Below are 56,340 nucleotides of genomic sequence, written 5' to 3'. Positions count from 1 at the left end.
AAACATTTCACAAGCAAAACTTCCGCCAAAAGTCACAGGTCTTGAATGGGCTGGCTTCGATGGAATGGCGACGCTCGGTGGTCGTGATATCGACTTTTACGAGCAAAAGAACGTAGAAGAGAACTTCTGGTTCGGTACGGACTACCTCGGTCGTGATCTCTGGTCACGTATTTGGGAAGGGACACGTATTTCCCTCTTCATTGGTCTCGTTGCGGCCATCATCGATACAATTATCGGAGTGGCATATGGTGGGGTTTCCGCTTACTTTGGTGGGCGTACGGATAACATCATGCAACGTATTGTTGAGATTTTGACAGGTGTACCTAACTTGATCTTAATCATCTTGTTCATCTTGATCTTTGACCCTGGTGTATTCACCATCATCCTCGCCATGGCCATCACAGGTTGGATCGGGATGAGTCGACTCGTTCGTGGTCAGATTTTAAAACTTAAAAACCAAGAGTTTGTCTTGGCAGCTCGCACACTTGGTGCATCTAGTACGCGATTGATTTTCAAACACTTGATTCCAAACACATTGGGTGCGATTATCATCACGCTCATGTTCACGATTCCATCTGCCATCTTCTTCGAGGCATTCCTCAGCTTTATCGGGATCGGGCTTCAACCGCCACAGGCATCACTTGGTACGTTGATTAACGATGGATACAAAGAACTACGGACATTCCCGTTCCTTCTTATTATCCCGTCGGTCATCATCGTCTTGCTCATGGTCAGCTTCAACTTGCTTGCCGATGGCTTGCGTGATGCGTTCGACCCGAAAATGCGTAAATAAAAAAGAAAGAGGGGGACTCGTGCATGGAAACGATTTTATCAGTCCGAGACTTAGAGGTCTCGTTCCACACATATGCAGGAACGGTTCAAGCCGTTCGTGGCGTATCGTTTGATTTGAAAAAAGGCGAGACGCTCGCTATCGTAGGAGAATCGGGTTCAGGTAAATCCGTTACTTCGAAGGCAATCATGCGTCTCATTCCGAACCCTCCAGGTGAAATCACGAACGGAGAAATCATGTTCGAAGGGAAAGACTTGGCGAAACTTTCGGAAAAAGAAATGCTTAAAATTCGTGGTCGCGATATCGCAATGATTTTCCAAGACCCGATGACATCACTTAACCCGACAATGACGATTTACAAACAAATCGCAGAAGGGTTGAAACAACACCAAGGGTTAACAGGTGAGGATGCGAAAAAACGTACGCTCGAATTGTTGACACTTGTAGGAATTCCAAACCCAGAAGCGCGTTTGAAACAGTACCCACACCAACTCTCTGGTGGGATGCGTCAGCGTATCGTTATCGCGATCGCACTCGCATGTAACCCGAAAGTGTTGATTGCCGATGAACCGACAACAGCACTTGATGTTACGATTCAGGCGCAAATTCTTGAACTATTAAAAGACATTCAGCAAAAAACAGGTACAGCGATTATCTTCATCACGCACGACCTTGGCGTTGTTGCGAACATGGCTGACCGTGTCGCTGTTATGTATGCAGGTCGTCTTGTCGAAAAAGGAACGGTCGATGAAATCTTCTACGAGCCACGTCACCCATACACATGGGGACTTCTCGGATCGATGCCGCGTCCGACAGATGACCGTAACGAAGCGTTACCGGCAATCCCGGGTACGCCTCCAAACTTGCTCGATCCTCCAAAAGGGGATGCATTCGCACCGCGTAACCCATACGCAATGAAGATTGATTTTGAGAAAGAGCCACCGATGTTCCAGGTGAGTGATACACACTTTGCTTCTAGTTGGTTATTACACCCACAAGCACCAGCGGTTAGTCCGCCACGTGCGATTCGTGAACTCGCTCTCAAGTATCGTCCGGACAGTGCGTTCGCAAAATCGTTTACGAAAGGTGGTGCTGAATAATGGAACGCGAGAAATTACTCGAAGTAAAAAACCTGAAGCAGCACTTTAAAATTGGCCGTGGCCGCGTCGTCAAAGCGGTCGACGGAATCTCGTTTGATATTTTCAAAGGTGAAGTGCTCGGACTCGTAGGAGAGTCTGGTTGTGGGAAGTCTACGACAGGACGTACGATCATCGGTCTCTACGACGCGACTGACGGTGACGTTGTGTTCAAAGGCGAAAACGTCCACGGTAAAAAATCAAAAGCAGACAAGTTGAAATTCAACCGTGCTATGCAGATGATTTTCCAAGATCCATACGCATCGCTTAACCCGCGTATGACGGTCGCGGATATCATCGCAGAAGGTATTGATATTCACGGTCTTGCGAAGACGAAAGAAGATCGTATGAACCGCGTGTATGACCTTCTTGAGACTGTTGGTTTGACGAAAGAGCACGCGAGTCGTTACCCACACGAATTCTCAGGTGGACAACGTCAGCGTATCGGGATTGCCCGTGCCCTTGCGGTTGAACCAGACTTCATCATCGCCGATGAGCCGATTTCTGCACTTGACGTTTCGATTCAAGCGCAGGTCGTCAACTTGATGAAAGAATTGCAACGCGATCGCGATTTGACGTATTTGTTCATCGCCCACGACTTGTCGATGGTTAAATACATCTCTGACCGTATCGGTGTTATGTATCAAGGTCACCTCGTAGAGCTTGCGACAGCAGATCGCCTTTATGAGAACCCAATTCATGCGTACACGAAATCGCTTCTTTCAGCGATTCCGCTTCCGGACCCGGAGCATGAACGTACACGTAAACGGATCGTATACGAGTCAACTTCGAAAGGTCCAGTTGGACGTTCGGATGAAGATTCGAGTATTCCACCACTTCGCGAAGTCGAGCCAGGACACTATGTCTCGCTCACGGACGAAGAGTACGAAGCATACAAAGCACAACTCGTTTAATACGATGACCCTGACATCTAAATGAAGTCAGGGTTTTTTAGCGCAAAAAAAATAGTCACCTAATGAGCTAGGTGACAGATTATCCGTTTGAAATACGCGGCAAATTTGAGAGGCGTTCAACGATGGCATCGATTTGACGAACGCGAGCTAGTGCATCTTCAATCTCCATTGTCTCATAATGATGAAGACCGCCTGGCTGCTCTACGAACGTATCTGCGTCGTGAACGAGCTGTTGAAGCGGGGTCCGTTGAATTCGACTTGGTGGTAAATAGGAATCGGTATGCAAGAGGATCATGACAGAAATCTCTTTAGCACGGGCAGGGTCTTCCCCGAGACGAATGAGTAGCTTGTGCGCCCGCTCCGCACCTTTAATCGCATGAATATCGTTCTGACGATATAAGTCATAATTCCATTTGCCTTCTGTATACCATTCATAGTGACCGATATCATGAAGTAGCGCAGCTTTCGTCGCTAGATCTGTATCGAGACCACGTTTCGTTGCCATTTCGAGAGCGCGCTCACAAACGTCTACAGCATGTTTTAAGCCTGATCGAGTTAAATATTTCTGGGTAACCGGATGTCCCATAATCGTTTCTAATGTGATTCTCATCATCGCTCTCCTCCTTAAAAGAAAAAGGTTATTTCTATAAACTATACAGGTTTCTTGTATGTAATGCAAATGATATCCGTGTAAAGAAATGTTGAATTCATAAGAATGATTCACATTTCACAAACAAATGTGCTATAATTTACTTGTAGATTAGTGCAAGTTCAAGATTTTCAGAATCGGTAATGCTCGGTCGGTTGCTTACGCTGTATGGGGGTGAGAGGCCATGAAAGAACGTGACAAAGTTCTACGAGAGAAAAAACGACTTTTGAAAGAAGTGTTGAAGAAAAAATTGAAAGACTTGCAAGTCAAGCCAGGGAAAGAGACGGTGTCTCAACCAGTGTCTCGAATCCCGGCATCTTGAGATGGGTCATTCAAGGTCGCATTCAACGAATGCGCCCTCTTTTCATATCTGAATGATAAAGAATATCATTGAAGTTTTAATAATTAAGAATTATTATAATTAAGTGGATGCGAATTTGGGTATACAAATAGAGTCACTTAAAAAGATGGACGCATACTCGATCAGGGAGGAAGAAAAATGGTCACACTTTATACGTCTCCAAGCTGCACATCTTGCCGAAAGGCTCGAGCTTGGCTCGAAGAACATGATATCCCGTTTACAGAACGAAATATATTTTCAGAACCGCTCTCACTTAACGAGATTAAGCAAATCTTACGTATGACAGAAGATGGAACGGATGAGATTATTTCAACTCGTTCTAAAGTCTTTTCTAAAATCGATGTATCCGTTGATGCGTTATCGCTTCAACAATTGTATGATTTGATTCAAGAATATCCGGGCTTACTACGCCGTCCGATTTTGATTGATGAAAAACGACTACAGGTCGGATACAACGAAGATGAGATTCGCCGATTCTTGCCACGGAAGGTTCGAACGTTCCAATTGCAAGAAGCACAGCGACTTGTGAATGAATGAGAGCATACTGTCTAAGCAGTGTGCTTTTTATTATCGATTATTTCCTATAAAATAAAGTTATAACCCGTCATCTAGATTGAACGATGTCAAAAAGGGTACAAAGATAACAAGACAATTTCCCCTCTCCTCCTTATGTGAATTGGGAGCGAGGTGAGAAGGGAGTGGACAATCGTGAAAATTGAGCGCATCAATGACAATACCGTCAAATTTTTCATCACATATGTGGACATCGAAAAACGTGGCTTCGCACGTGATGAAATTTGGTACAACCGAGAACGTGGCGAGCAGCTGTTCTGGCAAATGATGGACGAGGCTCACGAACGTGAAGACATCTCGTTTGATGGTCCACTGTGGATTCAAGTCCAAGCTTTTGAAAAAGGTCTAGAAGTGACCGTGACAATTGCAAAAAATGTGATGGATACGGAAGACGATTCTGAACTCGGTTCGCTTCTTCGCTCGGCGATTGATGAAGCACGAGATCAACAGTCGGTACTCGATCAATTGAGTGAGTTGGATGAGCTCGAAGCGGAAGCAGATGCTTGGGCACCACTCGCAATGGAAACAGATGATTTTGAGGCGATCATTTCACTGAGTAAGCGTGCAGGTGACACGTTCAGTGATCTTGATTTGAAACTATATCATTATCAAGACCGTTACTATTTGTGGATTGATTTCCCGGATGAAATGGAACCTGAAGACGAAGAGAATGCACTCAGTCTTTTGGCAGAATATTTAACATTTAGTACACAGACGCAACCGATGCTTGAAGAGTATGGTAAACTCATTCTCGATGGCGATGTCTTTGCGAAAATGCGTCACTACTTCTAAATGATCAATCGCCTGTTCAGACGGACAGGCGATTTTTTCAAATCAATGGTAAAGAGGTGTTGGTATGGTGAGACGGATTCGACTACTACTCGATGATAGTGCATGGTTCGTTCCATTCCTATATGGGATGGGGGGCATCGTTTTAACAGCGTTAACACAACTGTTCGGTGAATTTTTCCGAGACTTACTACCGGACTTTATTTATTTGGATTTGGACTCGGCGGCGTCTGTACTGTCTTCGACGTTCACGAGTCTTATGACGATGATGACGTTTAGTTTTTCGACAATCCTTGTCGTGTTGACGACCTATTCTTCACAGTTTTCTCCACGGACGATCAATAATTTTTTGACGAACACGTCGGCTAAGCATACGCTTGGTCTCTTCATTATGACGACCGTGTACGGGATTTCGAATTTATTCCTCGTCCGAACGGCAGATGATGGTGTCGTATTATCTTCAGGGATCAGTGTGCTCTTAGTCATTGGTTCGATTTGGGCGTTCGTCAAATTCATTCAGACCATCAGTGTCTCGATTCAGGCGGAACGCTTGTTATCTGCGTTACATAAAGAAGCCCTATCGGTAATCAGTGAGCAAAAAGACGCCATCGAGTCAGATGACGTGAATCTGGTATTACCACGCTCTGTTCATTCGTTTGAGGGTCAAGCGGTACGGGCACCTCAGACGGGCTATATCCGATTATTTTTAAGAGAGAAGCAGGGAGATCATGAGACGGACTTTGAATCGGTCGTAGCCGTTGGTGAATTTGTCGCAAAAGGGGATTTACTCGGATTTTGGAAAGGTGAGGATGCCCCGGACATCGAGCTATTTGAGATCGGCGAAGTGCGGTCCTCGATGCAAGACCCTTCATTTGCGATTGAAAAGTTGAGTGAGATTGCGTTACGTGGAATCTCTCCAGGGATCAATGACCCGAATACGGCGATTCATGCGATTCATTACATCGGGGATATTTTACGGGAGCTTTGCGAACTGCCGGATGGAGATTTTCTATACTCGAACGGGAAATCCGATTGGCATGTGAAGCGAAAAACGCTTGAGACGATTCTTTTTGAATCGCTATCGCCGATGCAGACTTACGCGAGTAAAGACATCTTTGTGATGGGGTCCGTGTTCGAGGCGATTCGAATGTCGCGTCTCCAGGCGCATGAGACGCTGGATTCGACATTTGATGAGATGATTGATTATTTTGAAGATGTCATTGATTGGGAAAGTCTTCATTCGAAAGAACAGAACTATTTACGCAATAAAATAGGGCGAGCTAAAAAGATGACGACATGACAGGAGACCACCTTTTCAAAAGAAGAGGTGGTCTCTGTTCAAGAGAGCGTATATCCGCCATCGACCGTGATGGCTTGTCCATTTATATAGGTTGAGGCATCGGTTAATAAAAATTCGACGACCGGTGCCACTTCTTCCGGTAGGGCGGCATGTCCCCGGAAATGATGGGTCATTGCCTCTTTGAATTTTGCTTCTCCACCGTATAGTTTATGACTGAGCGGTGTATCGACCGGACCGAAACAGACGGCGTTGAATCGAACCTTTCCTTTCATCCGATGTGCGAACGTTTTCGTCAAGGCAACCACAGCGGCCTTCGAGGCGGCGTAATGAGCGAGCATAGGTGGGAATTTGACGTGTCCGACGATGGCGGCGTTGTTGACGACACTCGCTCCCTGAGCAAGCAAAGGGATGACGCGTTGTGTGACGGTGTTCAGTGCATAGAGGTTGATATCAAACACTTCGGTGTATGACTCTTGAGTCAAACGCTCCGGTGTACCGGGTCTACCAAACGTTGCGGCATTGTTGAAAAGACCATGTAACGTCACCCCTTGTTCCTTTAAGTGTCCAAAGAGATGATCAATGTCTTCGGCCGAATGGAGGTCACATTGGATGAATGTGGCCAATCCGTTCGAATCTGATTCGAGAGAAGCCCCCCGTGTCTCATCGCGACCGATTCCGATGACACGATGTCCATTCTCGGTTAACTGCAAGGCGACGGCGCGCCCAATCCCGCTTGTCGCACCTGTGATTAGAAAAGTCCCCATAATTCATTCGCTCCCCTCAAAAAATTGGCGTTACGATGTATAATTAATGATAATACATGACAGAAACGAGGTCAGGTTATAATATGTTGCGACGAATACAAGTACTCTTTTCCCTTATTTTGCTCGCAGGACTCATTGCGATATTATCGTATTACTGGAGCTCACAAGTGATCGGGCTCTTCTCGATTCTTGTCTTTTTGACAACGTTCAGTATTTTGCTTGTGATTTTGCTTGAAAATCGCAACCCGCAACGCACGTTGATCTGGGCGATTGTCATGATTGGCTTTCCTGTCATCGGGCTATTTGCGTACTTTGTGTTCGGTCAAAACTATCGTCGTAAGCGGATGTTCAAAGAAAAGGCGATGCTCGACGAAGAGACGTACTTGGCTTATCGGCAAAAAGCGATGACGCTCTCTCCGTCACTGATGTTTGCGCATGACGATTATGAGAAGTTGATGCATCTCACCTCTTCGTTGAATCAATTACCTGTCTCTTCGAATACGTACACGCAAGTCTTGACGAACGGTCGTGAAAAATTCTCGAAGTTACTGCCTGCTCTGAAAGGGGCGACACGGCACATCCATCTCGAGTATTACATTTTTCGGGAAGACCGTATTTCTCGGGAAATTCAGCGTATTTTAATCGAGAAGGCCAAAAAAGGGGTCGAAGTTCGATTCTTATATGATGCTGTCGGTTCCATCCATACGAGCAGTACGTTTTTCGATGAGATGAAGCAAGCCGGCGTTCAAGTACAGGCATTCTTTCCGGTCGTCCTTCCGCTCGTGTCGAGTAAGACGAACTATCGAAACCATCGGAAAATTGTCGTTATCGATGGGACAGAGGCGTTCACTGGAGGTTTGAACGTAGGGGATGAGTATTTAGGCGAACATTCAAAATTTGGTTTCTGGCGCGACACCCACCTGTATGTCAGAGGAGAAGGGGTGTCCGAGTTACAGTTAATCTTTTTACAAGACTGGTATTACATGACGGGGGAACGGCTGTTCACGCCATTCTATTTAGAACCGCTCGAAACGGTACGAAGCGCGAGTGGAGGCGTCCAAATCGTTGCCAGCGGACCCGATGAACCGTATGAGACGATGAAATCGATTTATTTCTCGTTGATCAATGCTGCGAAAAAGTCCGTCTATATTTCCTCCCCGTATCTGATTCCGGATGAGGACATTATGAGTGCTTTGAAGACAGCATCTCTATCGGGCATCGATGTTCGGATCGTCTTACCGAGCTATCCGGACCATAAAATCGTCTTTTATGCGAGTCGTTCCTATTATGAGGAGTTGCTGTTGGCCGGGGTAAAGATTTATTTGTACGAAGAAGGATTCATGCATTCAAAAGTCATCGTCGTCGATGACGGACTTGCCACGATTGGGACTGCGAACATGGATTTTCGTAGTTTCCATTTGAACTTCGAAGTGAATGCTCTCCTGTACAACACGAACTCGGTCCATCAGTTGAAACAAGACTTATATCATGATTTCGAAGGGTCTCACGAACTTGTATTAGAAGATTTTGCGAAGCGCTCATTTTTTGTAAAACTCGTAGAATCATTGGCCAGAATGTTTTCACCACTACTATAAGGGGGGAGCAAGATGCGGTTTGCGATCGGTCGAGAAGGGGGTATCGTTGATTCCTTTACTCTAAATCGAATGCAGGCGGAGCAGCTTGCTCCTTTTCGATGTCCGACGTGCCAGGAAATGTTGATTCTAAAGCAAGGAGCGAAACGTCGGCTACATTTCGCCCACATCCATACGTGCGGGAGAACGGAATCCGTTACGCACCATCAGGATAAATGGGCAGTGTGCCAATGGCTTCAAGAAAGAGGATACCCTGTCGACCAAGAAGTGACGATTAAGAATCGTCGGGCAGACATTCTTACAAATGTGGATGAGTTGCCAACCGTGTTTGAGATTCAGGCATCTCCATTGGTAGCGGAAGAGTATGTCGCACGAACGAATGATTATAAACGAGCAGGTTTGGATGTAATTTGGCTCGCGAGCGGTCTTGATTTAAAGATGAACCAATCGTTTCAACCGTGGATGCGCCTTGAACTGTTTCGGCGACACCGGTTGATGACAGTGAAAAATGGACAGTTGGTGCGTTTCAATGGGTTTCCCATTTCAATCAAGTATGGAATCGGGAATTGGGAAGTCTCGTCCTCAGTGACCACTTCCCCCTATGAAGCATATTATCGATTCAATGCATTGGAATGGACGGAGATGATTCGACGAAAGCGAATGTCACCCATCTATCCATCCCCAAAGAATCGACGTCTCATTTTAAATCGTCTGTACCCATTAGGGGTGATCCCCGCCTTGTTACCGACAGCCTGCTATCTTCCCCTCACGTCACTTTGGGGAATACACATTCATCCGATTGAGTTTCAAATCGTCCTCTATTTAAATCGCTATGAGTCACCGAATGATTCAGTGGAATGGAGCATTCAAAAGACGTGCCGCCAGTTCGGAGTGACACCGACAAGCGACTTTTCTCAGTCATTTCATGTACAATGGAAACAACTCTTGAATGCATGTCGTCTATCGTGTGATGTCACGACTTGGGTGCTTCCAATCACCTATGAAGATGCGAGACGTCACGATACACGATTGTTTCAAGGACTTCAGCGATTGATGTTACAATCGACGAACCAATCAGAAAAGGGAGTGAACGTATGTCAGAAGTATTGACACGACAACAAGTTCCAGTCGAAGAGACGTGGAACTTAGAGACGATCTACAGTAACGACCAAGCATGGGAAGCAGATTTTCAAGCATTGAAAGAGCAGGTACCGGCATTAATCGGATTTAAAGGAAAACTCGGTGAATCGGCAGAAACGTTATACGAAGCGTTACAACTCCGGGATGAGCTTTCTCGTAAGTTACATAAGCTGTATACGTACGCGCACATGCGTTATGACGAAGATACAGCGAACAGTCATTATCAGGCATTGAATGACCGTGCGGGCTCACTCGCCTCGCAAATTTCAGCCCAACTCGCATTCATGACGCCAGAGCTTCTTTCAATCGATGAAGCTCAAATTGAAGCCTTTATGGAACAACACGAGTCACTTCGCGTCTATCGTCATGCGTTCGATGAGTTGGCGCAAGAACGTCCACACGTACTGACGGAAGCGGAAGAGGCGATTCTTGCACAGGCAGGAGACGTGCTCGGACAATCGAGTTCGACGTTCGGTATGCTCAATAACGCGGATTTGAAATTCCCGAAAGTGAAGAACGAAAAAGGGGAAGAGGTCGAATTGACGCACGGACGTTACATCACGTTCCTCGAATCGAGTGACCGAAGTGTCCGTGAGAACGCCTTTAAAGCAATGTACGGAACGTACGGGCAGTATTTGAACACGTTTGCCTCGACGCTTTCAGGCAGTGTGAAAAAAGACAACTTCTATGCAAGTGTCCGTAAATTTGAGAGTGCGCGTCAGGCAGCCCTTCACCACAATGCGATTCCAGAGTCTGTGTATGACGGTCTAGTCGAAGCGGTCAACGAGCGTCTTGATTTACTACATCGATATGTCGCATTGCGGAAACGCGCGCTCGGATTGGATGAGTTGCACATGTATGATTTATATACACCACTCGTCAAAGATGTAGAGATGAAGGTATCGTACGAGGAAGCGAAACAGTTGATGGTTGATGGTTTGGCACCACTCGGAGAAGAGTACGTTCAAATCGTCAAAGACGGTCTCGATTCACGTTGGGTCGACGTACGAGAGACACGCGGTAAACGGAGCGGGGCATATTCATCAGGAGCATATGATACACAACCGTTCATCCTTATGAACTGGCAGGACAACGTCAACAACTTGTTCACGCTCGCGCATGAGTTCGGTCACTCGGTGCATAGCCATTACACGCGTACGTCACAGCCGTATCCGTATGGTGACTATTCAATCTTTGTAGCAGAAGTCGCGTCGACGACAAACGAAGCGTTATTGAACGACCATTTATTGAAAACGCGGACGGCAAAAGAAGAACGTCTCTACTTGTTGAACAATCAACTCGAAACATTCCGTGGGACGTTGTTCCGTCAAACGATGTTCGCTGAGTTTGAGCATATGATTCACAAGGCTGCCCAAGAAGGCGTATCGCTCACACCTGAATATTTGAATGAGACGTACTTAGAGTTGAACAAACGCTACTTCGGAGAAGAAATCGTCATCGATGAAGAGATTTCATATGAATGGGCTCGTATCCCGCACTTCTATTACAATTACTATGTCTATCAATATGCGACGGGTATCTCAGCATCGGCAGCGTTGTCGCAACAGATCATGGAAGAGGGAGAGCCGGCCGTACGTCGTTACATCGATAACTTCCTCAAAGCTGGGTCTAGCGACTATTCAATCGAGGTCTTGAAAGCGGCAGGTGTCGATATGACGACGAAAGAACCGGTACTCAAAGCGCTTGATCAGTTCGAAGCAGTGCTCGATGAAATGGAATCATTATTGTTCTCGTGAACAATATGTGACAATATGCACAAACCAGTTGTCAGATGAAGCGGGACTCGGTATATTATAAGTGTGAAATCAATCACAAACCCCTTTATTGACCGTAAACTTTCTCCCATCTTGTAGGCCTTCCCCGGGCCTCAAGGTACGACGGCTCTTGTCCCCGCTTGAGACGTCAAAAACCCCACGGCTCCCCGGCCGTGGGGTTCTTTTTTATTTCGTTTGCGCCCATGCTTCACCGCTACATCCCGGTACAGGACGGCAGCGTTGCTGCAAGGAGAGCTTCTTCAGTTCGCGTTCAATCACAGTTTTATCTAAGTCTAGAATATACGATAGTTCAGTAATCGTCGACGCGTCATAACGAGCCAACACTTTAGCTACATCCCAGTCGGTCGAACGGCTCGGAGCGTAACCGAGCAACTCGGTCATGACCGATTGATACACGTCGTACGGATAGACACCTTCAATCTTCAATGCTTCATCGCGCGTCACGAACGTAAGAGCGGGCAATGACTCAATCTCCCAATCTTTCAGCACTTGATGATCGACTGCTAAAGCATTCAAGAGCTGGTTCGATTGAAGATCGGCTTCAAGTTCATCCAAATCAAGACCGTACTCTTCGAAAGACCGTGCGATTTCCCATAAATCAATTGAGCCTAACTGTTTACCAGAGAATAAATCATTCACCTGCAAATGACGTAAAAAACGCATCGCATGACGTTTCCCTTGTAATTCTAGCGCTTTGATCATTGTGAGAAGGCGAACTTCTTCCTGACATCCGCCAACACAGCTAGGAACGGTAGAGACCATTCGGAAACGAATCACATGTCCGTATTCAATCTCTAACTTTTTGATCAGTGTCATCACGTGAAAATTTTCAGGACTCGAGATGTCCATGAAATAGAATAACTCCAATGGCTTATACGTTACTTGAATAGGAGTTTCTTCCAGTGAACAGGATGACCCATTACATTGTTCAAGTTCCATTTGTGTCGCCTCCTCTCGGCAAAAAACTCATTTAATGTTGTAAACTCATTGTAGCAACGAAAAAAAAAGGTTGGCAATGTATCTGCTCAACCTTCATACCGACTCATTTTTAATTCCATGAATCGAACAATTTTATTTTTGGCGGGACGGTACGGGAGACCGTGCTCTGCTAACAGTCGTTCGAATGCACGTTTGCCCGCTTCTTCATTCGTGACTTCAAATTCTATTTCATAGTCGGTCGTCTCCAAATAATGGCTTTCGTCTAAAACGAGAAGACCATCTTCCGTTTGATGTTCGGCTCGATTCGTCTCGAGGCGTCCAAGGTGTTCGAGTGCGGCATTCAGTTGAAACGGGGCGAGTGCTTGCTTCATTTGATCATCATGAATGATTCCGTACTTGAATAAGTCTTCCGCTTCTTCTTCAGTGATTGCGGCATGCGTTTCAAGTAATCCGACTTCGTTCGGTTGTTTCAATGTCAATACCTGGCCATGTTTCTTCTCACGAATTCGAAGGGCAGCACCTTGTTTTTTTAGCTGGAAGGTAGGCGTGTCGAAATAATCGTTTGCTTGCCAGCGGACTTGATCTTCTAGTTTGTAAGCTTGAATTAGTTTTTCATACTCATCTTTTGTCAACATCGATTTAAATTCAATTTCCACTTCTTGGGTCATAAATCATCGCTCCATTCTATGAACAATTGTTCGTTTATGATACCATACAAACGGATACATACGGAAAGGGCGCGTTTTTTCCGGAAAAGAACGAAAGTGGTGACAGCGTATGCAATCAGTGAACTGGGATCAGTTTTTAGTACCGTATCAAATCGCGGTAGACGAGTTGAAAGTAAAGTTAAAAGCCGTTCGTAAGCAATTCAAGTCGCAAAATGACCACTCTCCGATTGAATTTGTCACAGGTCGGGTTAAGCCGGTCGGGAGCATTCTTGAAAAAGCAAAGCGAAAAAATATTGCGGATCATGAGCTGGCGACCGACATGCAAGATATTGCTGGATTACGAATCATGTGCCAGTTTGTCGATGATATCGTTCACGTCTTGGATTTGCTTCATCGTCGGACAGATTTTAAAATAGTGGAAGAACGCAATTATATTACGCATCAGAAAGATTCGGGTTATCGGTCGTATCATGTCATTATCGAATATCCGGTCCAGACGATTCATGGGGAGATCCCGACACTTGTCGAAGTGCAAATTCGTACCCTTGCGATGAACTTTTGGGCTACAATCGAGCATTCTTTGAATTATAAATATGATGGCGATATGCCTCTTGAAGTACAAGAACGATTGAGACGTGCAGCTGAGGCGGCATTTCTTCTCGATGCAGAGATGAGTCAACTCCGTGTCGAGATTCAAGATGCGCAGCAAGTGTTTCGGGATAAAGAGATGAATGTGAAAACAGACGAGGACTAGGGGGAATCGATATGCAGTTTGCGATTGTATCGAGGGGAGATGCGCGATCAGCGGAAATCGCCCAGGAACTGACTGAAAAACTTGAAGCCGCTGGGCATACGTTATCGGAAGAGCCACGCATCGTCGTATCAGTCGGTGGAGACGGGACGATGTTACAGGCGTTCCATAAGTATATTGACCGTCTCGATGAAACGCTTCTCGTCGGCATCCATACCGGCCACCTCGGTTTTTACGCGGATTGGCAACCGGATGAATTGGATGAGCTGACGGAAATGATCACGAGTGAGTCGTTCGAACCGGTCTCATACCCGCTCGTCGAAGTACTGATCGATTACGAGAACGGAAAGACCGATCGTCAATTGGCGATGAACGATTGTACGATCAAAAACTATAAGCGGACGCTCGTCTGTGATTTGTCGATCCGCGATGATTATTTTGAAACGTTCCGTGGTGATGGACTGTGTATCTCGACCCCTTCTGGTTCGACTGCCTACAACAAAGCGCTCGGTGGTGCAATTGTCCATCCATCGATTGAAGCAATCCAAGTGACGGAAATGGCTTCTATCAATAATCTGGTCTATCGAACGATTGGTGCGCCGCTCCTCTTGCCGAAACATCATCAAGTGAAAATCAAACCGCATACGAAAACGGAATTCGAATTGGCGTTTGACCATCAAGAAGCGTTATCTTGGTCAGACGTCGTGTCGATTCGTTGCGCGGTCGCAAAAGAAAAAGTGACGTTCGCTCGTTTCCGCCCGTTCCCATTTTGGCGGCGTGTACGCGAATCGTTCATTGAGGAAGGAAAGTAACGAATGCAAGGATTTATGATTCGTCGCGTTGTGGAGAAGGCTATTCCACTGCGCGACTTTTTAATGCAGGACCTCGGGATTTCTCGAAAGATGCTCACGCTCGTAAAACATGAAGGGGAAATCGAGGTGAACGAGAACCATCGTACGGTTCGGCACGTTCTCGAGCCAGGAGATGAAGTAGTCGTACGATTCCCACCCGAGTCTCCTTCGACAGATATGGCCATCTCGGATAGACCGATTCACATTTTGTATGAGGATGAGACGGTGCTGGCAGTTGATAAACCGGCTGGGATTGCGACAATCCCATCACGACTGCATCCGACCGACACACTCGCAAACGCCGTACTCGGTTACTACCGACAAATCGGTTTGACCTCTGCGATTCATGTGATCAATCGACTCGATCGCGATACGAGCGGTGTCGTCTTATTTGCGAAGTACGGATTCATTCATCATCGGTTTAGTGAACTCCAGAAAGCCAATGCGCTCACACGTTCTTATGTGGCACTTGTGGAAGGGGAAGTCCCCATCCAAACGATCGATGCACCGATTGGGCGTGCCGAGAATTCCATCATGGAACGAATTATTACTGAAGACGGACAGCGAGCCGTCACACACATAGTCGATTGTCAGCAGTTTGGTAGCGACTCATTGTTGACGATTCGACTCGAAACGGGACGTACCCATCAAATTCGCGTTCATTTGCGTCATATCGGTCATCCGCTGATTGGGGATTCGATGTATGGGGGAGTGGCTCGAATGTCACGTCACGCCCTTCACAGCGCCTCTGCGCACTTTATTCATCCAGTGACAGGGGAAGAAGTGATGATTGAAGCACCAATCCCGGAAGATTTTCATTATCTATAACAAAATCCCTTCAAGGTCATAAAAGCCTTGAAGGGATTTTTCAATCGTCATCAAACATATAGGTTTTTGATTTTGAGGCTACGTTCATGACAAGACCGATGGCAATCATGTTCATGATGATTCCCGTTCCTCCGTAACTGACAAACGGCAGGGTGAGTCCGGTGATTGGCAACACACCAATCGTCATCCCGATGTTTTGGAACACTTGGAACGTGAACATGGCGATGACGCCAGTGACGATGTAACTTCCGAACGCGCTGCTTGATTCAAGTGCGATATGAATCATGCGATAGAGGAACAAGAAGAAGACGATGATCACGAGCGCCGCGCCGATGAACCCGTAATGCTCGGCGATGACGGCAAAGATGAAGTCCGTCTGTGATTCCGGTAGATAGACGAGTCCTTGTCCATATCCTGCCCCGAACATTTGACCAGACCCGATCGCCTGCAATGATTTAATCAGCTGGAACGCCAAGTCGTCCGAATACTCATAAGGATAAATCCATGCTTGGAATCGGTTCAGGGCGTGACCTGGTACGAACGCTTGTAGCACTTCGAAATGAGAGAAGAACAAATACATGAACGTTCCAATGATCAGAGCAGCTGCGCTGAACAGACCGAGTAACCATTTCCAGCCGATACCGGAGACGATGATGATTGCGCCGAGCATCGTCATCAAGACGAGTCCAGTTCCTAAGTCCGGTTGCGTTACAATCAGACCGAGCGGTGGAATAGCGACTAACACCAATTTGACTAACAGCCACGTGTCGAGTTGAGACGAGCCGTATCGCTTGTTGTGGTCATATACAATCGTCGACATTGAAATGAGAAGGAACAACTTCATGAACTCTGCCGGTTGGAAACTGAATCCCGGTACGTTATACCATCCATACGCTCCGTTGATGTTCGGGACGAGTGTCGTGTCGCGGAGCGGAATGAGTCCGACGAGCAAGAGAAGACCGAATGCATATAAGTACCAATGGATTTTTCGGAGCTGCTCGTACTCGATTGTCATGATGGCAAACATCGCGAAAAAGCCGATGACGTACCGAATACCCTGTTCGAGAGCGAAGTTGATATGTTGAAGTCGGGTCGGCAACATCGGTTGTGCCGTATAGATTGCACCGAGGCTGATAATCATCAATAGGAAGACGATGGTCAACAGCGTCGTGTCTAAACTTTTAAAATATGATTGAATACGGTTCATAATGGAGTCGAGTCACCCTTTCTATACGTATTTTATCTTACCGCAACTTAAAAAAATCGCAATACGAAACGAGCCGGTTGACAAAACAGAAACCTTTCTGTAATCTGAGAACAGATATTATCACCAGGTACTAAAAAGGGGAGTTTATGATGTCAATTTTTCCAACGTTAACGAATAAAACTTATGTCGTCATGGGGATTGCCAACAAGCGTTCCATCGCATGGGCGATTGCCAAAACACTTGATGAAGCGGGAGCGAAGCTCGTATTAACGTATGCGGCAGAACGTTTCAAGTCAAGTCTTGAATCACTTGCGAGCGAGTTGAAACAAGAAGCGATTTTGCTCGAGTGTGACGTAACAAATGACGAAGCGATTGAAACGACATTCCGTTCAATCCATGAACAAGCAGGGGAGATTCAAGGGATTGCCCACTCGATCGCGTTTGCGGATAAAGAAGCGCTTCGCGGCGAATTCTCGGAAATGACACGTGGACAATTCGCGCAGGCGTTAGACATCTCGGCGTACAGTTTGACGGCTGTCGTGAAAGCGGCGAAACCATATTTCGCATCAGATGCCTCGGTGATCACGTTGACATACCTCGGTGGGGAGCGCGTCGTTCCAAACTATAACTTGATGGGTGTCGCAAAAGCGGCGCTTGACTCAAGTGTCAAATACTTGGCAAACGAGTACGGTCCGCACGGTGTTCGCGTCAATGCAATCTCGGCTGGTCCGATTCGTACCTTGTCGGCTAAAGGGGTAGGCGACTTTAACAGTATCCTCTCGGAGCTTGAACAAAAAGCGCCGTTACGTCGAAACGTCTCTGCAGAAGAAGTTGCATCGACAGGACTCTTCCTTCTCTCGGGAATGGGGAGCGGCGTCACGGGTGAAGTCATTCACGTCGATAGTGGATACCATATTTTATAAGTTTGGGAAATGGCGCAGTGATGCGCCATTTTTGTATTACCTAACGGTTGAATGGGGTAAGTACCTATGAAGGAGGTCAGATCATGGGTCCTTATCAGATTGATTTTACTGTCGTTCAGTACGTCAACCGCCAAGTCCAGCCTTCAGGTCGAGCCAGCATCGAACCGGTGACGCGGATCAAACGCGTCCAACGCATCCGACCTCGACGGGAAGAATGGTTAGAAGAAGAGCAAGAAAAAAACCCCGGTCGTTTTGTCGACCGGAGCATATAAGATTAGCCTCGGAAACGGAACGTCTCATAGACGTTCCATGTTTCATTTTCGAGTTCGTACATGACAGCCATCCGAGTGATCGTTTCTTCGAAATGGACTTGCTCCATCCGCATCCGTTCGAGAACGTCGAACAGTTCGGCATCGGTCAAATCTTGACCGATTGTGATATGTGGCAAGAATTCATATTTTGGTGCCTGACCAAGCACGTCTTCGTGAAGTCGTTGCTGCAGAGCAGACAGTTCACGTGTCGGTAACACTTTCAAATACAGTACGTTGTTCGTCGGCGCAAAAGAGCGGACACCATCGACTTTTAACTGAATCGGTTTAGTCGAATCCGCGACTTGTTGCAAGTACTCCAGTACTTTTGGCAAGTCTTCTTCGGACACCTCCGTCCGTTCCTTGATGGTCACGTGAGGTGAAATCAACGCATATTTTGTGTCATACCGTTTTCGATAAGAGTTCGCAAAATCTTGCACTTGTTTAGACGGAAATAAGACTACCCCAATCTTCATTCCTCTTCCCCCTTTAATCGTTTAACCTACATGTTTATGATGACCGATTTAATGAGGGAAGTCAAAGCAGGGTTCGTCTTTTTTCGATTTTTCAGTATAATGGTTATATTAACTAGAGAGATGATGACTCTCTGAACGAAGGGATGTGAAGCGGGATTTTAATCCTGCGCCTATTATGAAACATGTACCACACTCACGAGATGTCCGTGAAGCAGCTCGTGCTCGCCTGCTCGAGCGCGGCGTCACGATTGAATCGATTGCCGAAATCGTTTATCAGATGCAGGCGCCTTACTCGCCGCATCTTTCGTTGAAAGATTGCATGGATTCCGTCGAGGCGGTTCTCGATAAACGCGAATTGCAACATGCCATTCTCGTCGGATCGGAGCTCGATATGTTGGCTGAGAAGGGACAACTATCTGAACCACTCTTATCCATCATCGCATCTGACGAAGGCTTATTTGGAGTGGATGAAACGATTGCAATCGGTGCCGTGAACACATATGGTTCGATTGCCGTAACGACGTTCGGGTACTTAGACAAGGCTAAGATCGGCATCATCAAACAGCTTGATACGAAAATGGATGACGGGCAAGTGCATACGTTCATGGACGACCTCGTCGGCGCGATTGCAGCGAACGCGTCTGGACGATTGGCACACCGTCTTCGTGACATGATTGACTTCGGAGAAGAAGAGATGCGTGAACGAAAAGGGTTGTATTGATGAAGTTGACACCGATGCAGGTGGTCATCACCGGGACGATTGCATATGTGATCGTGTCGGTGTTTGTCGTTTTGGGAGCAGTCGGCCCTATGAATACGTTTGTGTATGAGTTGTTACAGCCGTTACCCGATCGTGTATTTGCATACGTCACAGAATTAGGGAGCGCTCAAGTCATAGTCGGGCTCTCAATTCTAGGTTTATTATTTTGGTTTTGGCGCGGTAACCACGTCGAGGCATGGCGACTCGCGCTCGTTGGGATTGGAACTCTTCTTTTCACACAAGTGCTAAAGCTCGTTTACGGAATCGATCGCCCGCTTATTGATGCGTCCCTCGATGCGACGACATATAGCTTTCCGAGTGGACATGCATCAGGATCGCTGGCGTTATATGGATTAATGGCTTATGTCTTATATCGCAAGAGACAGTCAACATTCGCCATCATTGTACTTGTGTGCCTCGTCCTTGCGGTGTCGCTCAGTCGAGTCGTCTTGAACGTCCATTACTTTAGTGATGTGATTGGAGGCTGGCTCGTCGCGTTGACTATGATCGCCTTATCTGAATGGGTTATAAGGAGGAAAACGGTTTGATTGTCGTTGTAGATGTAGAGAAGTGGTTATTTGTTCAAAAGAAAGAAGCGGATGAAGCATCGGTCCCTACGATTTTAGTAGAGAAGAAAATGGAGGGGGCCACGTGGTTCACTTCCATGAAGATTTTATTCCAATTGAAAAAATGGACGGGTCAACGTCAATTCGTTCCGTTGCTAGCTTATGATGAGGAAACGTATCGCTCGTATGAAGTGTTCCACGTTGATGCCGTCCCTCCGATGGCGCTACTTGACGGGGGACGAACGTTACTCGTGAATAATCAACGAGACGAGTCATACGATTTTGCCTTGCAGGGAAGTGGGCATGTCTCGGAGACGTCAATCTTATCGTTTGCGCTCGACTATATAGAAAAGATGACGAATGAACGTGTCATATTTGCAGGAGATGAGACCATCGATGCCGGTCACGTCGTCCCGCATGAGTTATGGGATGTGACAGACCGATTGAATTCGGGTTATCGTTTGTTCGAATGGATGCGAGAAGAAGACGCACGTAAGGAGAATGGACATGACTGATTGGGAAATGACGTTCCAACAATTGTTTGATGAACAACAAGATGAAGTGAAAGTACCGCGGGAAGACTTTTTATCCGTTCGGAGTATGTTGATTGAAAAAGGCTGGCTCTTTCAAGTTGTGGGTGAAGCCAAGCATGGCGGAATCACAATTTATCGCCGCAATCCGGTTGCACCGACTTCTTAACCGAAAAAGAGATGAACGATTCGTTCATCTCTTTTCTTTGTGTTCATGTACAGACAGAAGTTTGTGGGAGTGTCTCCGAAAAGTCTGTCGTAACCGCTTACATTTTTAGGGTCGATTCGTTTTATACTACAGGTGTAGGAGGCCTCTACCATGCAATTGAATGAAAAAAGTAAACGAATATTAAATGTCATCCTGCATGAAAAGCAGATGACCATCGAAACGTTAACGATGATGCTCCCGTATTCTCGTCGGACAATCGAATATGAACTAGAGCGTATTCAAGAATGGCTTGATGGTTCTGGTCTATCCAATCTGAAAGTAGATGGGGCAAAAATTGAATTGACAGTGACAGAAGCATTGATTGAGCAAGTGGAACGTGCGGAATTAGTTTGGTCAGAAGAAGAACGTGAGCTTGTCATCACGCTCTATGCCATGACACAAGAAGAGTTTCTCTCAAGTTTTCACTTTCAACATTTGTTAGATGTGTCCAAATATACCGTTCAAGAAAGTTTAAATACGATCAAGAAAAAGGCTGCACAATTCGGTCTGGATTTCTCTTATACGAGAAAAGAAGGCTATCGGTTTAACGGTCATTTCCAAACGATCACGTTATATGTGTATCGGACGATTGAACAATTACTCGATAAATCGACGTTCTCACAATTGCTCGACCTATGCTTTGACGATTGGCAAGAGGAGTTCAAAGAGCGAGTCCGTCAGATTGAGCAGTTTGAAACCCTCAAACAGTTTCAATTTGTGGAAAGTCATCGCGAAAAAATGGCCTATTTCCTTCTGATTGGTTCGAGATTATCGCCGGATACATTCGTTCGTGATGAGGACTCTTGGTTGCCAGAAAAAGTTGAACAGTCTGTAAGGACGCACTTTCAAGATGTGCCACAACTGTGGGATATGTTGATGATGCTCATCCAAAGTGGTCCGAAAGTGTCGGAAGAGATGGATCAAACGGTTCAACAAAATCTTGCAGCTACGATGATTCAGGTGATTGAGCGCTTCGAAGGATTAAGCTGTACGCGAGTCATCGAACGGGAGGCATTATGTGAGAAGTTAGTGCTTCACGCCAAAGCGACACTTAAACGTGTTCATACGGAAGTCATGCCGCCAGAAGAGTTAGAAAGATATGTGTTGAAGGAGCACAGGGTGTTAAACGTTATCGTCGATCGTTCTCTTGATCCAATCCGCGAACAGATACAGTCAGACATACCGGAATCAGAAGTCATGTACTTCACGTTACACTTCGCGGCACATCTTCATCAACAAGGGCAACATCTTGATGAGAAAATGAAGGCGATTGTCGTATGCCCGAGCGGGATTAGCGTGTCGCATATGCTCGACCATATTTTGAAGAATCAATTTCCGGACTTTGTATTTTTACCACCAATCTCGCAACGTGACGTGTCAGAATTTGCTCCACTTGTCGATTTGATTTTCACAACGGTCCCCTTGCCGTTGGCCGTTCAACAACAGGCACATGTGACACTCGTTCCGACACTTCCGACAAGACTCGAACAACTTGCTTTGAAGCGACAAATTCATCAGCGCTTTCTTGCGAATGGGGGACTCGCTCGATTAGATGTGTCTGACATTCTCGAAGTGGTGAAAAAATATGCGACGATCCATCAAGAATCGCAATTGAGAAAAGAATTAAATCATCTCATCCAAGATGAAACGACGACAGATGAATGGAAAGGGGGACAACCCGTGCTAAATCAACTCGTAACAAAAGATGAAATTCAAATTCGCGATCATGTGTCGAATTGGCAGGAGTCCATTCGTCTCGCGGCCGAACCACTTGTCCAAAACGGAGCGATCGACACACGTTACGTGGAAACGATGATTGAGAACGTAGTAGAACATGGTCCATACATCGTTCTCATGCCTCAGATTGCCATCCCGCATGCGCGACCAGAAGATGGTGTGAATCAGCTGGGGATGAGTGTCCTAAAACTAACAGAACCGGTCCTCTTCCCAGGGGATAAACCAGTCCGTGCATTCTTTGTGCTCGCGGCCATTGATCAAACTACTCATTTAAAAGCACTTGCACAGTTGACAGAGTTATTAGGAAACGAACAAGACGTGTCCCTCGTATTAGAAGCAGACACGGTAGAGAAAATTGTTGAGATACTCGATCGATATTCAGAGGAGGAAGAAAAATGAAAAAGATTTTAGTAGTATGTGGGAACGGATTAGGGTCAAGCTTCATTATGGAGTTGAACGTGAAAAAAGCGCTCGAACAAATGGGGAAAGAGGCGGATGTTTCACATACAGACATTGCGACAGCGCGAACTGAACCTGCCGACATTTACCTTGGGGCACAAGATATCATTGGCACACTCGATGATGGGGCGAAAGAAATCGTTGCACTTGAGAATGTCATGAACATTGAGGAAATTAAATCAAAACTTGAAGGAAAAGTATAACTAAAGAATTCATCGTAAAGGGGGAGCGCTTATGCTTGATTTGATTATGCGAGATATATTGGGGACACCAGCCATACTGGTCGGTTTGTTCGCACTCATCGGGCTCGTTTTACAGAAGAAAGACATTGCTTCCATCGTCTCTGGTACGCTGAAGACAATTATGGGGTTCGTGATTATCGGAGCGGGGGCCGGCGTCATCATTGCGGCTCTCGATATTTTCGGACAGATGTTCGACGAGGCGTTCAGTATTCGGGGAGTCATCCCGAACAACGAAGCAATTGTCGCAGTTGCACAAGACGCATTTGGCGTTGAAACAGCTATGATCATGGTCTTCGGGATGGTCATGAATATCGTGCTGGCTCGCATCACGCCATTTAAATACATTTTCTTGACGGGTCATCATACGTTATTCATGGCGAGCTTACTTGCAGCCATTCTTTCTGTATCTGGTCTTGATGGTACACTCTTGATCATCATTGGATCGGTATTGCTTGGACTTTGTATGGTCTTATTCCCAGCCCTTCTTCAACCGTTCGTTCGACAGATTACGGGATCGGATGATTTTGCGGTCGGACACTTTGGCTCACTTGGTTACTTTATCTCTGGAACGATCGGAAAATATGCCGGGAACAAAGAGCACTCGACGGAACAAATTCAAGTACCAAAGCAACTTGGCTTTCTACGAGACACATCCGTCGCTGTCTCGTTGACGATGACCTTATTATTTGTGGTCGTCGCCATCTTTGCGGGACCAGCATTTGTGGAAACGGAATTATCAGGTGGGTCGAACTATATCGTCTTCTCCATCATCCAAGCGATTACATTCGCTGCAGGGGTATATATCGTTCTTGCCGGTGTACGGATGTTGATTGCAGAAATCGTGCCGGCCTTCAAAGGGATTGCCGATAAAATGGTACCGAACGCAAAACCTGCGCTAGATTGCCCGACCGTCTTCCCATTTGCACCGAACGCGGTCATCATCGGATTTTTAGCGAGCTTTGCAGCTGGACTGTTCTCGATGTTCCTTTTACCTTTATTCGGTTTGGCTGTCATTGTACCGGGACTGGTTCCACACTTCTTCACAGGAGCGACAGCAGGAGTATTCGGGAACGCTACCGGTGGACGTCGAGGAGCGATTCTTGGATCGATCGCCAACGGGGTATTAATCAGTTTCTTACCGGCTCTCCTCTTACCGCTTTTGGGGAATCTCGGGTTTGAAAGTACGACATTTGGAGATTCAGACTTTGCCCTTGTCGGTATTTTGGTTAGTTGGCTCGTTTCATTGTTCTCATAATATGAAAAATGAGGTCTTTCTCCCATATGGAGACAAGACCTCATTTTTTTACGCGTTCGATACGAGTTTAATTTTTTGTCGTTTCATCTTGTGGAGTAACCATGCATAGAGGACTTCACAAGAATTATGAGGAAGGGTCAGTTCCACGAGTGGGTGGGCATGACCAAATATAGTGAAGCGCGAATGGTCCTCGTCGAGCAGAGAGACTTGAATGTCAGTCGCATCCTGAAGTGAAATGCGTTGTTCCCCTGCGTGAGCATCTTTAAGTTTTAGCATTTTTCCATTCGTCGCAAACTTGGTGAACGAAGAGACTCCTTGTACTTTCAGTTGTTCCATTTCGTGTATCTATCCATCCGCGTGATGAATAGATTTTCACCTCGCTTTCTCTATATTGCCTTCCATTCCTCCAGAAGGTTATTCCTAGTATAACGCCTCGTCCGAAAAAGAAAAGTGTTAATTTAACAAAAAATTAAGACAATTTGTTATCAATTTTTAAGAATAGCGTTCATACCCGTTCATGAAGGGAATTGACTTGAAACAATCGGTCTGAAAATAACAAAAAAGAACCTCGTTTTCAGAGGTTCAATTCCATTTCTTACATCCATGACCTTATAACCGTTCAATGTGCCACGTGCGACGACGATACAATAGCTGACCTTTCAGCGCGATTGATTCTTTTTTGGCGTCAAAGTCTTCTTCGAGGACGGACATGTCTTCGTAGCGACCGGCCACATAGAAGGAAATAACGATTTGACGATTGAACAGGCTTCGTTTCGTATGATCAAAATCGATGATGAGCCCTTGAGGTGCCAAGTCGAGCAACTCATCGATAACAGGGAGCGGTATCGGGACGAAGCTAATGTTTCGGATGTCTCGGTCCAATTTGCTTTGCAACATGTTTTGAACGAAACGATTGATCGTCGACCAATCACGGATGTAGAGACTGCTGTGACGGTCGTTCGCTTCATTGAAGAACGCAATCTCATTATCAAGTGAATCCAGAAACGGCTTCTTAATCCCGCGCTCCATATGACTTAAAAATAGGATCTCTGCGATTTCGTGATCCGACAGCGTCTCAAGCGTATTGTAGTCCGGGAAATCGATTGCAGTGAATGTCGTTTGGTTATTTAAATACTTAGACGAGAATGAAGAGAGCTCATGCGCTTCGATATATCGAAAACGCGACCTAGAAGATTGCCTCATTCCTTTGATATCGGTTCGACAAATGATCATCGGTCTCGTGACGGAAAGGGCCTCTGTAATGTCGGCCAATGTCACGCCATGTAGCGTAAAGCGCTGGACATCTCGGTCTTGTTTTAAATAAAAGAGTTGTTTTGACATATGGTATCCCCTCAGTTTGACATACTACATTCATAGTAGCAAAAACACATGATTTCCGCTATCTTGAGACGGTTCAAGAGGGTTGAGTTCGATACATTTGGGAAAATAGAAGTATACTTGAGGAAACGAATAGGAAAGGCGGGTTCCACATGTGGGGATTGAAACGTAGTTTTCCTGAGCTCGCTACGCCCCGGTTTATCCTGCGAGAGCTAGAACCGCGTGATGCTAGAGCACTTTATACCATCTTATCCACTGAAGAAGTGATGCGTTATTATGGGTCGGACCCGTTGCTTGCTGTTTATGAGGCGAAAAATGTCATCGCCTATTTTAAAGACCAGTTTCAACAAGGCAAAGCGATTCGCTGGGCCATCTGCGATCGATTGACAAACGAGTTAATCGGCACAATCGGTTTTCATAATTGGACACCCCAGTATTACCGGGCTGAAATCGGATTCGAAGTTTCTCCTCATTATTGGAGACAAGGGGTGGCTTTTGAAGCGGCGACTGCCGTCATCCAACATGGATTCGAAGAGTTCAAGTTTCACCGAATCTCCGCCTTGGTGGCACCAGGAAATGAAGGGTCGAATCGCCTCGTTCAAAAACTCGGATTTATAGAAGAAGGCCTCTTACATGATTATGCATACAGCCATGGTCGGTTCATGGATTTGACGATGTATCGGCTACTCAAAACAGACTGGGAAGAAAAGGAGCACTCATTGATATGAAAGCACTCGTATTGTTACATGGATTGTGCGGTTCGCCAACATATTTTGAACAGCTAGAACCGTTATTGAATGCCGAAGTTCATGCATTCACACTTCCGGGTCATGCAGGAACAGAAGTCGGACCAGAAACGATGGACCAGTTCGCAGATTGGGTCATGGAAGAGATTCGACTCCGAAACCTTGAACAACCACTTGTTATCGGACATTCGTTTGGAGGATATGTGACGACCAACCTCGTTCGTCGATATCCTGAAGAACTATCCGGCTTTGGGTTGATGCATTCGACCGCTGCCTCTGATTCAGAAGAAGCAAAAGAAAAACGGAACGGGGCAATCAATAAAGTCATTGAAGAAGGGGTGAAGCCGTTTATCGACGGGATGATCCCGAATGTCTTTTCGAAGGAGTCAAATCCTGCACTCATCGAACAAGCAATCGAGATTGGGTACGAGATGTCGGTTGAAGGGGTTGTGAACGCACAACGAGCAATTCGTGACCGTGAAGACGAAGTCGATACCGTTCAGGCGACTGAACTCCCTGGTTTATTCATATATGGGGAGAAAGATCCGAATATGGACGAGACACGGGCATTTTTAGGTGCTGAGAGTCATAGGAAAGCGATTGTCCCATACAGTCACATGGGGATGATGGAAGGTCCTGAAGAAGAAGCGGAAATCGTGAATCAGTGGATTCTGGAGGTAGAGCATGGGAAAATATAAATTAGTCGCCATGTCAGGGAGTCTTCGAAAGAAATCATTTAATACCGCTCTTTTACATTCAATTATTGAACTGGCTCAAGATGATTTTGATATTGAAGTCGTCTCCATTGAGCTCCCGCTGTTCAACGACGATTTGATTGATCCGGATGAACCGGAAAATGTGGCCGCTTTGAAGCAAGCCGTTCGAGAAGCCGATGGATTATTGATTGTCACGCCAGAATATAATCATAGCATCCCTGGTGTCTTAAAGAATGCAATCGACTGGTTATCGCTCGAGCCGGGGACGCCACTTCGAGATAAACCGGTCATGATTGCTGGTGCCTCACCAGGCATCCTTGGAACGGCCAGATGTCAAATTCATCTCCGACAAGTATTTGCCACAAATCGTGCAAATGTTTTACCGGGAAATGAAATTTTCATTACACATTGTAAAGGAAAGATTGATGACACTGGGTTGCATGATGAGAAATCGATTCATCAAATCAATAAAACATTATCGGAGTATCGTAAATGGATTGAATTTTGGAAGCGTAACGCAAAAAATTAACTTGAAGTCGCTCTTTTTGTTTGATAGAAAGGAATTGTGAAAACAAACACAAGAGGAGCGACACCAAAATGGAAACTTACATCGAACTGTACAATGGCGGCGAATTAGGTGATCGGGCGGTAATGAACGATGGAATGACGTTTGGACGGATGACGATCGTTGAATTGTTCTATCAATCCAATCATATTTTTGGTTACGTAAAAGAGAATGGTGAAAAACGTTTCTTCCTTGAACCGATTTCAGAGGACGACACGTTTACTGTGGATGGTACGACGTATTCACTCCAACAGTTTATTGCGTTGTTCTAAATAGAATAGATGGGTGATTCGAACGCAAGCGACTCGCTTGCGTTTTTTTGTCATTTTCGTCACGATTGAGAGTGAGGTGATGAGGATGAAACTAGTAGCAATTGAACCGACACCAAGTCCGAATAACTTGAAAATCATTGTGGATCCTCCGTTTGAAGGGAGAGGCACCACATATGACAAAGCGAGTACGGATGCCCCAGCCATTATTCAAGAAATCGTTGGGCTTCGAGGCGTCAAATCCGTATATGCGGTATCTGATTTTCTCGCTGTCGAGCGTCATCCAAAACATGACTGGCATGACGTGATGAATGAAATTCGACGGGCGTTCGGGGAACAAGTCGAGGAAGTCGAATCTGCACAGATGGATACAGACTATGAACCGGTCCATGTATCCGTCCAGTTCGTGCTCGATGTCCCGATGCAGTTGAAACTCGTCAAAGGGGACGAGGAAAAACGGATCGGGCTGTCGAAACGATTCGTCGACGCGGCCATGGAAGTTCAAGCACAAGTGAAGAATGTCATTCAAGACCGCCGTTGGGTGGAGCAAGCCCCACGCTATGGTGAACTAGATGAGGTCAGTGTCGTCGCTCAAGAAGAGTTAGAAGCTGCCTATCCCCAAGAGCGAGTGGAGCGTATCGTGGCTCGAGCGTTTGGGCGCGAGGCTGACTTTGAAGCAAATGCGAACCACTTGCAATCTGACAATTGGAAAGACCGGATGGCTTTCTTAGACGAATTGGACATTCAAGACGAAAATATGGTGTATTTCCGCCGTGCACTCGAAGATTCCGTGATGGCGATTCGCCGACAGGCGGTCGTCATGATCGGGATGTTTGAAGAGCGACGTGAGGAATATGTCACATATATCGAACAAGCCTTAGTGGACGCTTCTCCTATTGTGCGGCGGACGGCTGGGGATACGGTCTCAGATTGGGCGTTACCTCAATCTCAACCTTCGATGATTGAAGCGCTGAAAGACAAGAATAAACTCGTTCGTTGGCGTGCGGCTCGTTTCTTATTCGATTGTGGAGACGAACGCGCTGTTCCAGCTTTGACAGTTGCCGAACAAGACCGCGAATTTGAAGTTTCGTTACAGGCACGACTCGCAAAAGAACGGATCACAAGCGGAGAAACGGCTCTCGGAACCGTATGGCAACAAATTTCAAACCGCACGAAGTGATGTTTCGTTCGACATGTGATGAATCAATTTCATTTACATTTTCAGGAAAGGAGAGGGGTCTGCAAGGCGGAATCCCTCTCTTTTTCGATCTCTTATATGCACATTTCACCATTTGACTAACATTTGATGTAAGCGTTTCGACAATAGGTAAAATGTCACTGTTCCCCTGTCGAACGATAGGACCTACATCTTGGTTTCAGATTGGTACACTAGGTTTATCACAGATGAACAAAGGAGCCATACTTATGATGTTGTTTGCAGAAACGCCTGAACTTGTAGCTTATAAAGAAGTGGTAGGAGAGACGATGGTCGTCACGTTCGAATCGATGCATAGTGAGACGTTCTCCATTTCGGCTCAAGTCCGGTCTGATCTCGATATCGCTGATTCGTTGTTCATGACCGGTTGGCAACAGTACATGGAACAAGCTAAAGTTTCGTAAAAAAGGTAAATAATATAAGGGAAATCATTACAAACGTCTGCACATTGTATACACTAGTGCTATAGACGTTTTTTATTTTGTTGAGGAGAGTGGGATCCATGAAAAAAACTTGGTTACTCGCCGTCGTGACGGCAATCATACTAGTCGTAGCAGCATGTGGAAAAGAAGAGGCGAAACCGAGTCAAGTGAATAGCGATTCGTCTGAACCACCAGCTCCATTAACACTTGATACGGAAATGGCATATGATGCTTCAGCCAATACATTATCGGCAACTGTCAAGATGACAAACCCGAATGAAGAGGCGGCGAAGGTGACGTTCAATTCATCACAACGCTTCCAATTGATTATCAAACAAGGGGACAAAACCGTGTTTGACTATGGTAGCGAATATATGTTCACGGAATCGATTATTGAAGAGACGTGGGAAGCGGATGAACAAAAGATCTTTGATGAAGTATTCCCATTAGAATTGGCAGCTGGTGAATACTCGGTCGAAGTGATCGGACTCGGTCAAGTCGATGGGGCACCAGAGATCGCTGTGACGGATGAGACGTCCTTCACTGTTGAACGAGCTGTAGAAGAGCCAGAAGAGGATACAACAGAAACGCCAGAAGAAACACCTGCATCTGAACCGCAAACAGATGGTGCATTCCGCGATGTGACAATCGATGTGAATGATACGATGATTCAAGTCAGTGGCTTCACGGAAGAAGTAGAGTTTGAATGGTCTGTGTCAGACGGGCATAACCTATATGCTCAAGGTGCGGCAGAAGTGACTGGGGGAAGCTTCACATTTGGTGTGTTACTCGATGAAGCGCCAGCGGAAGGTCAAAAATTATTCCTTGAATTGACACCGATTGGTGGAGAAGTGACGTCATTCCAAATTCAATAATCATGAGACGGAAACGAATGTTTCCGTCTTTCTTTTGTATATCGCTAGTTGACGGGGTTTGTGAATTATCAGACAATAAAACGAAATGAGAGAATTATGGGAGGGTCATTCATGCAACAACATATTATCGAATCAACACATGTCAAACCGACCATCGATCCGCAGGCAGAAATTCGTCAACGAATCGATTTCTTGAAAGCGTATGTGAAACGTGCCGGTGCAAAGGGACTTGTCCTCGGAATTTCAGGGGGACAAGACTCGAGTTTGGCAGGGAAACTGTGTCAGCTCGCCATGGAAGAACTACGAGCGGAAGATGCGGGGGACTACACGTTTTACGCGGTAAGATTACCGTATGGCGAACAACATGATGAAGATGATGCACAACTCGCCCTCGAGTTCATCCGTCCAGATAAGTCGCTCACCGTCAATATCAAACCTGCAGTCGACGCATCGGTAGAAGCGTTCCGACAAGCGACAGGTCTTGAGTTGAGTGACTTCCATAAAGGGAACACGAAAGCGCGTGAACGAATGAAGGCGCAATATGATATCGCGGCAACGTTTGGTGCCCTTGTCGTCGGCACAGACCATGCAGCAGAATATGTGACGGGATTCTACACGAAACACGGAGACGGGGCGTGTGACCTCACACCGTTGACTGGTCTGAACAAACGTCAAGGGAAAGCGCTGCTTCATGAACTGGAGGCACATGAACGTGTTATTTATAAAGTGCCGACAGCAGATCTAGAAGACGGTCGTCCAGGACTTCCTGACGAAGTGGCGCTCGGCATGACATATGACCAATTAGATGATTATTTAGAAGGTAAATCCATTGACCCGGTGATTGCAGAGCGGATTGAGACGATTTTCAAACGTTCACGTCATAAGCACCACATGCCTGCTTCTCTGTACGACGAGTGGTGGCAATAAGAAAAGGAGAAGCTGTCATGATGACGGCTTCTCCTTTGTACGTTTTACGCTTTTTTGAATGGGACGAATTGAATGATGAGAATACATGTAAAGGCGATAAAACTGAGAAGTGGGATGGTAACAAAACCAAAGTAATTCACCCAGCGAATGAGACAGTCGTTCGTACAGAAGGCTTCTCCGTTCGGAATACGTTCTAGGATGACGTGATAAAGACTGATACACCAGCCGGCGCCGGCCATGATTCCGACAAACAATCGATTCACATCGCGGGCGGTCAACATGATCGTCAAGTAGTAGATGGCAAGTGGATACATAAAGATGCGTTGGAACCAACACAATTTGCACGGTAAAAAGAGCATGACTTCAGAAAAGTAAAGGCTGCCAAGCGTCGCGACGGTCGCAACGATAAAGGCGAAATGATGGCGTTGCATCAGATTTCCTCCTAACAATCAAATTAATGAATAAACATGATATGATACATTGAAACAAATACTTATTCAGTATACAATCTTTCAAATGATAGAGAAACAGGTGACGTCATGCAAGTATCGGAAGTAGAAGTGTTGATTATCCTTGCAGAAGAATTGAATATGCGCAAAGCGGCGGAGCGATTATTCGTCTCTCAACCGGCGCTCAGTCAACGGCTCGTGACAATCGAACATCAATGGGGAAAAAAGATCTTCGTTCGTTCGACACGTGGTCTTGCCTTGACGCCAGACGGGGAGAAGATCATCGAGTTCGCCAAGAAAATGTACAGTGAAGAACAAGAGCTTCGCAGCGAGCTGACAGCAAATCCGGGAGAAGTATATGGCACGTTAAAGATTGCCGTTGCTTCCATCATGGGTCAGTATTGGCTCCCGAAAGTGTTGAAGACGTTCGTGGAGCGATATCCATCTGTCCGTGTCAAGTTAGTCACCGGATGGTCGAGTGAAATGATGCGTTACATGCTTGAAGAGAATTTTCATATCGGTATCATTCGAGGAAATCCGGATTGGCGCGGGGAGCGCATGAAGCTGTTCTCTGATTCCTTACACTTGGTCGATTTAAAAATGACAGACCTCTCCCAACTAAAAAATAACGAACGCTCATTTATTCAATTTAAGAGCGACTCGACATATTACCAGGAAATATTAGAATGGTGGCAGGAACGTTTTTCGAGCCCGCCGCTCACCACACTCGTCGTGGATCAGATTGAAACGTGTAAACAGATGGCGTTACACGGAATCGGCTTCGCTATATTACCGGAGTCGACCATTAAAGATGTCAATAAAATGAACAAGATTCCGTTGACATCCTCGAGTGGTGTTCCACTCGTTCGGGACACGTGGATGCTGTCGACAGAATCGATGTTGGAATTGGCACAAGTACAAGCATTTTGGAACATTGTTGAAGAAGTTACGAAGGAGACTGAATCATGAATTGGGCAATCGAAGCAAGAAGACAACTGCATTTAATCCCGGAAGCCGGATATGAAGAATTCAAAACGCAAGCGACTCTCGAACAACTGATTCGTTCGCTTGATTCGTCACGTGTTCATATCACGCACTGGCGGACGGGTCTTTTCGTACGTGTGGATGGTCTCGTCGGGGAGAAGACGATTGGGTACCGAGCCGACATGGATGGGTTGCCGATTACCGAGGAGACCGGATTGGAGTTTGCATCGATTCATGAAGGTATGATGCATGCGTGCGGTCATGATGTTCATATGTCCATCGCACTCGGATTGATTAAACGGGCGGTCGAAGTCCCGTTCAACCACCATCTTGTCGTCTTCTTCCAACCAGCTGAAGAAGGGCCGGGCGGGGCAGAACCGATGGCGAAATCCGAATTGTTCTATCACTTCCGTCCGGACGCGCTATTCGGATTGCATGTCGCGCCAGAATATCCGGTCGGGATGGTAGCTTCTAGACCAGGTGTATTATTCGCAAGTGCACGTGAACTCCATATTACGATTCATGGAAAGGGAGGGCACGGCGCATTCCCTCACGCAGGAATTGATGCCGTCATCGTCCAAGCCGCCCTCATCATGCAACTGCAAACCATCGTGTCACGTAACATCGATCCGATGGGGAGTGCGGTCGTCAGCATCGGGAAAGTCGCAGCGGGAACAAAAGAGAACATCATCGCCGATACAGCCAAGTTAGATGGAACGGTACGCGCGTTATCTGACAAGGAGATGGTTGTACTTGAAAGCCGGATTCGTCAGATCATCGCCGGTGTTGAAATGACGTATAACGTTCAGATCGACCTTGAATTCGGCAATCGCTATCACGAGGTCGTCAACGATGAGCGCTATCTTTATCAGTTCGAAGAAGCGGTTGAAGAGGTAGGATATTCGTATAAGACGTGTGTTCCTGCCATGACAGGGGAAGACTTCGGATATATGCTGAAACAAGTTCCTGGATTCATGGTTTGGCTCGGTGTGAACGATATGGGGTCGGGTCTCCATCAATCGACACTCAATCCAGACGAACGAGCGATTGAAGTAGCCATCGAATTGTTTGACCACTATTTCCGTACAGTCATGATTCAATAACACGAAGCGGTCTTTGTTGAGACCGCTTTTAGTGTGCCCGAAAAAGAGTGAAGTGTGAGCAAAGAGGGAATCAAATATGAATGTAAAGCGACAATTCTGTGGCGATTGCTCAAATGTGAACATTTTGCAAACTCGAGCATTGAGACATTACAGCGCAATATAAAATCATTATGATGGAAGTATCGAAGGGTATTCATCTGTGATTGTCGTTTCATACATGGGTTCGAAGCGATAGAGAGAGATAGGAGGTAATCAATAGATGTTTCAAGATCCTGTCCTGATGAGCCGAGCATTAACGGCACTCACTTTAGGTTTTCATGTGATTTTTGCCACACTCGGCGTCGGGGTTCCACTTTTAATCTTATTGGCAGAATTTTTAGGAATTCGTAAAAAAGACCCGAAATATACCCTCATGGCTCGCCGGTGGTCACGTGGTTATGTCGTGACTGTAGCAGTTGGGGTTGTAACGGGTACAGCAATTGGTCTACAGCTTTCGTTATTATGGCCGAACTTGATGCGCGTTGCGGGTCAAACGATTGCACTTCCACTGTTCATGGAGACGTTCGCTTTCTTCTTTGAAGCGATTTTCCTCGGAATTTACTTGTACACGTGGGATCGGTTTAAAAACCCGTGGCATCACATGCTTCTCGGGATTCCGGTCGCAGTCGGTGCATTGTTCTCAGGGTTCTTTATTACAACGGTAAACAGCTTTATGAACCAACCGGTAGGATTTGATATCGTTGACGGTCGTTTGGCAAACGTCAGTCCGCTTGAGGCGATGTTCAGTCCAGCTATGCCGACGAAGATGGCACACGTATTGACGTCTGCGATTCTAACGTCTGCGTTCATCCTAGCAGCGATTGCAGCTGTACAGTTGTTACGTCAACGTCGCAATCAACTCGACAAGATGTCAATCGAATATCATAAAAAAGGTCTTCGCTTGACGATGACAGTCGCCTTGATCTTTGCGATTGCGACAGCACTCGTCGGAGACTTCTCAGGTAAGTATTTGGCACAATATCAGCCGGATAAATTAGCAGCAGCGGAATGGCATTTTGAAACCTCCTCCGAGGCTGAGTTGATTCTTGGTGGTTGGTTAGAAGATGACGGTGAAGGCGGATATGAAGTTCGAGGCGCCTTAAAAATTCCTTACGCGCTTTCAATTCTTGCTGGTGGTGTTCCGAACTATGAAGTGACAGGTCTCGATGAATTTGCGAAAGAAGACCAGCCACCGCTCTTTGTTCACTACTTGTTTGATGCGATGGTCGGAATCGGGATGCTTCTAGCGCTCATCTCCTTCCTATTTGTATTAGGGCGTTATATTAAACGTTTGAACCAGTTCAGTAAACCGATGCTCTTTGCCATTGCAGCCGGTGGACCGCTTGCGATGGCAGCGATTGAATTCGGTTGGTTCTTCGCTGAATTTGGTCGTCAACCATGGGCGCTTTATGAGTTGATGCGTACGAGTGAAGCAGCTACGACATCGGCGAATGTCGGTTGGATGCTTGTCGCTTTCGCGATCCTCTATGCGGTGCTCGGAACAGTCACGGTGGTCGTTCTATCACGTCTGTTCAAAGAGAACCCAGTAGGGAAAGAACTAAAACAATCCGAACATCGTGGTGAAGCGATGTTTGCGGATGAAGTGTGATCGGAGGGTATGACATGCAAATTCAAGAGTTAGGGATTGCCGTCTTATGGACGTTCTTATACGGCTATCTCATCGTCGCATCGATTGACTTCGGTGCTGGCTTCTTCGCATTCTATAGCCGTTATACAAAACGGGATCACTTGGTGAACCGTCTCGTTAAACGGTATTTGTCACCGACTTGGGAAGTAACGAATGTGTTTTTCGTCTTCTTCTTCGTCGGGATTGTCGGATTCTTTCCGGATACAGCTTATTACTATGGAACGGCGTTACTCGTTCCGGCATCCGTCGTGTTGATTTTACTTGCGATTCGCGGTAGCTTTTACGCATTCGCGAACTATGGGTCGAAAGAAAGCACGCTGTATATGTTCCTTTACGGAGCCACAGGATTACTCATCCCAGCTTCGATGTCGACCGTATTGACGGTCAGTCAAGGTGGATTCATCACCGAGACGGAAAACGGCGTCTTCTTTGACGGCGCGAAGTTGTTCACCAATTTTTATTCATGGACAGTCGTCATCTTGGCGATTGTTTCAGTCCTCTATATTAGCGCGATGTTCCTCTTGTTCTATGCGGACAAGGCACGCGATCAAAATGCGGTCGAACTCGTCAGAAAATGGGCGCTCTTCTGGAGCGTTCCGACGATTATTGCTTCTGGGCTCGTCTTCTTCGGTTTGAAGTCGCAGGCGGCTTGGCACTACGAGAGCATCTTAGGAGGAAACTGGTGGTGGTTCGCAATGAGCTTCCTTTTCTTCGCGATTGCCGTCTCATTCGTTTATATGAAGCGAAATTACGGGATTGCTTTCTTGATGGTCATGGGACAATTCTTTATGGCATGGTTCGGCTACGGATATTCACACTTACCGTATATCTTGTATCCGTATATCGATATCAATGGAAGTGTCGTCAACGAGTCGATGGCGGTGGCACTCGTCGTCGTATTCATCTTAGGATTGCTCCTTCTCGTTCCGGCGCTCTACTTGTTGCTCCGTTTGTTCCTGTTTGACAACGATTATGTACGCGGGAAACGTTCGAGCGGAAAAGCATGACTTTAAAAGATGGGATTTCCTTCATATGAAGGAGATTCCATCTTGTTTTATGTAGAGTTTTGAAAGGGAATCAGTTACACTGAACGAAGAATCAAGAAGAGACCATGTGTAGGAAAGGGATGTAGGATTATGACAGGTGAATTTGCAGTCATTGGTTTAGGGCGATTTGGTGGGTCGATCGTCCGTGAGTTGTCTTCAAACGGATACGATGTTCTTGCCATCGATTCAGATGAGGAACGTGTCAATGAGTTTATGGGTTTAGCCACTCATGCCGTAATCGCGGATACGACAGATGAAAACGTGTTGAAGAGTTTAGGGATTCGTAACTTTGAACACGTCATCGTTGCCATCGGTGAAAACATTCAAGCTTCGATTTTGACGACGTTGATCTTAAAAGAACTTGGCGTCCAAATCATCACTGTCAAAGCGACAAATGATTACCATGAAAAAGTTCTCCGTCGCATCGGTGCAGATAATATCGTCCACCCAGAACGAGATATGGGCGTTCGGATTGCAAACGGGTTGATGAGCCAGAGCATTTTGGATTACTTGGAATTATCAAACGAGCATTCGATTGTTGAAATTAAAGCGTCAGATAAGTTATCGAATAAATCGCTCATCGATTTGGATTTACGGGCAAAATATGGGGTCAACATTGTCGCCATTCGTCGTGATGACGATGTCCTCATTTCGCCGCAGGCGGATGAGATGATCTTATCAGAAGATATTTTGATTATCATCGGAAAAGATACCGATCTCGATAGACTTGAACGGACGTTACGTTCGAAATAAAAAAAGACCTCTTGAGCGATACCGTGATCGTTGAATCGATTGATCCAACTCGGCGGTTTGACGCAAGAGGTCTCTTTTTTTAGATTAACTTCATCGCTTTCAATCCATATTCGATTCCATCTTCAAGAATCGATTTCGTCACAAAGTCCGCAACGTCTTTCGCTTCAGAACGAGCATTTCCCATGGCAATCCCTGTCCCTACATATTGGAGCATGGCCAAGTCGTTCAAAGCGTCTCCAAACGCGTACGTATTCTCGAGTCGATAACCGTTCGCTTCGATAAAGTGACGAATGCCGTCGGCTTTACTTGCACCTTTATTGATGACGTCCATCGCATGTGGATGCCAGCGGATGAAGTCGAACTCATGATAGGCGTCGAGATAGTGATGCTCATCTTCAGGTGTACAGTAAAGGAGCGTCTGATAGACGTCTTCTTCTGCGTGGAAGTTTGGTTCAAAGCCGGGAATCGGCATGTCGAGTTCTCCAAGAGATTGCTTGACGATGGCGTCATCCGGTTTTGAAGCGCCGCCGCGATCTTGTCCTAGATAGACGAGGGTATGGTTGTTCGAAGTGGCATGAGTCGTCAAACGACCGAGTGCATCTTTAGATAGCGTGTTACGATATACGATTTCACCTTTATGCACGACGATTTGACCGTTGTAACAAACAAGGCTATCGATTCCGACTCGTTCCGGGATATCCGATAACATCGCTGGTCCTCGTCCCGTCGCGATAAACGTCTCAACTCCGTTTTCACGAAGCGCTTGAATCGCTGAAATCGTTGAAGGTGGAATATAGCTACCTTCATGCAAGAGTGTGCCGTCAATGTCGAAAAAAACAACTTTTTGATCTTCCATTTGATTCACCATTCTTTCTCTTTGTCTAAAAAATATGTTTTCCGATCCCACTAAAAGGATAACACGAAATAGGGAAACTACCACGAATATCACATCGTTAGTGAAATATTGCCATGATATGAGCTATAATGAAAAAAGAATCTTACGGACATATTCGAGAATCACTTATGTTTCACATAGATGTATTAATAATTGAAGTAAGGAGAGATTAAATGAAGTTTGTTAAGAACCACCAAACAGCCGTGTTCGCATTAGGCGGACTAGGAGAAATCGGGAAGAACACATACGTTGTTCAATTCCAAGATGAAATCATCGTCATCGATGCGGGAATCATGTTCCCAGAGGATGACTTGCTTGGGATTGACTATGTGATTCCGGATTACTCGTATTTGATTAAAAACAAGGACAAGGTAAAAGGGGTATTCATCACGCACGGTCACGAAGACCATATCGGGGGGATTCCATTCTTACTTAAGCAAGTTCAGTTACCGATTTACGCGACAAAACTTGCGCTTGGTTTGATTAAAGTAAAACTCGAGGAGCATGGATTGTTGCGTGAGGCGGAACTCCACGAAATCGATGAGGATTCACTCATCAAGTTCCGTAAAACGAGCATTTCGTTCTTCCGTACGACGCACTCGATTCCGAACTCGCTCGGTGTTGTCGTCAAAACACCACAAGGGAACATCGTCCATACAGGTGACTTCAAGTTCGACTTCACACCAGTCGGTGAACCTGCCGACCTCGCCAAGATGGCGGAGATTGGAAAAGAAGGCGTGCTCTGTCTCTTGTCTGACTCGACAAATGCGGAAGTCGAAGGCTTCACGATGAGTGAGAGCGTCGTCGGGGGAACGATTAGCGAGACGTTCCGTAAAGCGGACGGTCGAATCATCTTCGCCACATTCGCATCGAACATTTATCGATTGCAACAAGTCGTCGATGCGTGTGCTGAGACAGGACGTCATCTCATGATTTTCGGTCGTTCGATGGAGAAAGTTATGACAATCGGGCAAGAACTCGGATTCATCAACGTTCCGAAAGGGATGATCATTGAAGCGAATCAAATGCGTCACTATGACCCGAACGAGATTGCCATTCTTTGTACCGGTTCACAAGGTGAACCGATGGCCGCGCTTAGTCGTATCGCGAACGGGACACACCGTCAAGTGTCAATCATCCCAGGAGATACGGTCATCTTCTCATCTTCTCCGATTCCGGGGAACGCCATCTCGGTCGGGAAGACGATTGACCAGTTGTATAAAGCAGGGGCTGACGTCGTGTACGGGAAATTGACGAACATTCATACGTCTGGACACGGTTCACAACAAGAACAGTTGTTGATGATTCGTCTCCTCAATCCGAAATTCTTTATGCCGATTCACGGAGAGTATCGCATGCTGAAGAAACATGCGGAGCTTGCTGAATCAGTCGGGATTCCGAAAGAAAATAGCTTCGTCATGGATAACGGAGAAGTACTCGCTGTCGATTCTGAGTCGGCTGCGGTCACTGGTAAAATTTCTGCGAACGCCGTTTACATTGATGGGAATGGAATCGGCGATATCGGGAATATTGTATTAAGGGATCGTCGTATCCTTTCTGAAGATGGACTTGTCGTCGTTGTCATCAGTATCGATGGCAAGACACGTAAACTCGTTTCAGGACCGGATATCATCTCGCGTGGATTCGTCTATATGCGTGAATCAGGTAGCTTGATCCGTGACGGCGAACGTCTGTTAAAGAAAACGGTCGAGCAAGGGTTGTCAAATAAACAGATGAAGTGGTCGGAGATGAAGCAACTCGTATCTGATACGCTCACACCGTATTTGGCACAAAAGACGCGGAGACACCCGATGGTCCTGCCGATTATTATGGAAGTATGATCGTACGGGCTGTAGGTGACTACAGCCCGTTTTTTGAACCGCAAAGGAGGAGGGGAACTCATGGCTAAGGAAAAAGGGAAAAAAGGATGGCTCAAGTGGGGATTGGTCATCATCGCGGTCATTTTTCTCATCACACTTGTATATCATCAAGTGAAACCGTTACCGGAAGGAGTGTCTCGACAATCTGAACCTTATCTCATTTCAGATGATCAAATCGATTTTCTTCATGATTTGACATATCAAGGAGAGGATACAGAGATTGTCGAGCAAGAAATTTTTAATGAAGTCGAACGAGCGATTCGGGAGGCCGAGGAATATATCGTCATGGACTTTTTCTTATTCAACCCATATTCGAATGAAGACCGGCAATATCCGGATATCACGTCGCGATTATCAACAGCGCTGCTAGAGCAAATGGAGCGATACCCAAACTTGAAGGTTGTCTTTATTACAGACGATATCAACACGACGTATAAAGGGCACGCTTCCGACCACTTTGATGTGCTCGAAGAGGCGGGAGTCGAAGTCGTATACACAAATCTCGATGCACTTCGTGACCCGAACATTCTGTATTCCACCTTTTATCGGATGGCGATCCAGTGGTTCGGCAACAGTCAGGACGGCTGGTTGCCGAATCCGATGGCCTCGTCGGCACCGGACATTACCGTCCGAGCGTATTTGCGATTATTGAACATTAAAGCGAACCATCGAAAAGTGATGGTGACAGAAAATGAAGGGTTTGTTTTATCGGCGAACCCTCATGATGCGAGTGGATATCATTCAAACGTCGGTGTTCATTTAAAAGGCCCTATTTTAAAAGAGATTGCTAAAGGGGAGCAAGCGGTCGCGACGTTCTCCAAAGGCGATGCGCGACGTTTCCCGGATGATGAGGCATTGTCAACGATTGAGGGTGAACCGACCGAGGCGCCGATGGAGATTCGTTACGTCACGGAAGGGAAAATCCAGGAGTCGGTGCTCGATGCGATAAATGGAGCAGAGGACGGCGATACGATTTGGATTGGCATGTTCTATTTGGCTGACCGAAATATTATCCAAGCGATCGAGGACGCCGCAGGCCGAGGCGTGACCGTGAACATGATTCTCGACCCGAACACAAACGCGTTCGGTCGCTCAAAATCGGGATTGCCGAACTTGCCTGTAACGGCAGAACTGAACACCGTCAATCCTGAACAAATCGAAATTCGTTGGTACGAGGTCGGCAAGGAACAATATCATCCAAAAATCCTATATGTGGACGGGGAAGAGAAGACTGTCGTCCTAGGTTCTGGGAATTATACGACACGGAATATGAACGACTACAACCTCGAGGCGGATGTCGAAGTAAAAGGAGAAGAGGATACAGCTTTCTTTGACGAGGTAGACGATTATTTCAATCGCTTATGGAATAACGAGAATGGAACGTACACAGTGGCATATGACGAGATTCAAACCGACATCCCACTCGGAAAGTACGTGATGTATTGGCTTCAAAAAGTAACATGGACGATGACGTACTAAAAAACAGCTATCCTCAAATTGGGGATAGCTGTTTTGACGTTAGTTCGTCTCGATTGGATTAAACTCGTTCGTGTATTCGTATAAGAATTTCCCAGACTCTTTCAAGACGTCACTCTTACGGTGAAGCGAGAAGTGATCGTACGGTACGGTCTCTGTCTGAATGTTATTCGTATACTTTTCGAGTAACAGGGAACTTGACGGCTCAATCAGATTAAACTCGCCGCCTCGTCCAGAGAAGGATAGCACTTGTACGGATCGTGGCCATGTCTCAAGTTTTGACTGGAACGCTTGTAGCCCGTCCGAGTTAGGTGATAAGTCACGGATGGCAGGGCTACCTGTGTTGATTCCAAAGTTACTAGCCGATAGGCCAAAGTTTGCGAGTCGAGTGCCGCCGAATGGACTATCAAACGTGACGAACTTATCGACGATGTATGTCTCCTGGTTCAAAATGTAGTTGGCAGCCGCTACGCCACCCATACTATGACCGAGGATATACATGCGATCGAATGAGCGGTTTCTCGTTTTCTTATACGTTTCAATGGCTGCATTTAACCATTTTGTTTGATTGTTCAAAGAAGCTTCTGCATCCTCGAACTCGATTCGAACGATTGGACGATTCGAGCTGTAGTCATAAATTTCGCAGTCGGTTTTTCCTTTGACGGTAACCGTACAAAGGGCACCGTCGGTTGCTTGGCCACTCTCTTCCATCGCTTGCGAGAAGCGGAGGAACGTTCGGTCAGTCCCGAGTAGACCATGCACCGCGAAAGTAGGGATAAACTCGTTCGTCTGCGACGCTTGGCGAATCGCCTCGGTTTGTCGCTCATTCGCCAATTCTTGTCGGAATGTCCCGACAATCAATACGAGTGAAAGGGAGACAATCAATAACCCTAACAGGCGCGAACGAATCGATGTTTCCTTAGGGTTGCCGATGTTTTTTCGATACTTACGCCAAATGAAATACCCTAAAATAATCGCTGCGACAAATACGATGATGGTGATCACCCATGCTTTAACGTTTGGCACATGGGCGACGAGTGTTAAATTATTCTGGCGTCCTCCGTACACTTGCCACTCGACATGCTTCATGGAGCGAAGGTCAAGGCCAGTCCCGTCTTCAACGAACACGCCGGTCGGAACGGTTAAATTAAAGCGGATATCGGCTTGCCGGATATATCGTTCAGCTAATTTCTTAGGTGAACCCGACAGTTCGACACCAGGCAAGTCAACCTGGTCTAGTCGGAGATCGAGGTTCGTCTGCATCGTGTAAGAGTCGAACCAGATGCCTTCTCGTTGCTCGATATCGAATTGAATGTCAGGTGGGACAAGAATTCCAGCTGGACCGGTTTTCCATTCTTCTTTAATCTGTTGTAACTCATCCACATTGCGGAACGTTTTTTTCAAGACCATTCCTTCATAGTCATCGGCGCTCGTATAATCTTCCGTTTCATAACCATTCTCTTCCGCCTGTTCCTTCCACGTATCCCAGTCGAGCCTGAGATTGAGCAACTTCATTACGGGATGGTCACGGAAAGCGTATGTGGTTTCAAGTGATACGGACTGATCGTAGTGGACGGTCGCATCATAATTGATGCGCACACATCCGCCGATTAAAAGAAATAAAAATGGGAATAGTAACAACAGTGCCCTTTTTCTCGAGCTAAACATGTTAGATCGGTTCGCCGTATGTGTCTAGCGGATTCGACGTATTGATTCGGTCATAGAATAAAATACCGTCCAAATGGTCGAGCTCGTGCTGACACACGATCGCGCGCATTCCCCGAAGACGAAGCTTAATTGGTTGTCCGTCTCGGTCAAACCCTTCTAATGTGATTCGACGAAAACGAGGTACATTTCCTTTGACCACGCGGTCGACCGACAAACACCCTTCCCCACCGTTTAAAAATGTCTGTTCGACGGAGTGGCTCGTGATTTTAGGATTGAAAATCGAGAGTTTGAACGTTTCTTCCTCTTCTTGTAGCAAGACTGTGAAGAAACGACGGGTTACACCGAGTTGTGGCGCGGCGATTCCGACACCACCTCGTAACTCGTATTTTTCACTCATCTCTGGGTCTTGACTATTGACGAGGAACGTCTCCATCTCGTTGAGTAGCGCCAAGTCCTCTTCGGTTGGCGGAATCGGTACTTCAATTGAACGTGCGCGAAGTCGTTCGTCTCCTTCGCGAATGACGTCTTTCATCGTTAACATGTGCAACTTCCTTTCTATAAAACGTATATGATTGATTATATCATATTTAAAGAGAGAAGAATGTGGATGGTACAGAAGGTGAAACGAAAATGATACAGAGACAAAATGAAGGTCATATCCCTTGAATGTAAGCGTTTTATTTCGGTAAGCATATTTTTTGCGTTATTATAACAACCCGTTTTATACTAACTAGGAAACGGCAGGAGAGCATTACTTTCCTGAATTACGTTAATACAGATTGCTTTTTTGGACAGATACACGTAAGATTTGAGATAGTGTTTGATCACAAAAAAGACAATTGTCTCATAGTTGAAAGGATGAGGTGAAACGAATGAACAACGTTCAGGTACTTCAAAACGTGGAAGAAAACTTCCAAACGTTCCGTATTCTCGACGAGAAGGGTGAGGTCGTCAACCAAGACGCAATGCCTGACCTAACAGACGAGCAACTTCAGGAACTCATGCGCCGCATGGTCTATACTCGAATCTGGGACCAACGCGCCATCTCACTTAACCGTCAAGGACGCCTAGGATTCTATGCGCCAGTGGCAGGTCAAGAGGCGACGATGATCGGGACGCAATACGCGCTCGACAAAGAGGACTGGATTCTTCCAGGATACCGTGATATTCCACAACTCGTATTCCACGGACTTCCGCTTTATCAAGCGTTCTTGTTCTCACGTGGACACGTGTCAGGAAACCGTATCCCTGAAGGTGTCAACGTATTGATGCCGCAAATCATCATCGGTGCACAAATCATTCAAACTGCGGGTGTGGCTATGGGCCTCAAACGCAACGGCAACAAAAATGTCGCTATTACTTACACAGGTGACGGTGGCTCATCACAAGGTGACTTCTACGAAGGATTGAACTTTGCAGGTGCATTCAAATCACCAGCAATCTTCGTCGTTCAAAACAACCGATTCGCTATTTCGACACCAGTTGAGAAGCAAACAGCAGCTAAAACGATCGCGCAAAAAGCTGTTGCAGCTGGAATCAACGGAATCCAAGTAGACGGAATGGACGTTCTTGCAGTGCTTGCAGCGACACAACAAGCTCGCGTAGACGCACTCGAAGGAACACCAACGCTCATCGAGTCACTCACTTACCGTTACGGACCACACACGCTCGCTGGGGATGACCCAACACGTTACCGTACAAAAGAACTCGACACAGAGTATCAAGAAAAAGATCCACTCGTACGTTTCCGTCTCTTCCTTGAGAACAAAAAACTCTGGAACGAAGACATGGAGAACGAAGTGATCGAGCAAGCGAAAGCTGATGTGAAAGAAGCAATCAGCCAAGCTGACAAAGAACCAAAACAAAAAGTTTCGGACTTCATCAACAACATGTTCGAAGAACTTCCTTCAAACTTGAAAGAACAGCTTGAAGAATATACTGCAAAGGAGTCGAAGTAAGTTATGGCTCAAATGACAATGATCCAAGCGATTACTGATGCGATGCGCGTTGAAATGAAACGCGACGAGAAAGTACTTCTCTTCGGAGAAGACGTTGGTAAAAACGGTGGGGTATTCCGTGCGACGGAAGGTCTCCAAGACGAGCTCGGCGAAGACCGTGTCTTCGACACGCCACTCGCTGAATCAGGGATTGGTGGTCTTGCAATCGGTCTAGGTCTTACTGGATTCCGTCCGATTATGGAAGTTCAATTCTTCGGATTCGTATTCGAAGTATTTGACTCAATCGCAGCTCAAATGGCACGTATGCGTTACCGTTCAGGCGGCGCTTACAGCCAACCGATCACAATCCGTTCACCATTCGGTGGTGGAGTTAAGACACCTGAGCTTCACGCGGACAGCCTTGAAGGTTTGATGGCTCAGACACCTGGTCTTAAAGTCGTTATTCCATCGACTCCTTACGATGCAAAAGGTTTGTTGATCGCGTCAATCCGTGACAACGACCCAGTTGTGTTCCTCGAGCACATGAAATTGTATCGTTCATTCCGTGGCGAAGTGCCTGAAGGTGATTACACAATCGAACTCGGCAAAGCAGATGTGAAACGTGAAGGTACAGACGTTTCAATCATCACTTACGGTGCGATGGTGCACACTTCACTTAAAGCAGCGGAAGAGCTCGAAAAAGAAAACATCAACGTTGAAGTCATCGACCTCATGACAGTGAGCCCGCTTGATATCGATACAATCGTAGAATCTGTTAAGAAAACAGGTCGTGCGATCGTCGTTCAAGAGGCACAACGTCAAGCAGGTATCGCAGCAAACGTTGTAACTGAAATTCAAGAACGCGCAATTCTTCACCTCGAAGCACCAGTTCTTCGAGTAACTGCACCAGACACAGTCTTCGCATTTGCACAAGCTGAAGACATGTGGTTACCAGACCATAAAGATGTCGTTGCAAAAGTTAAGGAAGTTGTGAACTTCTAAGATCGTGTCGAATAAATGATGAGGGAGAATTATCTCCCTTGTCGTGTTTACATGATGAATTGATGGGAGGAAAAACCAGTGGCAGTATTTGAATTTAAATTACCAGATATCGGTGAAGGTATTCACGAAGGTGAAATCGTCAAGTGGTTCGTAAAAGCAGGGGATACGGTCAAAGAGGACGATGTTCTTTTAGAAGTACAAAACGACAAAGCAGTCGTTGAAATCCCAGCTCCAGTCGACGGTACAGTCAAAGAAGTTAAAGTTTCTGAAGGTACAGTTGCTGTAGTCGGCGATGTCCTCATTACGTTTGACATCGAAGGCGACGCACCAGCAGGTGAAGAAGAAGAAGAAGCATCTGAACAACCGAAAGCAGAAGAGAAGACAGAAGACGTGAAAGAAGATGTGAAAGAAGACGCGCCACGCGACGTTCAACTTCACAAATCTGAGCGTGTCATCGCAATGCCATCTGTCCGTAAATATGCACGTGAAAAAGGTGTCGACATCCGTGAAGTAAACGGTTCTGGCGACAACGGTCGTGTCTTGAAAGAAGACATCGATGCATTCGCGAACGGTGAAGCACCGTCTGCAGAAGCTACAACAGAGAAAACAGATTCTGTAGCACCAGCAGCAGCTGCGAAAACGGAAATCAAGCCTTACGAGTCAGCGACTCCAGAACTTGAAACACGTGAGAAAATCCGTGGAATCCGTAAAGCCATCTCGAAAGCTATGGTTAACTCGAAACACACTGCACCACACGTTACGCTCATGGACGAAGTCGACGTTACAAAACTCGTTGCACTCCGCAAAGACTTCAAACAAGTCGCGGCTGACCAAGGCGTGAAACTCACGTACTTGCCATTCGTCGTGAAAGCATTGACTGCTGCAGCGAAAGCATTCCCAACAATCAACGCTTCAATCGATGATGTGAACGAAGAAATCGTTTACAAAAACTATTACAACATCGGTATCGCAGCTGACACGGACAACGGACTCGTTGTACCAGTCGTAAAAGATGCAGACCGTAAATCAATCTATGCACTTGCTACAAACATTAACGAACTTGCAGGTAAAGCTCGTGAAGGTAAGCTCGCTGGGGAAGACATGAAAGGCGGATCGATCACAATCACAAACATCGGTTCTGCTGGTGGACAATGGTTCACACCTGTCATCAACCACCCAGAAGTTGCAATTCTCGGTATCGGCCGTATTGCTGAGAAAGCTGTCGTGAAGAACGGTGAAATCGTTGCTGCGCCAGTACTTGCACTTTCATTCAGCTTTGACCACCGCCTCATCGACGGTGCGACTGCACAAAACGCTCTTAACATGGTGAAACGCTTGCTCGAAGACCCAGCACTTCTAATGATGGAGGGATAAGAACATGGTAGTAGGAGAATTCGCACAAGAAACTGATTTGCTTGTCATCGGTGCCGGTCCTGGTGGATACGTTGCCGCAATCCGTGGCGCACAGCTCGGAATGAAAGTAACAATCGTTGAGAAAGGCAACTTCGGTGGTGTCTGCTTAAACGTCGGATGTATCCCATCGAAAGCGTTGATCACAGCGGGACACAACTTCCAACACGCTAAAGGACATGATTCAATGGGAATCTCGTCTGACAACGTGTCAGTGGACTTCACAAAAGTTCAAGACTGGAAACAGTCAGTTGTTAACAAATTGACTGGCGGTGTCAAAGGTCTCCTTAAAGGGAACAAGATTGAGATCGTTCAAGGTGAAGCTTTCTTCGCTTCTGAAGACACAGTTCGTGTCATCACAGAAGACAGCTCAACTCCTTACAAATTCAAAAAAGCGATTGTTGCGACTGGTTCTACACCAATCGAGATCCCATCGTTCAAATGGTCAAAACGCGTCCTTTCTTCAACTGGCGCATTGGCACTTCCTGAAGTACCGAAGAAACTCGTCGTCATCGGCGGTGGATACATCGGTATGGAGCTCGGTACTGCATACGCTAACTTCGATACAGAAGTAGTTGTTGTAGAAGGCGCTAGCGACATCTTGTCTGGTTTCGAACCACAAATGACGCAAATCGTTAAGAAAAAACTCAAACAAAAAGGGAACGTCACAATCCACACAAACGCACTTGCTAAAGGTGTCGAAGAAACGGAAGACGGCGTAACTGTTAAGTTTGAAGTAAATGGTGAAGAGCAATCTGTTGAAGCGGACTATGTCCTCGTCACAGTTGGTCGTCGTCCAAACACAGGCGACATCGGTCTTGAGAACGCGGACGTTAAAATCAGCGACCGTGGAATCATCGAAATCGATGACCAATGTAAGACTTCGAACGAAAACATCTATGCAATCGGTGATATCGTTCCTGGACCACCACTTGCACACAAAGCATCTTACGAAGCGAAAATCGCAGCGGAAGCAGCAGCAGGTAAGCCAGCTTACCTCGACTACTCTGCAATCCCTGCAGTCGTCTTCACAGATCCTGAACTCGCAACGGTTGGTTACACAGAGCCACTCGCAAAAGAAGAAGGACTCGAAATCACAGTTTCGAAATTCCCATTCGCAGCGAACGGTCGTGCACTTGCACTTGACGAGCCAGACGGCTTCATGAAGCTCATCACTCGCAAAGAGGACGGTCTCTTGATCGGTGCTCAAATCGCGGGTACTGGCGCATCAGATATGATCGCTGAGCTTGGTCTCGCAATCGAAGCTGGTATGACTGCTGAAGATATCGCACTTACAATCCACGCTCACCCATCACTCGGTGAGATGGCAATGGAAGCTGCTGAAATCGCAATGGGTATGCCAATCCACGTCGTTAAATAAGCACGCTAAGAAAAACTCTCTCACGTTTCGTGAGAGAGTTTTTTGATATAGGTGACGACGCGTTCGACTTCTTTGAATCCGATTTTCTCATGGAACTGTTGGCTGCTCTCGTTTTCAAGTTCGGTATCCGATGCAAGTTCGACACAACCATGACGTGCCGCGAACATTGACGCAGCATCAATCAGACGGGCAGCGACACCTCTCTGACGCTCGGATTCAACGACATAGATTCCCTCCACGTAGGCTGTCGGAGACATGCTTGAACCTGGCACGTAGTCATGCCGGAAACTGAGCTGGCAAAATCCAATCGCTTTTGTGTCAGAGGATGCGATGAAATAATGCATTTTTTTTGAAGCAAGACCGAGTTTGACTTCCATCCGCAATTCCTCAATCGGGGCGTCGGACCATAGCTCATGCATCAACTGTACGAGTGCTTCTTGATTTGACGGTGTGGCATACTCAATTTTCATGATGGCTCTCTCCTTAGGTTTCATACTTGTAGTATAAAGGAAAATACTTGTGAAGAGAGAAGGGAGGGAATCCTGATGGCATTCGATGAGGAGTTATTATATACCGTATCTGAGACGAGTCGCGTACGTTTCACCGGGATTGAGACAGAAGCTGCCCGCTATGACTTTGGTTTCGTCTATACACACCAATTCATGGGCAAGGTATTAGTCGTCTGTATGCAAACCGGTCAATCGGCCCTTCTCGATCTACATGCTTTAGAAGAGCCCCGTCAATTGTATCCGATGCTCGGCATTAACTTAAATGATACAGAGCACGTCGCTGAATTTTTACGACTCTGCCTAGTTGAAAAAACAGAAGCATCTGAAGAAATTGACACTTGAAAACATGTAAGCGTTTTCTTATAATAGGCAATAGGGGAAGCAATTCGATCATCTACAGCCACCTTTTCTGAGATGACATAAAAAATGAGCCGGTCACGATGACCGGCTCATTTTTTGTTTAGCGAATCGCTTTCGTTTGTTGGATGACTTTGATCATCTGAAGAGACTCATCTTCAAGACCTTGAACCGGAAGACCGGCTTCGATGTTGGCCATGATGTAGTCGAGTGTCGACGTTGTGATCAGTTCACCTGGAATGATGATTGGAATCCCTGGAGGGTACACCATAATGAATTCCGCTGAAATGCGTCCGACGGCGTTCTCAAGAGGGATCGTCTCCGTCTCTTCATAAAACGCATCACGCGGGCTAAGTGCCAATGGCGGGATTTCAGGAAGCATGATCGAGAGTGAGTCATTCCCAGACTTCTGATAGACGGATACGACGTCACGCATCGCTTCAATCAATGCTTGAATCGTCGACTCATCGTCTGCTGACGTGACAATGAAGAGCACGTTCAATAGATCTGACATCTCAACTTCGATGCGGTGTTTCTCACGAAGGTACTTCTCGACCTCAAAACCTGTCACACCGAGCTCACGAACGGATACGAGAACTTTTGTCTCATCGAGTGCATAAGTCGATTCTGAGTGAAGCTCCGCGTGTCCGTAAACCGACAAGTTCGGCATTTGACCGATTGCTGTCCGTGCTGCTCGAGCAAGGTCAAGCGCACGTTCGTTCATCATATGACCTTTCGTAGCAAGCTGTCGACGCGCCGCATCAAGAGAAGCAAGGAGCAAGTATGATGTTGAAGTCGTTGTGATCATCGAAAGCATCGCATGAATCCGCTCTGGTGAAACGAGACCTCGGCGTACGTTCAAGATGGAACTTCCTGTCATCGAGCCGCCAAGTTTATGCACGCTCGTTGCCGCCACGTCTGCCCCCGCTTGCATCGCAGAAAGTGGGAGTTCATCGTGAAACGGAAGATGGACGCCGTGTGCCTCATCGACAAGTACAGGTACATCTTGTGCATGAGCGACGTCAACGATTCGCTCCAAATCACCCGCGACACCGAAATAAGTCGGGTTGATGACGAGTACGGCTTTTGTATCCGGATGAAGCTCGAGTGCACGTTCTACGGCACTTGCTGTAATCCCGTGCGCGATGCCGTATGTCTCATCGAATTCTGGGTGGATGAAGACCGGGTGCGCACCCGTCAAAACGAGCGCGGACATGACCGACTTGTGCACGTTACGTGGAACGATGATTTTCTCATTCGGTCCGACAACACCCATGATCATCGCCATGATGGCACTCGACGTTCCTTGAACGGAGAAAAAGGTCTCATCAGCACGGAACGCCTCTGCCGCCAAGCGTTCCGCTTCAGCGATTGCCGCTTTTGGATGATGAAGGTCATCGAGTGGGGCAATGTTAATCAAATCAATTTTTAGGGCGTTTTCGCCAATAAAGTCACGAAACTCCGGGTCCATCCCTTTCCCGCTCTTGTGACCAGGAATATGGAACGCAATCGGATTTGAGTCGACATGTTCAAGCAACGTGTCAAATAGTGGCGTTTCGAGCTGAGTAGCACCTTTTAATTTCAATCGTAAATCCCCCTTGGAATCAGTTTATTTATTAGATGAATGATATCGTTAATTTATATGTTGATTTAAAAAAGAAGCAACAAAAAAACTATAGAGATTTCTGACGTAACTTGCAATAGTTTTTTTTGTTGATACAATGAGTGTCGAGGTGAACAATATGCAAATCAATTATCCGATTAATCCGGATTGGACGACCGATGAATTGATCGAGGTCGTCGAGTTTTATAATGTCGTCGCACAAGCGAACGAAGGTGGAGTCGAGCGTGAGGTTTTCCTAGACGCGTATCGAGCTTTCAAGCAAATCGTAACATCTAAGTCAGAAGAGAAACAACTGAACGCGGTTCACGATGAACAGACTGGATATTCTACGTATCGTACCGTTCAGGCAGCGATGAAGTCATCGAGTAAAATGATTAAACTGTAAGTCCGAGCATGCCCGTGCAAATTCAGGCATGCTTTTTTGTTATTTCTTCTTAAAAGTCGGGTACAGTTACCTAACACTTATTCAGGTTTAAGGGGATTGAAATTGGGAATATATCCATTAAGATAAAAAATTCAAAATAGTCAGACAATTCTCTTTCTTTTTCGAATTTTATCTGATATACTCAATTCAACTCACCAAACCGTAACTTGTAGCCCAACAAAAGGAGTGTGGCATCTTATGAAACAAGTGATTGAGGCATTCAAAAGAAAAGACGCAGAAAAACGGATTCCGGTGCTGCGCTTGGAGATTGATTATGAATTGGCAACCCTTTTCGATGCGATGGCGTCACAGGATGATGCTACAGTTCAGGCTAGCAAGCATCGGTTGGAGAAGTACCGCCAAGAATTATTGCGTCTCGAAGCCTAACCATTACACACACATTCAACCAGTATTCCGAGCGGATACTGGTTTTTGTTTGGTACAATACAGTTGAGGTGATCACAGATGATAGAATGGTTTGCAGTCGATTTAATCAAACAGGCGGGAGAGCTGATTCGTCGCGAGATTGATCAACATTATGAAGTGGAACGAAAGACCGGAAAAGGAGACTTGGTCACTGAAATTGACCGAGCGGTGGAACAGCTGATTGTCCGCCGTATCCAAAACCGATTCCCGGACCATCAAATCATGGGGGAAGAAGGAACGACGGATACCCCAGACACGTTATCAGGAACGGTCTGGTTTGTCGATCCAATTGATGGGACGTTAAACTTTATTCATCAGAAGCGTATGTTCGCCATCTCGGTAGCTGTGATGGTCGATGGAGTCGTAGAGTACGGATTCGTCTATGACGTGATGGCGGATGAGATGTTTATGGCCAGAAAAGGGTATGGTGCGACATTGAACGGACGGACATTGACGAATCTACATGAACATCATGTACGAGATGCATTTTTAAGCATGAACGCGACGTGGGTCACGCCGAACCATCAAATTGCCCCGGAAATCCTTGCCCCGATTGTTCGGGACTCGATTGGGACACGGGCGCACGGCGCTGCATCGCTTGAGCTTGCTTGGCTCGCCGCAGGACGAGTAGACGGATACATCACGATGCGCAATATGCCGTGGGATTATGCAGCCGGAAAATTGCTCGTAGAAGAAGTGGGTGGACGGGTCGTTTCCTTATATGGGGAACCGATTCGATACGATGGGAGAACATCTGTATTGGCAGGAAGCGAGACATTCGTCAATGACGTCATCAAACACTATGTCATCGCAAAAGGGGTGACCCCGGAAGCGAAGCCGGATCTTCAAATCGTGGAACATGAATCGTATGAAGAAATTCGTGATCTACTCGTGTTAGCGAATCCGAATGAAGCGATGGTGCGAGAACAGTTTCAAACAGGACGAACGTTTAAAGCGTTACTTGGGGGAGAAATTGTTGGTGCCTATATGCTCGTATCACATGGGGCAGGACGGGTCGAGCTTGTCAATATCGCGGTGAAACCGGAGAGACAAAACCAAACGATTGGTCAGCGGATGCTACAAGACGCGGTAAAACGTGCGACAACACTCGGTGGTCAAGAACTCCTCGTTTGTACTGGGAATTCAAGCATCATGCAATTGCGCTTTTATCAACAAGCCGGATTCCGATTTGATTCTGTAGAACGTGATTACTTCATGAATCATGGATACGATCCGATTGAGGAGGATGGTTTGGTTCTACGTGACCGCATCTGTTTGACGCGTCCGATTTGAGTTATCAAATAAAAGCAAAGAGGGTTGCTCTGACGAAAGTCGGGCAACCCTCTTGTGTTTATTAAGATTGACGATCAGAAAGAATGCGACGACGTAATTGAATGCCAAAGAACGTCGCGACACCACTAAGTACGAGACTGCCTAAAATGATGGCGGCGCTGCCTTCGGCCACCCCAATGCCGATACCGACAAACCCAGCGACGACGGCCATGGCAATCAATAGAAACATAAGCTGCATGGAGACTCCTCCTTATTTTCTCTTCTCTACCCCATTGTATGATAAAAAACGTCCAATGAAAACGTTCACAGTCGATTCCACTCGACAAAGGTACTGTGACGTGTGCTATACTCTTAAAGTTGAAGAAAAGCTGAAACTTTTTAAATAAGAGAGGAATAACTACATGAACGTAAGAACAAACCTTCGTAACGTAGCCATCATCGCTCACGTTGACCACGGTAAAACAACGTTAGTCGATGAATTATTGAAACAGTCTGGTACTTTCCGGACGAACGAGGCAGTCGCAGAACGCGCGATGGACTCGAACGATATCGAACGTGAGCGCGGAATCACAATTCTCGCGAAAAACACGGCAATCGATTACAAAGACACACGCATTAACATCGTAGATACGCCAGGTCACGCAGACTTTGGTGGGGAAGTTGAGCGAATCATGCGTATGGTTGATGGCGTTATCCTCGTCGTCGATGCGCGTGAAGGCTGTATGCCACAGACTCGCTTCGTATTGAAAAAAGCACTCGACCAAGGACTTCGTCCGATCGTCGTTGTTAACAAAATCGATAAGCCGATGGTTCGTCCACTCGACGTTGTCGATGAAGTCGTCGATCTCTTGATCGATCTTGGCGCAGATGAAGATCAACTTGAATTCCCTGTCGTCTACACATCGGCTGTCAGCGGTTCAAGTTCGTTCGATCCTGATCCAGCAAACCAAGAAGACACGATCACACACGTGCTCGATACAATTCTTGAAAACACACCAGCTCCAGTAGATAACTCAGATGAGCCACTTCAATTCCAAGTAACGATGCTCGACTACGATAACTACCTCGGTCGTATCGGTGTAGGTCGCGTCTTCCGTGGAAAAATCAAAGTTGGTGAGCAAGTATCACTCTGTAAGACAGACGGTACGGTGAAGCAACTCCGTGTCACAAAATTGTTCGGTTACTTCGGCCTCAAGCGCGTTGAAATCGAAGAAGCTAAAGCGGGTGACTTGATTGCTATCGCCGGGATGGAAGACATCAACGTTGGTGAGACAGTTACGCCAGTCGGTAAAGAAGAGCCACTTCCGCTCCTTCGCATCGATGAGCCAACACTTCAAATGCGCTTCATGACGAACAACTCGCCGTTCGCAGGACGTGAAGGGGACTTCGTCACTGCACGTAAGATCGAAGAGCGTTTGATGAAACAACTTGAGACAGACGTATCGCTTCGTGTAGAAAACACGGATTCTCCTGACCAGTGGGTCGTATCAGGACGCGGTGAGCTTCACCTCGGTATCTTGATCGAGAATATGCGTCGTGAAGGCTACGAGCTTCAAGTGTCGAAGCCACAAGTTATCATCCGTGAAGACGAAAACGGTACGAAAGTTGAGCCGTTCGAGCGCGTGATCATCGACGTACCAGAAGAGTACACAGGTTCAGTCATGGAGTCGATCGGTCTCCGTAAAGGTGAACTTGCTAACATGAACACGAACGATAACGGTCAGACACGTATGGAATTCATCGTTCCATCACGCGGTCTCATCGGTTACCGTAACGAATTCTTGTCGGCGACACGTGGATACGGAATCTTGAACCACACGTTCGAAGAATACCGTCCGTATATCGCAGCTGATATCGGTGGTCGTCGCAGTGGTGTTATGGTTTGTATCGAAAACGGGAAGTCAACGGCTTACTCAATCGGTGCACTCGAAGACCGTGGAACGATCTTCATCGAGCCAGGTACGGATGTATACGAAGGAATGATCATCGGTGAATGTAACCGTGACGTCGACCTTGCGATTAACGCCGTTAAAGGGAAGCAATTGACAAACATGCGTGCTTCAGCAAAAGACTCGACACAAGTCTTGAAACGTCCGCGCGTCTTCTCACTTGAAGAGTCGCTCACGTTCTTAAACGATGACGAGTACTGTGAAATCACGCCAGAGTCAATCCGTCTTCGTAAAAAAATCTTGAACAAGAACGAACGCGAGAAAGCTGACAAGCGTCGTAAACTTGGTAAAGAATAAGTAGGTGAAAAAGGGAACGCTTCGGCGTTCCCTTTTCAGACTGTAGACAAAACGCCCGTTTCATTTCGTCTGAAACGGGCGTTTTGTCGTATTTTGGGTCATGAAGCGCTCTGATCGAGCCTTCGGGTGGCGCGTTGGGTGTTCTTCCACATCCAACGCGCCATCTTTTTCAGGTTGATGGCAGCAAAAGTAAGCATCGCCTGC

Annotated in this window: 61 protein-coding genes (1 of these 61 only partly in view); 46 read left to right on the top strand and 15 right to left on the bottom strand. The window is 46.4% G+C overall.

The features are described from left to right. The 3 genes in view from opp3C to KNO99_RS10970 are tightly spaced (at most 23 nt apart) and all read left to right on the top strand, a layout consistent with a single transcriptional unit that may run on beyond the window. On the top strand, nt 1-793 hold the 3' portion of the coding sequence (gene opp3C, locus KNO99_RS10980) for an oligopeptide ABC transporter permease (protein WP_371743089.1). Its footprint begins 233 nt before the window's first position; the window shows 793 of its 1,026 coding nt (coding positions 234-1,026); its start codon lies beyond the left edge, outside the window; its stop codon occupies nt 791-793. Between the two features lie 23 nt (nt 794-816). Further along, nucleotides 817-1,890, top strand: a complete 1,074-nt coding sequence (locus tag KNO99_RS10975; protein ID WP_214695470.1) for an ABC transporter ATP-binding protein — start codon at nt 817-819, stop codon at nt 1,888-1,890. Beyond that, a complete protein-coding gene (locus KNO99_RS10970) occupies nt 1,890-2,840 on the top strand; it encodes an ABC transporter ATP-binding protein (protein ID WP_074035095.1) in 951 nt (316 codons plus the stop codon). The genes KNO99_RS10975 and KNO99_RS10970 overlap by 1 nt, the downstream gene beginning before the upstream one ends. 79 nt (nt 2,841-2,919) lie before the next feature. Here KNO99_RS10970 and KNO99_RS10965 read toward each other — a convergent pair whose 3' ends face one another. Continuing rightward, nucleotides 2,920-3,453: an HD domain-containing protein gene (locus tag KNO99_RS10965; protein ID WP_074035089.1), complete on the bottom strand. Its 534-nt coding sequence runs from the start codon at nt 3,451-3,453 to the stop codon at nt 2,920-2,922. Between the two features lie 220 nt (nt 3,454-3,673). Between KNO99_RS10965 and KNO99_RS10960 the strand changes: the two genes are divergently transcribed. From KNO99_RS10960 to KNO99_RS10945, 4 genes are all read left to right on the top strand, one after another. Next, nucleotides 3,674-3,811, top strand: coding sequence for a hypothetical protein (locus KNO99_RS10960; RefSeq protein ID WP_015881216.1), 138 nt, complete (start codon nt 3,674-3,676; stop codon nt 3,809-3,811). 177 nt (nt 3,812-3,988) lie between these two features. Further along, the gene (gene spxA, locus KNO99_RS10955) at nt 3,989-4,387 is read left to right on the top strand and encodes a transcriptional regulator SpxA (protein ID WP_015881217.1); all 399 of its coding nucleotides are present in this window, start codon (nt 3,989-3,991) and stop codon (nt 4,385-4,387) included. A gap of 171 nt (nt 4,388-4,558) precedes the next feature. Further along, entirely contained in the window at nt 4,559-5,215 is a 657-nt protein-coding gene (gene mecA / locus KNO99_RS10950; protein WP_214748435.1) for an adaptor protein MecA, read from the top strand. 64 nt (nt 5,216-5,279) lie between these two features. Further along, complete coding sequence (locus KNO99_RS10945) at nt 5,280-6,512, top strand: DUF2254 domain-containing protein (RefSeq protein WP_214748432.1); 1,233 nt, start codon at nt 5,280-5,282, stop codon at nt 6,510-6,512. 38 nt (nt 6,513-6,550) lie between these two features. Here KNO99_RS10945 and KNO99_RS10940 read toward each other — a convergent pair whose 3' ends face one another. After that, complete coding sequence (locus KNO99_RS10940) at nt 6,551-7,276, bottom strand: SDR family NAD(P)-dependent oxidoreductase (RefSeq protein ID WP_214748429.1); 726 nt, start codon at nt 7,274-7,276, stop codon at nt 6,551-6,553. An 83-nt stretch (nt 7,277-7,359) separates the two neighbouring features. Here KNO99_RS10940 and cls point away from each other — a divergent pair, with 83 nt between their 5' ends. From cls to pepF, 3 genes are read left to right on the top strand one after another with little or no spacing between them, the layout of a single operon-like run. Continuing rightward, nucleotides 7,360-8,871: a cardiolipin synthase gene (gene cls / locus KNO99_RS10935; protein WP_214748427.1), complete on the top strand. Its 1,512-nt coding sequence runs from the start codon at nt 7,360-7,362 to the stop codon at nt 8,869-8,871. Nucleotides 8,872-8,883: 12 nt separating this feature from the next. Beyond that, a complete protein-coding gene (locus KNO99_RS10930; RefSeq protein WP_214748425.1) occupies nt 8,884-9,978 on the top strand; it encodes a competence protein CoiA in 1,095 nt (364 codons plus the stop codon). Then, nucleotides 9,963-11,765, top strand: a complete 1,803-nt coding sequence (gene pepF / locus KNO99_RS10925; protein ID WP_214748422.1) for an oligoendopeptidase F — start codon at nt 9,963-9,965, stop codon at nt 11,763-11,765. The genes KNO99_RS10930 and pepF overlap by 16 nt, the downstream gene beginning before the upstream one ends. 204 nt (nt 11,766-11,969) lie before the next feature. On the opposite strand, the gene KNO99_RS10920 is transcribed toward pepF, so the two are convergent. Both KNO99_RS10920 and KNO99_RS10915 read right to left on the bottom strand, forming a co-directional pair. Further along, nucleotides 11,970-12,743 (bottom strand): DsbA family protein, encoded by a 774-nt coding sequence (locus KNO99_RS10920; RefSeq protein WP_214748419.1) that lies wholly within the window; start codon nt 12,741-12,743, stop codon nt 11,970-11,972. A gap of 86 nt (nt 12,744-12,829) precedes the next feature. After that, nucleotides 12,830-13,411 carry a CYTH domain-containing protein gene (locus KNO99_RS10915; protein ID WP_214748416.1) on the bottom strand — a complete coding sequence of 194 codons (582 nt, stop codon included), beginning with the start codon at nt 13,409-13,411 and terminating at the stop codon, nt 12,830-12,832. 109 nt (nt 13,412-13,520) lie between these two features. On the opposite strand from KNO99_RS10915, the gene yjbM reads away from it, so the two are divergent. Genes yjbM through KNO99_RS10900 form a run of 3 tightly spaced genes read left to right on the top strand, consistent with a single transcriptional unit; the run spans nt 13,521 to nt 15,841 of the window. Continuing rightward, nucleotides 13,521-14,165, top strand: a complete 645-nt coding sequence (gene yjbM / locus KNO99_RS10910) for a GTP diphosphokinase (protein ID WP_015881226.1) — start codon at nt 13,521-13,523, stop codon at nt 14,163-14,165. A gap of 11 nt (nt 14,166-14,176) precedes the next feature. After that, nucleotides 14,177-14,974 (top strand): NAD kinase, encoded by a 798-nt coding sequence (locus tag KNO99_RS10905; RefSeq protein ID WP_214695497.1) that lies wholly within the window; start codon nt 14,177-14,179, stop codon nt 14,972-14,974. Between the two features lie 3 nt (nt 14,975-14,977). Then, a complete protein-coding gene (locus KNO99_RS10900) occupies nt 14,978-15,841 on the top strand; it encodes an RluA family pseudouridine synthase (protein WP_214748413.1) in 864 nt (287 codons plus the stop codon). 40 nt (nt 15,842-15,881) lie between these two features. Here the strand turns inward: KNO99_RS10900 and KNO99_RS10895 are convergent, their stop codons facing one another. Beyond that, nucleotides 15,882-17,048, bottom strand: coding sequence for an FtsW/RodA/SpoVE family cell cycle protein (locus KNO99_RS10895; RefSeq protein ID WP_214748410.1), 1,167 nt, complete (start codon nt 17,046-17,048; stop codon nt 15,882-15,884). Between the two features lie 149 nt (nt 17,049-17,197). On the opposite strand from KNO99_RS10895, the gene fabI reads away from it, so the two are divergent. Further along, nucleotides 17,198-17,971 carry an enoyl-ACP reductase FabI gene (gene fabI / locus KNO99_RS10890; RefSeq protein ID WP_214695521.1) on the top strand — a complete coding sequence of 258 codons (774 nt, stop codon included), beginning with the start codon at nt 17,198-17,200 and terminating at the stop codon, nt 17,969-17,971. An 83-nt stretch (nt 17,972-18,054) separates the two neighbouring features. Next, nucleotides 18,055-18,243: a hypothetical protein gene (locus tag KNO99_RS10885; protein ID WP_074035057.1), complete on the top strand. Its 189-nt coding sequence runs from the start codon at nt 18,055-18,057 to the stop codon at nt 18,241-18,243. 2 nt (nt 18,244-18,245) lie between these two features. Here the strand turns inward: KNO99_RS10885 and KNO99_RS10880 are convergent, their stop codons facing one another. Next, nucleotides 18,246-18,755: a YjcG family protein gene (locus tag KNO99_RS10880; RefSeq protein ID WP_214695523.1), complete on the bottom strand. Its 510-nt coding sequence runs from the start codon at nt 18,753-18,755 to the stop codon at nt 18,246-18,248. 175 nt (nt 18,756-18,930) lie between these two features. Between KNO99_RS10880 and KNO99_RS10875 the strand changes: the two genes are divergently transcribed. From KNO99_RS10875 to KNO99_RS10845, 7 genes are all read left to right on the top strand, one after another. Continuing rightward, entirely contained in the window at nt 18,931-19,476 is a 546-nt protein-coding gene (locus KNO99_RS10875) for a phosphatidylglycerophosphatase A family protein (RefSeq protein WP_214748407.1), read from the top strand. Next, nucleotides 19,476-20,063 carry a phosphatase PAP2 family protein gene (locus KNO99_RS10870; RefSeq protein WP_214748404.1) on the top strand — a complete coding sequence of 196 codons (588 nt, stop codon included), beginning with the start codon at nt 19,476-19,478 and terminating at the stop codon, nt 20,061-20,063. Before KNO99_RS10875 ends, KNO99_RS10870 begins: the two co-directional genes overlap by 1 nt. Next, a complete protein-coding gene (locus tag KNO99_RS10865; protein ID WP_214748401.1) occupies nt 20,060-20,596 on the top strand; it encodes a hypothetical protein in 537 nt (178 codons plus the stop codon). The genes KNO99_RS10870 and KNO99_RS10865 overlap by 4 nt, the downstream gene beginning before the upstream one ends. Further along, nucleotides 20,589-20,780, top strand: a complete 192-nt coding sequence (locus KNO99_RS10860; RefSeq protein WP_214748398.1) for a hypothetical protein — start codon at nt 20,589-20,591, stop codon at nt 20,778-20,780. The genes KNO99_RS10865 and KNO99_RS10860 overlap by 8 nt, the downstream gene beginning before the upstream one ends. A gap of 150 nt (nt 20,781-20,930) precedes the next feature. Next, entirely contained in the window at nt 20,931-22,955 is a 2,025-nt protein-coding gene (locus KNO99_RS10855) for a BglG family transcription antiterminator (RefSeq protein WP_214748395.1), read from the top strand. Then, a complete protein-coding gene (locus KNO99_RS10850; protein ID WP_214739852.1) occupies nt 22,952-23,218 on the top strand; it encodes a PTS sugar transporter subunit IIB in 267 nt (88 codons plus the stop codon). Before KNO99_RS10855 ends, KNO99_RS10850 begins: the two co-directional genes overlap by 4 nt. A 31-nt stretch (nt 23,219-23,249) precedes the next feature. Beyond that, entirely contained in the window at nt 23,250-24,512 is a 1,263-nt protein-coding gene (locus tag KNO99_RS10845; protein WP_214748392.1) for a PTS ascorbate transporter subunit IIC, read from the top strand. Between the two features lie 48 nt (nt 24,513-24,560). Here the strand turns inward: KNO99_RS10845 and KNO99_RS10840 are convergent, their stop codons facing one another. Both KNO99_RS10840 and KNO99_RS10835 read right to left on the bottom strand, forming a co-directional pair. After that, nucleotides 24,561-24,848: a hypothetical protein gene (locus KNO99_RS10840; RefSeq protein WP_214748389.1), complete on the bottom strand. Its 288-nt coding sequence runs from the start codon at nt 24,846-24,848 to the stop codon at nt 24,561-24,563. A 273-nt stretch (nt 24,849-25,121) separates the two neighbouring features. Beyond that, nucleotides 25,122-25,853, bottom strand: coding sequence for a hypothetical protein (locus tag KNO99_RS10835; protein WP_214748386.1), 732 nt, complete (start codon nt 25,851-25,853; stop codon nt 25,122-25,124). Between the two features lie 149 nt (nt 25,854-26,002). Between KNO99_RS10835 and KNO99_RS10830 the strand changes: the two genes are divergently transcribed. The 8 genes from KNO99_RS10830 (at nt 26,003) to nadE (ending at nt 31,586) form a co-directional block, all read left to right on the top strand. Beyond that, nucleotides 26,003-26,578, top strand: a complete 576-nt coding sequence (locus KNO99_RS10830) for a GNAT family N-acetyltransferase (protein ID WP_214748383.1) — start codon at nt 26,003-26,005, stop codon at nt 26,576-26,578. Further along, nucleotides 26,575-27,294 (top strand): alpha/beta fold hydrolase, encoded by a 720-nt coding sequence (locus KNO99_RS10825; RefSeq protein WP_214748380.1) that lies wholly within the window; start codon nt 26,575-26,577, stop codon nt 27,292-27,294. Before KNO99_RS10830 ends, KNO99_RS10825 begins: the two co-directional genes overlap by 4 nt. Continuing rightward, on the top strand, nt 27,281-27,841 hold the full coding sequence (locus tag KNO99_RS10820) for an NADPH-dependent FMN reductase (protein ID WP_214748377.1): 561 nt from the start codon (nt 27,281-27,283) through the stop codon (nt 27,839-27,841). Before KNO99_RS10825 ends, KNO99_RS10820 begins: the two co-directional genes overlap by 14 nt. 68 nt (nt 27,842-27,909) lie before the next feature. Further along, on the top strand, nt 27,910-28,149 hold the full coding sequence (locus KNO99_RS10815) for a hypothetical protein (RefSeq protein ID WP_074035023.1): 240 nt from the start codon (nt 27,910-27,912) through the stop codon (nt 28,147-28,149). Between the two features lie 85 nt (nt 28,150-28,234). Further along, nucleotides 28,235-29,326 carry a virulence factor gene (locus KNO99_RS10810; RefSeq protein WP_214695543.1) on the top strand — a complete coding sequence of 364 codons (1,092 nt, stop codon included), beginning with the start codon at nt 28,235-28,237 and terminating at the stop codon, nt 29,324-29,326. Nucleotides 29,327-29,571: 245 nt separating this feature from the next. Then, nucleotides 29,572-29,766: a hypothetical protein gene (locus tag KNO99_RS10805; protein WP_214695545.1), complete on the top strand. Its 195-nt coding sequence runs from the start codon at nt 29,572-29,574 to the stop codon at nt 29,764-29,766. Nucleotides 29,767-29,864: 98 nt separating this feature from the next. Continuing rightward, complete coding sequence (locus KNO99_RS10800; RefSeq protein WP_214748374.1) at nt 29,865-30,659, top strand: BsuPI-related putative proteinase inhibitor; 795 nt, start codon at nt 29,865-29,867, stop codon at nt 30,657-30,659. Nucleotides 30,660-30,770: 111 nt separating this feature from the next. After that, nucleotides 30,771-31,586, top strand: a complete 816-nt coding sequence (gene nadE, locus KNO99_RS10795) for an ammonia-dependent NAD(+) synthetase (protein WP_214748371.1) — start codon at nt 30,771-30,773, stop codon at nt 31,584-31,586. 44 nt (nt 31,587-31,630) lie between these two features. On the opposite strand, the gene KNO99_RS10790 is transcribed toward nadE, so the two are convergent. Beyond that, nucleotides 31,631-32,017 (bottom strand): disulfide bond formation protein B, encoded by a 387-nt coding sequence (locus tag KNO99_RS10790; RefSeq protein WP_214748368.1) that lies wholly within the window; start codon nt 32,015-32,017, stop codon nt 31,631-31,633. Between the two features lie 108 nt (nt 32,018-32,125). Here KNO99_RS10790 and KNO99_RS10785 point away from each other — a divergent pair, with 108 nt between their 5' ends. The 5 genes from KNO99_RS10785 to KNO99_RS10765 all read left to right on the top strand — a co-directional run bounded on the left by KNO99_RS10785 (nt 32,126) and on the right by KNO99_RS10765 (nt 37,608). Next, complete coding sequence (locus tag KNO99_RS10785) at nt 32,126-33,004, top strand: transcriptional regulator CcpC (RefSeq protein WP_214748364.1); 879 nt, start codon at nt 32,126-32,128, stop codon at nt 33,002-33,004. Further along, the gene (locus KNO99_RS10780; RefSeq protein WP_214748362.1) at nt 33,001-34,122 is read left to right on the top strand and encodes an N-acetyldiaminopimelate deacetylase; all 1,122 of its coding nucleotides are present in this window, start codon (nt 33,001-33,003) and stop codon (nt 34,120-34,122) included. The genes KNO99_RS10785 and KNO99_RS10780 overlap by 4 nt, the downstream gene beginning before the upstream one ends. Nucleotides 34,123-34,381: 259 nt before the next feature. Next, the gene (locus tag KNO99_RS10775) at nt 34,382-35,770 is read left to right on the top strand and encodes a cytochrome ubiquinol oxidase subunit I (protein WP_214695568.1); all 1,389 of its coding nucleotides are present in this window, start codon (nt 34,382-34,384) and stop codon (nt 35,768-35,770) included. A gap of 14 nt (nt 35,771-35,784) precedes the next feature. Continuing rightward, nucleotides 35,785-36,816, top strand: a complete 1,032-nt coding sequence (locus KNO99_RS10770) for a cytochrome d ubiquinol oxidase subunit II (RefSeq protein WP_214748358.1) — start codon at nt 35,785-35,787, stop codon at nt 36,814-36,816. Nucleotides 36,817-36,945: 129 nt separating this feature from the next. Beyond that, nucleotides 36,946-37,608, top strand: coding sequence for a potassium channel family protein (locus KNO99_RS10765; RefSeq protein WP_214695570.1), 663 nt, complete (start codon nt 36,946-36,948; stop codon nt 37,606-37,608). 79 nt (nt 37,609-37,687) lie between these two features. On the opposite strand, the gene KNO99_RS10760 is transcribed toward KNO99_RS10765, so the two are convergent. After that, complete coding sequence (locus KNO99_RS10760; protein ID WP_214748355.1) at nt 37,688-38,476, bottom strand: Cof-type HAD-IIB family hydrolase; 789 nt, start codon at nt 38,474-38,476, stop codon at nt 37,688-37,690. 200 nt (nt 38,477-38,676) lie between these two features. Between KNO99_RS10760 and rnjA the strand changes: the two genes are divergently transcribed. Further along, the gene (gene rnjA, locus KNO99_RS10755) at nt 38,677-40,344 is read left to right on the top strand and encodes a ribonuclease J1 (protein WP_015881254.1); all 1,668 of its coding nucleotides are present in this window, start codon (nt 38,677-38,679) and stop codon (nt 40,342-40,344) included. 60 nt (nt 40,345-40,404) lie between these two features. Further along, nucleotides 40,405-41,862, top strand: a complete 1,458-nt coding sequence (locus KNO99_RS10750) for a phospholipase D family protein (RefSeq protein WP_214748352.1) — start codon at nt 40,405-40,407, stop codon at nt 41,860-41,862. A gap of 39 nt (nt 41,863-41,901) precedes the next feature. On the opposite strand, the gene KNO99_RS10745 is transcribed toward KNO99_RS10750, so the two are convergent. Further along, nucleotides 41,902-43,527 (bottom strand): alpha/beta hydrolase, encoded by a 1,626-nt coding sequence (locus KNO99_RS10745; protein ID WP_214748349.1) that lies wholly within the window; start codon nt 43,525-43,527, stop codon nt 41,902-41,904. A 1-nt stretch (nt 43,528) separates the two neighbouring features. After that, the gene (gene def / locus KNO99_RS10740) at nt 43,529-44,068 is read right to left on the bottom strand and encodes a peptide deformylase (protein ID WP_214748346.1); all 540 of its coding nucleotides are present in this window, start codon (nt 44,066-44,068) and stop codon (nt 43,529-43,531) included. 331 nt (nt 44,069-44,399) lie between these two features. Here def and pdhA point away from each other — a divergent pair, with 331 nt between their 5' ends. The 4 genes from pdhA to lpdA all read left to right on the top strand — a co-directional run bounded on the left by pdhA (nt 44,400) and on the right by lpdA (nt 49,257). After that, nucleotides 44,400-45,485, top strand: a complete 1,086-nt coding sequence (gene pdhA / locus KNO99_RS10735; protein WP_214748344.1) for a pyruvate dehydrogenase (acetyl-transferring) E1 component subunit alpha — start codon at nt 44,400-44,402, stop codon at nt 45,483-45,485. 3 nt (nt 45,486-45,488) lie between these two features. Beyond that, entirely contained in the window at nt 45,489-46,466 is a 978-nt protein-coding gene (locus tag KNO99_RS10730) for an alpha-ketoacid dehydrogenase subunit beta (protein WP_214748341.1), read from the top strand. Between the two features lie 78 nt (nt 46,467-46,544). Then, nucleotides 46,545-47,840, top strand: coding sequence for a dihydrolipoamide acetyltransferase family protein (locus KNO99_RS10725; RefSeq protein WP_214748337.1), 1,296 nt, complete (start codon nt 46,545-46,547; stop codon nt 47,838-47,840). Nucleotides 47,841-47,844: 4 nt separating this feature from the next. Continuing rightward, nucleotides 47,845-49,257: a dihydrolipoyl dehydrogenase gene (gene lpdA / locus KNO99_RS10720; RefSeq protein ID WP_074034989.1), complete on the top strand. Its 1,413-nt coding sequence runs from the start codon at nt 47,845-47,847 to the stop codon at nt 49,255-49,257. A 20-nt stretch (nt 49,258-49,277) separates the two neighbouring features. Here the strand turns inward: lpdA and aac(6') are convergent, their stop codons facing one another. Next, nucleotides 49,278-49,727 carry an aminoglycoside 6'-N-acetyltransferase gene (gene aac(6'), locus KNO99_RS10715; RefSeq protein WP_214748334.1) on the bottom strand — a complete coding sequence of 150 codons (450 nt, stop codon included), beginning with the start codon at nt 49,725-49,727 and terminating at the stop codon, nt 49,278-49,280. Nucleotides 49,728-49,802: 75 nt separating this feature from the next. Here aac(6') and KNO99_RS10710 point away from each other — a divergent pair, with 75 nt between their 5' ends. Further along, nucleotides 49,803-50,108 carry a DUF3055 domain-containing protein gene (locus KNO99_RS10710; RefSeq protein WP_074034985.1) on the top strand — a complete coding sequence of 102 codons (306 nt, stop codon included), beginning with the start codon at nt 49,803-49,805 and terminating at the stop codon, nt 50,106-50,108. 118 nt (nt 50,109-50,226) lie between these two features. Here the strand turns inward: KNO99_RS10710 and KNO99_RS10705 are convergent, their stop codons facing one another. Next, nucleotides 50,227-51,708, bottom strand: coding sequence for an aminotransferase class I/II-fold pyridoxal phosphate-dependent enzyme (locus KNO99_RS10705; RefSeq protein WP_074034979.1), 1,482 nt, complete (start codon nt 51,706-51,708; stop codon nt 50,227-50,229). Nucleotides 51,709-51,865: 157 nt separating this feature from the next. Between KNO99_RS10705 and KNO99_RS10700 the strand changes: the two genes are divergently transcribed. From KNO99_RS10700 to KNO99_RS10690, 3 genes are all read left to right on the top strand, one after another. Then, a complete protein-coding gene (locus KNO99_RS10700) occupies nt 51,866-52,132 on the top strand; it encodes a UPF0223 family protein (protein ID WP_214748331.1) in 267 nt (88 codons plus the stop codon). 237 nt (nt 52,133-52,369) lie between these two features. Continuing rightward, a complete protein-coding gene (locus KNO99_RS10695) occupies nt 52,370-52,558 on the top strand; it encodes a hypothetical protein (RefSeq protein WP_015881266.1) in 189 nt (62 codons plus the stop codon). A 78-nt stretch (nt 52,559-52,636) separates the two neighbouring features. Beyond that, on the top strand, nt 52,637-53,890 hold the full coding sequence (locus KNO99_RS10690; RefSeq protein WP_214748328.1) for an inositol monophosphatase family protein: 1,254 nt from the start codon (nt 52,637-52,639) through the stop codon (nt 53,888-53,890). Between the two features lie 61 nt (nt 53,891-53,951). Here the strand turns inward: KNO99_RS10690 and KNO99_RS10685 are convergent, their stop codons facing one another. Continuing rightward, nucleotides 53,952-54,128: a DUF5325 family protein gene (locus tag KNO99_RS10685; RefSeq protein WP_214748310.1), complete on the bottom strand. Its 177-nt coding sequence runs from the start codon at nt 54,126-54,128 to the stop codon at nt 53,952-53,954. A gap of 163 nt (nt 54,129-54,291) precedes the next feature. Here KNO99_RS10685 and typA point away from each other — a divergent pair, with 163 nt between their 5' ends. Further along, entirely contained in the window at nt 54,292-56,136 is a 1,845-nt protein-coding gene (gene typA / locus KNO99_RS10680) for a translational GTPase TypA (RefSeq protein ID WP_074034963.1), read from the top strand. Nucleotides 56,137-56,340: the final 204 nt, after the last annotated feature.

This window comes from Exiguobacterium sp. s189, assembly GCF_018617615.1.
In the GTDB taxonomy this organism is placed as follows: domain Bacteria; phylum Bacillota; class Bacilli; order Exiguobacteriales; family Exiguobacteriaceae; genus Exiguobacterium; species Exiguobacterium aestuarii_A.
This window is presented reverse-complemented; position numbering and strand designations above follow the sequence as displayed.

What these genes read in the sequence shown, in the direction of transcription:
- KNO99_RS10875 (WP_214748407.1), top strand. Translation starts at nt 18,931, where the DNA reads ATGAAACATGTACCACACTCACGAGATGTCCGTGAAGCAGCTCGTGCT.
- KNO99_RS10845 (WP_214748392.1), top strand. Translation starts at nt 23,250, where the DNA reads ATGCTTGATTTGATTATGCGAGATATATTGGGGACACCAGCCATACTG.
- KNO99_RS10750 (WP_214748352.1), top strand. Translation starts at nt 40,405, where the DNA reads ATGGCTAAGGAAAAAGGGAAAAAAGGATGGCTCAAGTGGGGATTGGTC.
- KNO99_RS10855 (WP_214748395.1), top strand. Translation starts at nt 20,931, where the DNA reads ATGCAATTGAATGAAAAAAGTAAACGAATATTAAATGTCATCCTGCAT.
- KNO99_RS10825 (WP_214748380.1), top strand. Translation starts at nt 26,575, where the DNA reads ATGAAAGCACTCGTATTGTTACATGGATTGTGCGGTTCGCCAACATAT.
- KNO99_RS10810 (WP_214695543.1), top strand. Translation starts at nt 28,235, where the DNA reads ATGAAACTAGTAGCAATTGAACCGACACCAAGTCCGAATAACTTGAAA.
- nadE (WP_214748371.1), top strand. Translation starts at nt 30,771, where the DNA reads ATGCAACAACATATTATCGAATCAACACATGTCAAACCGACCATCGAT.
- KNO99_RS10710 (WP_074034985.1), top strand. Translation starts at nt 49,803, where the DNA reads ATGGCATTCGATGAGGAGTTATTATATACCGTATCTGAGACGAGTCGC.
- KNO99_RS10805 (WP_214695545.1), top strand. Translation starts at nt 29,572, where the DNA reads ATGATGTTGTTTGCAGAAACGCCTGAACTTGTAGCTTATAAAGAAGTG.
- KNO99_RS10815 (WP_074035023.1), top strand. Translation starts at nt 27,910, where the DNA reads ATGGAAACTTACATCGAACTGTACAATGGCGGCGAATTAGGTGATCGG.
- KNO99_RS10785 (WP_214748364.1), top strand. Translation starts at nt 32,126, where the DNA reads ATGCAAGTATCGGAAGTAGAAGTGTTGATTATCCTTGCAGAAGAATTG.
- yjbM (WP_015881226.1), top strand. Translation starts at nt 13,521, where the DNA reads ATGCAATCAGTGAACTGGGATCAGTTTTTAGTACCGTATCAAATCGCG.
- spxA (WP_015881217.1), top strand. Translation starts at nt 3,989, where the DNA reads ATGGTCACACTTTATACGTCTCCAAGCTGCACATCTTGCCGAAAGGCT.
- KNO99_RS10945 (WP_214748432.1), top strand. Translation starts at nt 5,280, where the DNA reads ATGGTGAGACGGATTCGACTACTACTCGATGATAGTGCATGGTTCGTT.
- KNO99_RS10930 (WP_214748425.1), top strand. Translation starts at nt 8,884, where the DNA reads ATGCGGTTTGCGATCGGTCGAGAAGGGGGTATCGTTGATTCCTTTACT.
- fabI (WP_214695521.1), top strand. Translation starts at nt 17,198, where the DNA reads ATGTCAATTTTTCCAACGTTAACGAATAAAACTTATGTCGTCATGGGG.
- KNO99_RS10965 (WP_074035089.1), bottom strand. Translation starts at nt 3,453, where the DNA reads ATGATGAGAATCACATTAGAAACGATTATGGGACATCCGGTTACCCAG.
- KNO99_RS10685 (WP_214748310.1), bottom strand. Translation starts at nt 54,128, where the DNA reads ATGCAGCTTATGTTTCTATTGATTGCCATGGCCGTCGTCGCTGGGTTT.
- KNO99_RS10730 (WP_214748341.1), top strand. Translation starts at nt 45,489, where the DNA reads ATGGCTCAAATGACAATGATCCAAGCGATTACTGATGCGATGCGCGTT.
- pdhA (WP_214748344.1), top strand. Translation starts at nt 44,400, where the DNA reads ATGAACAACGTTCAGGTACTTCAAAACGTGGAAGAAAACTTCCAAACG.
- rnjA (WP_015881254.1), top strand. Translation starts at nt 38,677, where the DNA reads ATGAAGTTTGTTAAGAACCACCAAACAGCCGTGTTCGCATTAGGCGGA.
- KNO99_RS10975 (WP_214695470.1), top strand. Translation starts at nt 817, where the DNA reads ATGGAAACGATTTTATCAGTCCGAGACTTAGAGGTCTCGTTCCACACA.
- KNO99_RS10770 (WP_214748358.1), top strand. Translation starts at nt 35,785, where the DNA reads ATGCAAATTCAAGAGTTAGGGATTGCCGTCTTATGGACGTTCTTATAC.
- KNO99_RS10960 (WP_015881216.1), top strand. Translation starts at nt 3,674, where the DNA reads ATGAAAGAACGTGACAAAGTTCTACGAGAGAAAAAACGACTTTTGAAA.
- pepF (WP_214748422.1), top strand. Translation starts at nt 9,963, where the DNA reads ATGTCAGAAGTATTGACACGACAACAAGTTCCAGTCGAAGAGACGTGG.
- KNO99_RS10915 (WP_214748416.1), bottom strand. Translation starts at nt 13,411, where the DNA reads ATGACCCAAGAAGTGGAAATTGAATTTAAATCGATGTTGACAAAAGAT.
- KNO99_RS10775 (WP_214695568.1), top strand. Translation starts at nt 34,382, where the DNA reads ATGTTTCAAGATCCTGTCCTGATGAGCCGAGCATTAACGGCACTCACT.
- KNO99_RS10850 (WP_214739852.1), top strand. Translation starts at nt 22,952, where the DNA reads ATGAAAAAGATTTTAGTAGTATGTGGGAACGGATTAGGGTCAAGCTTC.
- KNO99_RS10870 (WP_214748404.1), top strand. Translation starts at nt 19,476, where the DNA reads ATGAAGTTGACACCGATGCAGGTGGTCATCACCGGGACGATTGCATAT.
- KNO99_RS10690 (WP_214748328.1), top strand. Translation starts at nt 52,637, where the DNA reads ATGATAGAATGGTTTGCAGTCGATTTAATCAAACAGGCGGGAGAGCTG.
- KNO99_RS10970 (WP_074035095.1), top strand. Translation starts at nt 1,890, where the DNA reads ATGGAACGCGAGAAATTACTCGAAGTAAAAAACCTGAAGCAGCACTTT.
- KNO99_RS10895 (WP_214748410.1), bottom strand. Translation starts at nt 17,048, where the DNA reads ATGAACCGTATTCAATCATATTTTAAAAGTTTAGACACGACGCTGTTG.
- KNO99_RS10790 (WP_214748368.1), bottom strand. Translation starts at nt 32,017, where the DNA reads ATGCAACGCCATCATTTCGCCTTTATCGTTGCGACCGTCGCGACGCTT.
- KNO99_RS10920 (WP_214748419.1), bottom strand. Translation starts at nt 12,743, where the DNA reads ATGGAACTTGAACAATGTAATGGGTCATCCTGTTCACTGGAAGAAACT.
- typA (WP_074034963.1), top strand. Translation starts at nt 54,292, where the DNA reads ATGAACGTAAGAACAAACCTTCGTAACGTAGCCATCATCGCTCACGTT.
- KNO99_RS10820 (WP_214748377.1), top strand. Translation starts at nt 27,281, where the DNA reads ATGGGAAAATATAAATTAGTCGCCATGTCAGGGAGTCTTCGAAAGAAA.
- KNO99_RS10905 (WP_214695497.1), top strand. Translation starts at nt 14,177, where the DNA reads ATGCAGTTTGCGATTGTATCGAGGGGAGATGCGCGATCAGCGGAAATC.
- KNO99_RS10700 (WP_214748331.1), top strand. Translation starts at nt 51,866, where the DNA reads ATGCAAATCAATTATCCGATTAATCCGGATTGGACGACCGATGAATTG.
- KNO99_RS10840 (WP_214748389.1), bottom strand. Translation starts at nt 24,848, where the DNA reads ATGGAACAACTGAAAGTACAAGGAGTCTCTTCGTTCACCAAGTTTGCG.
- lpdA (WP_074034989.1), top strand. Translation starts at nt 47,845, where the DNA reads ATGGTAGTAGGAGAATTCGCACAAGAAACTGATTTGCTTGTCATCGGT.
- def (WP_214748346.1), bottom strand. Translation starts at nt 44,068, where the DNA reads ATGTTAACGATGAAAGACGTCATTCGCGAAGGAGACGAACGACTTCGC.
- KNO99_RS10745 (WP_214748349.1), bottom strand. Translation starts at nt 43,527, where the DNA reads ATGTTTAGCTCGAGAAAAAGGGCACTGTTGTTACTATTCCCATTTTTA.
- KNO99_RS10760 (WP_214748355.1), bottom strand. Translation starts at nt 38,476, where the DNA reads ATGGTGAATCAAATGGAAGATCAAAAAGTTGTTTTTTTCGACATTGAC.
- KNO99_RS10835 (WP_214748386.1), bottom strand. Translation starts at nt 25,853, where the DNA reads ATGTCAAAACAACTCTTTTATTTAAAACAAGACCGAGATGTCCAGCGC.
- KNO99_RS10780 (WP_214748362.1), top strand. Translation starts at nt 33,001, where the DNA reads ATGAATTGGGCAATCGAAGCAAGAAGACAACTGCATTTAATCCCGGAA.
- KNO99_RS10695 (WP_015881266.1), top strand. Translation starts at nt 52,370, where the DNA reads ATGAAACAAGTGATTGAGGCATTCAAAAGAAAAGACGCAGAAAAACGG.
- KNO99_RS10800 (WP_214748374.1), top strand. Translation starts at nt 29,865, where the DNA reads ATGAAAAAAACTTGGTTACTCGCCGTCGTGACGGCAATCATACTAGTC.
- KNO99_RS10900 (WP_214748413.1), top strand. Translation starts at nt 14,978, where the DNA reads ATGCAAGGATTTATGATTCGTCGCGTTGTGGAGAAGGCTATTCCACTG.
- KNO99_RS10885 (WP_074035057.1), top strand. Translation starts at nt 18,055, where the DNA reads ATGGGTCCTTATCAGATTGATTTTACTGTCGTTCAGTACGTCAACCGC.
- KNO99_RS10860 (WP_214748398.1), top strand. Translation starts at nt 20,589, where the DNA reads ATGACTGATTGGGAAATGACGTTCCAACAATTGTTTGATGAACAACAA.
- KNO99_RS10765 (WP_214695570.1), top strand. Translation starts at nt 36,946, where the DNA reads ATGACAGGTGAATTTGCAGTCATTGGTTTAGGGCGATTTGGTGGGTCG.
- KNO99_RS10830 (WP_214748383.1), top strand. Translation starts at nt 26,003, where the DNA reads ATGTGGGGATTGAAACGTAGTTTTCCTGAGCTCGCTACGCCCCGGTTT.
- KNO99_RS10880 (WP_214695523.1), bottom strand. Translation starts at nt 18,755, where the DNA reads ATGAAGATTGGGGTAGTCTTATTTCCGTCTAAACAAGTGCAAGATTTT.
- KNO99_RS10940 (WP_214748429.1), bottom strand. Translation starts at nt 7,276, where the DNA reads ATGGGGACTTTTCTAATCACAGGTGCGACAAGCGGGATTGGGCGCGCC.
- cls (WP_214748427.1), top strand. Translation starts at nt 7,360, where the DNA reads ATGTTGCGACGAATACAAGTACTCTTTTCCCTTATTTTGCTCGCAGGA.